General features: G+C 43.7%; 40 protein-coding genes (2 of these 40 running past the window's edge). 6 read left to right on the plus strand and 34 right to left on the minus strand.

The window, feature by feature from the left end; translation table 11 throughout:
- The 21 genes from HQ865_RS00535 to HQ865_RS00635 all read right to left on the minus strand — a co-directional run.
- Positions 1-35, minus strand: the start of a protein-coding gene (locus HQ865_RS00535; protein WP_173413008.1) for a 4'-phosphopantetheinyl transferase family protein. The gene continues 721 nt to the left of window position 1, outside the view; only the first 35 of its 756 coding nucleotides appear in the window; the start codon lies at positions 33-35; the stop codon falls past the left edge of the window.
- Between the two features lie 10 nt (positions 36-45).
- Entirely contained in the window at positions 46-2,694 is a 2,649-nt protein-coding gene (locus HQ865_RS00540; RefSeq protein WP_173413009.1) for a non-ribosomal peptide synthetase, read from the minus strand.
- A 116-nt stretch (positions 2,695-2,810) separates the two neighbouring features.
- Positions 2,811-4,001 (minus strand): glycosyltransferase, encoded by a 1,191-nt coding sequence (locus tag HQ865_RS00545; RefSeq protein WP_173413010.1) that lies wholly within the window; start codon positions 3,999-4,001, stop codon positions 2,811-2,813.
- A gap of 168 nt (positions 4,002-4,169) precedes the next feature.
- Complete coding sequence (locus HQ865_RS00550) at positions 4,170-5,522, minus strand: lipopolysaccharide biosynthesis protein (protein WP_173413011.1); 1,353 nt, start codon at positions 5,520-5,522, stop codon at positions 4,170-4,172.
- Positions 5,522-7,024 (minus strand): O-antigen ligase family protein, encoded by a 1,503-nt coding sequence (locus tag HQ865_RS00555; protein WP_173413012.1) that lies wholly within the window; start codon positions 7,022-7,024, stop codon positions 5,522-5,524. The genes HQ865_RS00550 and HQ865_RS00555 overlap by 1 nt, the downstream gene beginning before the upstream one ends.
- 14 nt (positions 7,025-7,038) lie before the next feature.
- Positions 7,039-7,176 (minus strand): hypothetical protein, encoded by a 138-nt coding sequence (locus HQ865_RS00560; RefSeq protein ID WP_173413013.1) that lies wholly within the window; start codon positions 7,174-7,176, stop codon positions 7,039-7,041.
- Positions 7,177-7,232: 56 nt separating this feature from the next.
- Complete coding sequence (locus tag HQ865_RS00565) at positions 7,233-9,389, minus strand: exopolysaccharide transport family protein (RefSeq protein WP_173413014.1); 2,157 nt, start codon at positions 9,387-9,389, stop codon at positions 7,233-7,235.
- Positions 9,389-10,069 (minus strand): TolC family protein, encoded by a 681-nt coding sequence (locus HQ865_RS00570; protein WP_173413015.1) that lies wholly within the window; start codon positions 10,067-10,069, stop codon positions 9,389-9,391. The genes HQ865_RS00565 and HQ865_RS00570 overlap by 1 nt, the downstream gene beginning before the upstream one ends.
- Positions 10,070-10,073: 4 nt before the next feature.
- Entirely contained in the window at positions 10,074-11,162 is a 1,089-nt protein-coding gene (locus HQ865_RS00575) for a sugar transferase (protein ID WP_202020435.1), read from the minus strand.
- Positions 11,146-11,529: a response regulator gene (locus HQ865_RS00580; protein ID WP_173413016.1), complete on the minus strand. Its 384-nt coding sequence runs from the start codon at positions 11,527-11,529 to the stop codon at positions 11,146-11,148. Before HQ865_RS00580 ends, HQ865_RS00575 begins: the two co-directional genes overlap by 17 nt.
- 219 nt (positions 11,530-11,748) lie before the next feature.
- Entirely contained in the window at positions 11,749-12,750 is a 1,002-nt protein-coding gene (locus tag HQ865_RS00585; RefSeq protein WP_173413017.1) for a glycosyltransferase family protein, read from the minus strand.
- A 206-nt stretch (positions 12,751-12,956) separates the two neighbouring features.
- Positions 12,957-14,252 (minus strand): DEAD/DEAH box helicase, encoded by a 1,296-nt coding sequence (locus HQ865_RS00590; protein WP_173413018.1) that lies wholly within the window; start codon positions 14,250-14,252, stop codon positions 12,957-12,959.
- Between the two features lie 170 nt (positions 14,253-14,422).
- The gene (locus HQ865_RS00595; RefSeq protein ID WP_173413019.1) at positions 14,423-14,737 is read right to left on the minus strand and encodes a hypothetical protein; all 315 of its coding nucleotides are present in this window, start codon (positions 14,735-14,737) and stop codon (positions 14,423-14,425) included.
- A 20-nt stretch (positions 14,738-14,757) separates the two neighbouring features.
- Positions 14,758-15,129 carry a type II toxin-antitoxin system HicB family antitoxin gene (locus HQ865_RS00600; protein ID WP_173413020.1) on the minus strand — a complete coding sequence of 124 codons (372 nt, stop codon included), beginning with the start codon at positions 15,127-15,129 and terminating at the stop codon, positions 14,758-14,760.
- Entirely contained in the window at positions 15,122-15,385 is a 264-nt protein-coding gene (locus HQ865_RS00605; protein ID WP_173413021.1) for a type II toxin-antitoxin system HicA family toxin, read from the minus strand. The genes HQ865_RS00600 and HQ865_RS00605 overlap by 8 nt, the downstream gene beginning before the upstream one ends.
- A 227-nt stretch (positions 15,386-15,612) precedes the next feature.
- Complete coding sequence (gene eno, locus HQ865_RS00610) at positions 15,613-16,911, minus strand: phosphopyruvate hydratase (protein WP_173413022.1); 1,299 nt, start codon at positions 16,909-16,911, stop codon at positions 15,613-15,615.
- A 105-nt stretch (positions 16,912-17,016) separates the two neighbouring features.
- Positions 17,017-17,739: a DUF2490 domain-containing protein gene (locus HQ865_RS00615; RefSeq protein WP_173413023.1), complete on the minus strand. Its 723-nt coding sequence runs from the start codon at positions 17,737-17,739 to the stop codon at positions 17,017-17,019.
- Positions 17,740-17,877: 138 nt separating this feature from the next.
- Positions 17,878-19,029, minus strand: coding sequence for an ABC transporter permease (locus tag HQ865_RS00620; protein ID WP_173413024.1), 1,152 nt, complete (start codon positions 19,027-19,029; stop codon positions 17,878-17,880).
- Between the two features lie 126 nt (positions 19,030-19,155).
- A complete protein-coding gene (locus HQ865_RS00625; protein WP_173413025.1) occupies positions 19,156-19,920 on the minus strand; it encodes an ABC transporter ATP-binding protein in 765 nt (254 codons plus the stop codon).
- Between the two features lie 142 nt (positions 19,921-20,062).
- Positions 20,063-20,734: a response regulator transcription factor gene (locus HQ865_RS00630; protein WP_173413026.1), complete on the minus strand. Its 672-nt coding sequence runs from the start codon at positions 20,732-20,734 to the stop codon at positions 20,063-20,065.
- Between the two features lie 247 nt (positions 20,735-20,981).
- Positions 20,982-21,500: an outer membrane beta-barrel protein gene (locus HQ865_RS00635; RefSeq protein WP_173413027.1), complete on the minus strand. Its 519-nt coding sequence runs from the start codon at positions 21,498-21,500 to the stop codon at positions 20,982-20,984.
- A 292-nt stretch (positions 21,501-21,792) separates the two neighbouring features.
- Between HQ865_RS00635 and HQ865_RS00640 the strand changes: the two genes are divergently transcribed.
- From HQ865_RS00640 to HQ865_RS00650, 3 genes are all read left to right on the plus strand, one after another.
- On the plus strand, positions 21,793-23,883 hold the full coding sequence (locus HQ865_RS00640; RefSeq protein WP_173413028.1) for a tetratricopeptide repeat-containing sensor histidine kinase: 2,091 nt from the start codon (positions 21,793-21,795) through the stop codon (positions 23,881-23,883).
- A gap of 100 nt (positions 23,884-23,983) precedes the next feature.
- Complete coding sequence (locus tag HQ865_RS00645) at positions 23,984-25,951, plus strand: ATP-binding protein (RefSeq protein WP_173413029.1); 1,968 nt, start codon at positions 23,984-23,986, stop codon at positions 25,949-25,951.
- Between the two features lie 332 nt (positions 25,952-26,283).
- Positions 26,284-29,322, plus strand: coding sequence for a lantibiotic dehydratase (locus HQ865_RS00650; RefSeq protein ID WP_173413030.1), 3,039 nt, complete (start codon positions 26,284-26,286; stop codon positions 29,320-29,322).
- 20 nt (positions 29,323-29,342) lie between these two features.
- Here the strand turns inward: HQ865_RS00650 and HQ865_RS00655 are convergent, their stop codons facing one another.
- Together HQ865_RS00655 and HQ865_RS00660 are read right to left on the minus strand one after the other, a co-directional pair.
- Positions 29,343-30,107 (minus strand): LytR/AlgR family response regulator transcription factor, encoded by a 765-nt coding sequence (locus HQ865_RS00655; protein WP_173413031.1) that lies wholly within the window; start codon positions 30,105-30,107, stop codon positions 29,343-29,345.
- Positions 30,088-30,996 carry a sensor histidine kinase gene (locus tag HQ865_RS00660; RefSeq protein WP_173413032.1) on the minus strand — a complete coding sequence of 303 codons (909 nt, stop codon included), beginning with the start codon at positions 30,994-30,996 and terminating at the stop codon, positions 30,088-30,090. The genes HQ865_RS00655 and HQ865_RS00660 overlap by 20 nt, the downstream gene beginning before the upstream one ends.
- Positions 30,997-31,294: 298 nt before the next feature.
- Between HQ865_RS00660 and HQ865_RS00665 the strand changes: the two genes are divergently transcribed.
- Both HQ865_RS00665 and HQ865_RS00670 read left to right on the plus strand, forming a co-directional pair.
- Positions 31,295-31,450: a hypothetical protein gene (locus HQ865_RS00665; protein ID WP_173413033.1), complete on the plus strand. Its 156-nt coding sequence runs from the start codon at positions 31,295-31,297 to the stop codon at positions 31,448-31,450.
- A gap of 99 nt (positions 31,451-31,549) precedes the next feature.
- Positions 31,550-31,951: a hypothetical protein gene (locus HQ865_RS00670; RefSeq protein ID WP_173413034.1), complete on the plus strand. Its 402-nt coding sequence runs from the start codon at positions 31,550-31,552 to the stop codon at positions 31,949-31,951.
- 10 nt (positions 31,952-31,961) lie between these two features.
- Here the strand turns inward: HQ865_RS00670 and HQ865_RS00675 are convergent, their stop codons facing one another.
- From HQ865_RS00675 to HQ865_RS00700, 6 genes are all read right to left on the minus strand, one after another.
- Positions 31,962-37,307, minus strand: coding sequence for an Ig-like domain-containing protein (locus HQ865_RS00675; protein ID WP_173413035.1), 5,346 nt, complete (start codon positions 37,305-37,307; stop codon positions 31,962-31,964).
- Between the two features lie 267 nt (positions 37,308-37,574).
- A complete protein-coding gene (locus tag HQ865_RS00680; protein ID WP_173413036.1) occupies positions 37,575-39,287 on the minus strand; it encodes a GH35 family beta-galactosidase in 1,713 nt (570 codons plus the stop codon).
- 26 nt (positions 39,288-39,313) lie between these two features.
- Positions 39,314-40,420 carry a PKD domain-containing protein gene (locus tag HQ865_RS00685; RefSeq protein WP_202020436.1) on the minus strand — a complete coding sequence of 369 codons (1,107 nt, stop codon included), beginning with the start codon at positions 40,418-40,420 and terminating at the stop codon, positions 39,314-39,316.
- A 145-nt stretch (positions 40,421-40,565) separates the two neighbouring features.
- Positions 40,566-41,333 (minus strand): LytR/AlgR family response regulator transcription factor, encoded by a 768-nt coding sequence (locus tag HQ865_RS00690; protein WP_173413037.1) that lies wholly within the window; start codon positions 41,331-41,333, stop codon positions 40,566-40,568.
- Positions 41,333-42,649, minus strand: a complete 1,317-nt coding sequence (locus HQ865_RS00695; RefSeq protein WP_173413038.1) for a sensor histidine kinase — start codon at positions 42,647-42,649, stop codon at positions 41,333-41,335. Before HQ865_RS00695 ends, HQ865_RS00690 begins: the two co-directional genes overlap by 1 nt.
- A 97-nt stretch (positions 42,650-42,746) precedes the next feature.
- Complete coding sequence (locus HQ865_RS00700) at positions 42,747-43,973, minus strand: rhodanese-like domain-containing protein (protein ID WP_173413039.1); 1,227 nt, start codon at positions 43,971-43,973, stop codon at positions 42,747-42,749.
- A gap of 612 nt (positions 43,974-44,585) precedes the next feature.
- On the opposite strand from HQ865_RS00700, the gene HQ865_RS00705 reads away from it, so the two are divergent.
- The gene (locus HQ865_RS00705) at positions 44,586-45,425 is read left to right on the plus strand and encodes a phospholipase D-like domain-containing protein (RefSeq protein WP_173413040.1); all 840 of its coding nucleotides are present in this window, start codon (positions 44,586-44,588) and stop codon (positions 45,423-45,425) included.
- Between the two features lie 128 nt (positions 45,426-45,553).
- On the opposite strand, the gene HQ865_RS00710 is transcribed toward HQ865_RS00705, so the two are convergent.
- The 5 genes in view from HQ865_RS00710 to mads6 are tightly spaced (at most 19 nt apart) and all read right to left on the minus strand, a layout consistent with a single transcriptional unit that may run on beyond the window.
- Positions 45,554-46,642, minus strand: a complete 1,089-nt coding sequence (locus tag HQ865_RS00710; RefSeq protein WP_173413041.1) for a DUF4365 domain-containing protein — start codon at positions 46,640-46,642, stop codon at positions 45,554-45,556.
- 19 nt (positions 46,643-46,661) lie between these two features.
- Complete coding sequence (locus HQ865_RS00715; RefSeq protein WP_173413042.1) at positions 46,662-47,414, minus strand: PP2C family protein-serine/threonine phosphatase; 753 nt, start codon at positions 47,412-47,414, stop codon at positions 46,662-46,664.
- A complete protein-coding gene (gene mads8 / locus HQ865_RS00720) occupies positions 47,386-52,767 on the minus strand; it encodes a methylation-associated defense system ATP-binding protein MAD8 (protein WP_173413043.1) in 5,382 nt (1,793 codons plus the stop codon). Before mads8 ends, HQ865_RS00715 begins: the two co-directional genes overlap by 29 nt.
- 15 nt (positions 52,768-52,782) lie before the next feature.
- Positions 52,783-54,336 (minus strand): methylation-associated defense system protein MAD7, encoded by a 1,554-nt coding sequence (gene mads7 / locus HQ865_RS00725; protein WP_173413044.1) that lies wholly within the window; start codon positions 54,334-54,336, stop codon positions 52,783-52,785.
- A gap of 4 nt (positions 54,337-54,340) precedes the next feature.
- Positions 54,341-57,671, minus strand: partial view of a methylation-associated defense system protein kinase MAD6 gene (mads6, locus tag HQ865_RS00730; RefSeq protein WP_173413045.1) — the 3' portion only. Its footprint extends 746 nt past the window's final position; only the last 3,331 of its 4,077 coding nucleotides appear in the window; its start codon lies off the right edge, out of view; it ends in the stop codon at positions 54,341-54,343.

Below are 57,671 nucleotides of genomic sequence, written 5' to 3' on the forward strand. Positions count from 1 at the left end.
CGACCGATAAAACTGCATTCAACTGTACCCGGCATACCCGGTTGGTTAGTTTTTGACGGCCCTATCCAAACACTCCTGAAGCACTACAGCAAACTCCTTATCGTTAGGCGGGGCAAATATGGTATTATGCTCGCCGGGGATATCGTGTACAAGCACGCCTCGTTTAGCAAACGGTTTCCAGCCCATGGTTTTAAAGTCGTCCATATAAAAGGTACGCTTTTTGGCGCGGAACAGATCAATAGCGATATCAACCGGCTCCACAAAATAATTATCCATGGCACGTTGGTTTTCCTCGTCTATTTGGTTAGAGTAGCCAAAGAAACCTTCCTGCTTTTGTTCCTTACCATGCGTAATGCGCCAGTATAAGCGGATGATGCGGCGTTTTATTTGCAGCCATTTGTATTCAATAGCACGCTTAGGATCTTCGGCTAATAATACAAAGCTATATAGCACCTGCATAATAAAGAACCTTGTGTTATCGAATGTCTTTTTTATCCAGGAGTCGTGTTTTTGGGTTTGTGTTATATAAGTATCAAACATGGCCACCATGCGTACATCCCGGCCTTCGTTTTTCATTTGGCGGGCCATTTCGTAAGCAATGATACCACCCAGCGAGTACCCAGCCAAGGCGTACGGCCCGTCAGGATTTTTGGCGATGATCTCGGCTATGTAACTGGCCGCTATCTCGCCCATATCGTCAAGCGGTTTATCAATGCCGTTCAGGCTTTTGGCTTGCAGACCGTAAACCGGTTGGTCATCATCCAAATTCATGGCCAGCGCATTGAATAGTAAAACGTTTAAACCCGCGCCGTGCACAATGTATATCGGCATTTTATTGCCCTGTGGTTTAATAGGTACTAATGAATCCCAGGTGATGGATTTTGAATCCATCTGCAAACGCAGGGACAGCTTTTCTACCGTAGAATGCTCAAACAATGTTGCCAGTGGCAGGCGTTTACCGGTTTCCTGCTCAATGCGGGCCATAATTTTTACAGCTACTAAAGAGCGGCCACCCAGTTCGAAGAAGTTATCAAAAATGCCAACCTGCTCGATATTCATATACTCCGACCAAATATCGGCCACCATTTTCTCAACCTCGGTGCGTGGAGCTACGTAGGTGTTGCGATGGCGTACAATAAATGGTATTGGGTTAGGCATAGCCTTACGGTCAACCTTACCGTTCGGGGTGATCGGGATGGTGTCGATAACAGCGAAGTCGTCGGGCACCATGTATTCGGGCAGCTCGTCTATCAACGATTGCTTCCAGGCATCCAGGTGCTGTACCGAATCTTCGTTCACATCAGCCAGTACAATATAAGCAACCAGGCGCATATCAGGCCCCATATCGCTGCGCGGCATTACAACCACCTGCTTAATGTTTGCCTGTTTAGATAAGATAAATTCTATTTCCTCAACCTCAATGCGGTATCCGCGGATCTTCACCTGGTGATCGGTACGGCCAAGGCAAAAGATATCGCCTTTGGCATCAAAACGGCCTAAATCGCCTGTCCGGTAAACCTTAGCGCCAGGGATGCCGGTAAATTTATCGTCGATGAATTTCTCCGCATTTAGTTCAGGGCGGTTAAGGTAACCAATGGCTACGCCTTCGCCGCCTATCAGTATCTCACCTTCCGATCCATCGGTCAGGTTATTCAGGTGCTCGTCTACAATGTATACCTGCGTGTTTAGTAACGGTTTGCCGATGGTGATATCGTCGATACTGGTTACATGCTTAATGGTTGAATAGATGGTGGTTTCGGTTGGGCCGTATTGGTTCCACAACTCCTTGCACAAAGGGATGATCTTGCTGGCCAGATCTTTGGTCAATGGCTCGCCGCCGGTGATGCCTTTAATTGGCAGCGGGTCTTTCCAGCCCGACTCTACCAGCATGCGCCAGGTATATGGCGTAGCCTGAAAGAAGGTAACGTCCTGTGTCTTTAATATTTCCAGCAGCGCGCGGCCATCTTTGGCGGTTACCGTATCTGTAATAATGAGGGTAGCGCCATGCATCAGCGGCAGGTACATCTCCAACCCAAAAATATCGAATGATATGGTGGTAATGCCAAGCAATACATCGTCGCTGGTCATCTTCAGGTGGGCCATGCCCAGTTCCAGGTTCAGCAGGTTGCGGTGGCGTATTTGTACACCTTTAGGCTTACCTGTCGATCCGGAAGTATACAGGATATATATAAGGCTTTCGCCGGTAACTTCATTTTGGGGTTGCGTTGGCTCAAAATCGCTAAGCTTAGCTTGCAGATCCTCAATATAAACTTCTTTTGAAGTGGTTTTATAGTGCCCCTGGTATTTGCGCTGCGTAAACAGGATCTTGGCGGCGCCATCTTCCAGCATAAACTCTACACGGTCGGTTGGGTAATCCGGATCGAGCGGAATATAAGCCGCCCCTGATTTAACGATCCCCAACAGCGCGATGATCATATCGGCCGAGCGGTCCATCGCTATGCCAATAATATCGCCGGTTTTAATGCCCTCGGCTATCAGCGCGCGGGCAATACGGTTTGATGCTTCATCAAGCGTGCGGTAACTATATTGATGGTCCTGAAATTTAAGCGCTATTTTATCCGGATATTGCTTTGCTTTTTCGGCAATATAGGTATACACGGGGGTGTCTTTAGGATACTCAACAACTGGTCCTATCCCAACGTTCAAAAGATCATTATGCTCCTGATCGGCCATTTAATCAATTCGTTTTAAATTGGTGTTGTAAAATTAATGCTTTTGGCAAATTATTTTATACAACATTCTTTAAGGGTGTGATATTTTTTGTTTTGACGCTTTTATGTACGCCAAAATTATGCCATTGGTTCTTTGGGAACCTCGTGCGCGGTATGAATAAATTTCTTATTCGCTCCTTTTAACTTAAATAACAGGGCGAACATGGTAAAGAATATAAATGGTAAGCGCAATACGGCATTCAGTAACTTTTTGTTAAAGAATGATGGCGGGATGGCCGCCACAATAGCCGTATAACATAAGCCGGTTGCCACCAGCCACCAGCGCCATGAAGGCCCAACGCCAATAAAGGAGATGGCCAGCATCATAGGCATTATGCCCAGCATTAGTACGCGGGGCAGGATGGATAACTGGTAGATCTCATTAAAGTGATCGCGGTTACCATGTTTAAACAGTTCGGCCAGGCCGGCTTTCCAGTAACGGCCAAACAAGCTGAACTGAGCCGATAACCATCGCTTACGTTGATTTTTGAAATTATCGGGCTTGCTTACCTTTTCGTCGTACATCAGCGCTTCTTCGCTATAGGCCACACTAATGCGCTCGTGTGTAAGCAACAGGCCCATTTCTTTATCAAAGCCGCCAACGGCGTCAATACGCATCATTACATCTTTAAACAACTGGTAATCCAGCGCCATACCCGAACCAATAATGGCCGCGCTAAGGTTAAACACTCGTTGCGCTTTGCGGAAGATATGGTTATTGATCTCCTCGCTAATCGCATCAAGCATGGCTATGGAGGTTTCGCTATTCAGCGCTACACGATGGCCCTGCACTACTTTTTCGCCGGCTACCAGGTAACGGTTAATGTGGTGCAGGAAATCCGGAGCGGCGATGTTATCGATATCGTAAACCACGGCTGCGTCAAAACCTTCTTCGGTATTTTCGATGGCTTTGTTCAGGGCTTTTGATTTGGTGCTGCTTTCAAAAAATACCTCAACCACCTGCAGGTCCATTGCCCGTAGTTGTTCCACGGTTTCGGGCTGTAGCTTATCGGCAATTATGCAAACATGGTATTTGTCTTTAGGATAATCCAGGTTGGCGGTTTTGGCGGCCGTGTTCAGTATAATGGCATCTTCTTTATAAGCCGGGATGTAGAGTACAAACTTTAACAGCTTATCGGTAACCGGTGGTTCGGGCACTTTAATTAGCCGGCCACACACCGAAAAAAAGAACAGGTACAGGCAGTATATCCCCAGGTAAATAAAAATTATCCAAAAAATTATATCCGCGATGGTTAATAAAATATCCATATACCTGTACTATTGATATTGCTGATTTTAATCTACAATTAGTGTAATTATTGCCCGTTTTATTTTCCCCTTGTCATTCTGGGCGATAGCGAAGAATCCCCGGGTTGCACAGTGGCAATGCATAGTTTGGGATTCTTCGCTATCGCTCAGAATAACGGACCGGATGGATTACTCAAGCCCTGCCTTTTTACGTAATAAAGAACCGATCAGTTCTTTCAACTCGGCATAACCCAGGGTAAAAATATCCTTTATCGTAAAATCGAGATACTTGCGCAGCGACCAGTACCCATAAACAATACCGGTGCTGAAAGTAAATATCGATGCCAGCGCTACGCCGTAAATGTTATGGAATATCAATAAGCCTACCACATCGGCAATTACGTTTACGGTTAGCATAATATATACCTTTATCATGTTCACCCGTGGCTTGTTGATCATATCCAGTGTAATGCCCATAAACCTGTCAAGCGGCATTAAAATGGCAATAAACATAAAGATGCGGAACACCAGCGCGGCCTCGCTACCGGTATATTTTTTACCGCCAAGGATAGTTACCAGTATATCGGCACCTAAAAAGCAAACCAAACAAATGGGTATTAGCGCCAGCGTCATCATGCCGGCAAATTTTTTCATTACGTATACCACTTCTTTATCATCGCCCTTGTTTGATGCTGCCGATATCATTGGCATAGCCGTTGACGTAAAACTGCGGATGGTGATCTCTATCACTTGCATCAGTTGCTGGGCCATACTATATACGGCCACAGCAGCGGCGGCTACGTTGCTCATCAGCATAAAATTAATTACATAGTTATCAGATGCTTTTAATAATTGCGCCGCGATAGATGTGCCCACGCTAAATTTCCCGTAATGGAAAAGCTCTTTAACGCTTTCTTTAGAGCGTTTTTTAACGGTGTATATTTTGTCCCAACCTATAGTTAGCGAAACTATACTGGTAATAACGCAGGTTAAAAAGTGCGCGTAAACGCAATTACGGAAAGTTAAATGCCCGGTAAATATCAATATGACAATAAAAAATGGAAGCAGCGACTGGCTAATGGCCCGTAATATCAGCAATATGCCAAAACGCCCTTCGGCTTGTAATATCCACAAAGCAACACTGTAGGGTAACATTGCCAGGAAGGTAATGCCAAACCATTGGATCATGATCCGGGTGGCTTCGGAGGCGGTATCGTAAAAAAGAAAATAGCATACCAGGTTGAGGGCGCAGGCGGCCATCGTGATCCAGAAACCAATGTACCAGGCCGAACCGGCTATATTCTCGGCGCGATCTTTTGAAACGCCTGTATAAAATTTGATGAGCGAGTTTTGCAAAAAGCCTGTACGGAAAACATCCGCAAGGGTGATGGTATTGAAGATAAAGAGGAACCAGTAGCCTAATTCTTCTTTAGTTTTAAAATTGTGCGCAACAAGCATATAGGTAATCATACCCAGGGCTGCCATCATGACATTTCCGGCAAAAGACAGGAAATGGTTATTGCGTAATTTCTTTAAAATCATCAGTTAGTTGTTAGCGGGGCATTATTTGCTGAATTTAACGATAATTGCTTTTCATCGTCCAATCTTTTTAAAACATTTATCAACGCTATACATAAATAGAACATGATATTGGCCGGAAACTGCACTATGGATTGCTGCGGATAGCTGCCAATGTTAAAAGCAAACAACACAATAAGCATCACCAAACAATAATTCTTTATTTCGGGGTCTTTGATCAGGAAGAAATTATTGATGCCGATGCGCAGGGCCGTATAAATTAAAAAGCAAAACAGGAACAGGCCAACATAACCCAATTCAACCGCTACGCGCACGTAAGTACTATCGGGCGGGAACTTTGACAGGGGAGAGTTAGGCGCGAAACGTTGCCCCCAGATACCCACCGCGCCCAGGCCTGCGCCAATGGGGTGGGCATGGATGTAAGGTTGTATAAACGCCTGGTTCTTGGCGCGCTCGTTAAATGATGCATCGGCACTTGGCTTAAACGCGCTTTGAAAACGCAGTAAAGTACCATTATGGGTAGGCATTAGTATCAGCACAGCCATTACCAGGGCGCCTGCTATACTTGCTACCATTACCTTTTTATTAAAGTGCAGCACGGCTAATAAGGCCAGGCATGCCGGTACGATGACGTAGCCAGCCCTTGTACCCGAAAATAGCATGGCATCCATAAAGAAAGGGATCATCAGGCTCATTACCCATTTTTTCCAGGTGGCGTGCGGGCCGAATAAAAGGGCGATGCACATAACTGTACCAATGGCCATATTGTAGGCGTATACTACCGGGTCGGAAAATATAGAGAATTTGCGCCAGTGCCCCATCTGGAAGTTAAGGTGCATGGTAAGCGGGTTTTTACGCAACACGGCCCATTCATAAGGGAAGTAGCCGTTTGCCTCCTGCGCAAAGCCGTATATCGCGCCGATTACCGAGAACCACAACCATACCTTCATCAACAGTTTAACAAATTTCAGATCGTTTATCTGGTAGATGAAAACAAAGTACATCAGCATTAAAACCGCCACTGTGCGCACTGTATAAACCCATGCCAGGATGGAGGCCGCTACCGGGTTTACCACTTCGAAAAAGTTTAACCCTATCCATGCCAATATCAGGTAACTGATGGGGTCGGCATAGATCTTCCACTTGCGGTTGTATTTCTGTTTCAGGAAAAAGCCAAGGATGAGCAAATATTCCAGCGCGTCCATACTGGTACCTATGGGCGCTTCGGTAAATAAACCGGCAAAATTGACAAAATGCGACCAGGCAAAAAATATAACGATGCCAAATTTAGGATAAGCGATAATGCCATATATTACGGGCACGCCTACTATAATGGCCAGTATGGCCGCCCCGCCAAACATGCCATACATATACACCACATAGCTTACAAACATTGCCGCAGCCACCAGGAACAGCCAGGCTAAAGGCCCCGACAGCCGGTTGGCAAGTATTTTTTGCCAAAGCGTTTTTTTGTTCGCGTTCCGTGTCAGGTCAATTTCGTACATGAGCGGGGGGAGATCTATAAAAACATCACTTTCATAAACCAGATAAACACACCTATAAAGGCAAAAATAATGGCCGCTTTACGCTTTTTATTATCATATGCGCTCAAATCTTTGAACGGGTCTTCGGCTACAACTTTAGGCTTTTCCTTCATAACACAAAAATTGTATTTGATATTGATATACGATCAGGCCCGGGGTGGCCCGGCAATTACCTTTTCTTTTTTTTGATATTATATGCCGATTTGTTCAGTACCCAGCCGGCAAATTTATCGCCCGCGCCCTGCAGGTATTTTACCAGCGCTTTTTTACCGTTTACAATACTTTGCCCGGCCTCAAAAACGGCAATAAACTTATTGGTAAACAACAACCACTCTTTTGCCTTATTCATCTCATCAAGCGACGGGGTTTCAATGATGATCACATCATAAACGCTTTTTAGTTCGTTTAATTTTTGACGAATAAAGCGTTCATCGCCAATTTCAAGCAGGGTAACATCGCCGCCATGGTTGCCCATTACACTGTTGGTATTGATAATGGTATCATAACTGCCCGGGGTGTTTTTAAACACATCCTCTACATACAGTTTGGGGTTTACGGTTTTGCTGATGGTCGGGTTCTCGAAATTGCCATCGATCAACAATACCTTTTTGTTGATCATGGAATACGAATAGGCAAGGCTGATGGCCAGCAGGGTTTTACCCTCGCCGCCCTTCATACTGGTAATGGCGACTACTTTTTCGCCATCAAGTTCCTGGTCTATTTCAAAGCGGATGGCGCGCAGCAGATCTTTAAATTGCGCCATTTTATCGCGGTTCTCTACATCCCAAAGCTTACGCAGGTCTAACGTGTTGCCGCTCACCAAATTCAGATAACCCAATACCGGTATTTGAGTCGCATTGGCCAGTTGTGTTGGGTTTTTGATACTGTCATCCAAAAAGAACATCACAAACAACACCATCAGCACAGCAAAGCCCGAAACAAAACCACTTAATATCACCAGCAGCATTTTTTTTGATGGCTCCGCCGGTTCGGGCATGGCCACCTGCACCTGTATCAGTTTTGATGAAGACGCCGATTGCAGATTGGTTAAGTTATATTTAGACAGGGCCTCCTGGTACTCGTGGCTGGCATTGTCAATATCATAATAAAACGATTTTAGCCTGGCATCCAGGGGTACCAGCTTATCATATTGCGATTTCAGCTTACGTTGCTGATCCTCCATCAGCTGGATACTGTAGCGGGCCAGGTCATACGATACCTCCAGCTCATTTTTTCTTCTTCGCAACTCGTCTTTACCCACAAGCGGATTAAGAATATACTGATCGGATGTTTGGTTCATTTGCTCGGTTAATACCTTCTGTATCGAATCGAGCGAGACTTTTATGCGCTTATCAAAATTGCTGCGTACGTACTTGTCAGACAGTTCGTGCATTTTATCGCGCGTGCTGCTTACGGCAATATTTAACTTGGTAACATTGGCCTCGATGTACTTGCGCTCGTTCGGGTCAAATTTCTGATCGATGTTATCGATAGCGCCCCGGTAGCTTTCGGCGTCTTTATTGGCCTGCAGTAGTCTTTCGTCGTTAGCAGACATTTGCGAACTGATGGTCCTTGATTGATCATCGATGTTCATTATACTGTGAGCAACCCTGTAGGCCAGCAAGCTGTCCTGCTTGTCCTTCAGTATTTTGCGCTTCTGCTTCATCATATCGCTTAGATAATTGATGGCGCCCGATTCAGTTTCCTTTAGCGAGGCGGTATGATAAGCGATAAATCCCTGGATAAGCGTGTTTACGATGAACGCCGAAAGTTCAGGATTTTCGGTATCGATAGATACACTCATAAAATCGCTGTCGCCATCCCTTTTTATCCCAAGTCCATACTCTAACGAACGCTGATCATATCGCTTTTCTATCAGCATGTCATTCAGCCATTTATCGTACTCTACGTGCAGGTTAAGAGGCTCCAGTTTGGCCAGCTTATCCTTGAAATAGGGTACCGCGCGCGCGCTGTCTCTTTTGTTGAAATGGACGTAATCTTTTCCTTGCGGGCGGAATGGCTTGTTTGTGGTCAGATCGTGCAGGATAAGGTTGTACGAAACCATATCCATCATTTTCTTTAGCCGCATTACCTCTTCCAGGTTGCTGAATTTGCCGGCAATAGCGGCGTCCTGTAGTGTACTGGCAATAGGATCAAGCAGTTGGCGGCTTTGGTCGACGATGCCGGTAGCCATACGGCCGGTGGATACAAACTCTAAGGGCAGGCGTTTTACGAGAAAGTGAGTTACGATTATTGTTACCAGCGGAACAATAATGATGACATATTTATATTTTAGTATAAGTTTAAAAAACTCTTTTAATTCCATTATTTTATATCTTCCAACCTTTTGCCTACTATCTCCTCAAGTGATGCTTTTGCGATTAAAACGGCTTGTTCGCCTAATATTTTACTGGAATTTTGTGTATAATATATCGATAATGCCTGGCTGTACTCGGCCAGCGTGGTTTCGGCATTCTCATATTTATGTTTTAACAGTTCTGAATTATTGTTGGCATCCTGCACCGATTTGTTAAGCGAACGCAAATTTGCCAGTGTGCCAAGATACGTAAAATAGCGGGTTTTTACCTGAACTTCTAAAGTAAGCAGGTACTCCTGTTCTTGTAGTTGGGCTACTTTAACAGCCTGGTGCGCGTTGTGGATCAGGAAAGGTTTGGCAATAAAAGTGCCCAGGTTTATGGTAATAGCAAACTGGTAGCTGTTGGTGGCGATAGGGTTAACCAGGTTGGTTGATTGCGAAGGGTTATACAGGTACGATGGCGTGATAATATCAAGCCACGATGTTTGCGCCTGGTTATAGCTGGTTTTTGCTATGCCTACCTGTGTTTGCCTTATTTTTAATTCGGGGTAGTATTTTTTTGCCGTGTCTATCAGTTTTTGCAGGTAATCGTAACGCACATCGGGTAAAAGGCTATCCTGGGCGCGCAGGTTCCCGGCAAAAAAAATGATAAATAATACGGGTAGTAACAGTAGTTTGTATTTGTGCATCTGCTTATACTTTTTCTTTCTGGAAAAGCGCTGGTATAGTGCTCAATATAATTTTCATGTCGAGCAGCAACGAGTAATTCTGCGCGTAAAAATTATCCAGTTTTTTGCGCTCGCGTTCGCTCATATCGTCTTTACCACGTTTGGTTACCTGCCATAAGCCAGTTAAGCCCGCGGGGCCTAAAAAGCGCATCGCCCATTCGTTAGATGTTAGCATTTCGGCCTCATAAACCGGCAGTGGCCTGTTACCTACTATAGACATATCGCCTTTTAAAATGTTTATCAATTGCGGTAATTCATCAATACTTGTGCTGCGCAAAAAAGCGCCAAGCTTGGTAATACGGGGGTCGTTCTTGATTTTTACAAATGATGCTGTTTTAGTCCCATCCCCCTCGGCTGCATATTGATTATTCTCTACAGATAGCTTGGCCAGCAATTGGTCGGCATCGCTGCGCATCGAACGGAATTTGTAGAAATCGAACACTTTATAACCCGTACCCACACGCTTGCTTTTGTAAATTATCGGTCCCTTCGAACCAAATTTTACAGCCAGGGCCACCACTACCAATATTGGCGAAAGGCATAGCAAAGCCATCGACGACAGAATTACGTCCATAGCGCGTTTGCCCGGTGGAAGGGTGTAAGTAGTATCTACCTTTTTAGAAAGTTCGGATAAAGTAGGCTTGATCAGTTTAAAGTTTACCAAAAAGTTTAAACGCTCGCGCAGGTGCATCAGGTTAATGGGCATGGCATAAAGGTCGTTTACCTTTAATTTTATTGCCTTTGCCTTTAATTCAGGATCGTGTCTTTCGGTTACCAGTACGATCAGCATTTGTTTGAACAGGCTGTTCTTTTTTATCCGTTCAACAAATTTCATGGTTTCGCCCGCCTCATCAACCTCGGCCAAAATAATATCGGGCATACTGAGTATCGATTGCTCGGCCAGGTATTCATCCAGTTGTTGCACATCCGGACTGGCAAATATTTGGTAATGAGCAGGCAACTCGGCAAAGATCATGTCGCGCATCCCGGTACCGGCATAGGCCAGTTTAACCCGTAATCCTGCACTTTCGTTCCAATCAGTTGTGTGTGTCATAAACTTGCAAAATTTTGCTGATCTCTGATTTTAATATAGTTGGATTAAATGGTTTATGCAGGTATGCGTCAACCTTAAAAGGCATAGAGGCCACCTGGTCGTCAAGATCGTGGGCGGCCGAGAGCAACACCACGGGGATATCGCCGTAAAAGCCGCTTATTTTAACATTTTTTACAAAGGCTTGCCCGTCAAATGTCGGCATGGCTAAATCAGATATGATCAGTTCGGGCATGTTGCCGTTTTCAAGCCAATCAAGCGCGTCGAAGCCATTAGTTTGTACAACTATCTCGTAATCTTTTGACAGGATGAAGTTTAACAGCTTTAAAATGCCAAGGTCATCGTCAACGATCAGTATAATTTTTTTCATCTGAATTTATAACAAGTTTTCGGCTATCAATATTTTATATTAATCAGGGCTTTTTACAAAAAGTACGTTAAAATAGTAAAATTGCATCATTTCACCATTTTTATTAATTATTTCTATTTTACTAATAAAAATAGCGCATTACTATCAATACCGGCATTTACGGGTAAAAATATATAACAAGTTTTGTATATCTAAATTATTTATGCCCGCTTATATTGCCTATGGTAACTTACCAACACTATGTTTATTAATGATAGATTGTAATATTTGTTTTGTATTATCAGGATAATTTACAGGAATTACCTTGCCATTTTCGAGCCAGTTAATTAATATTTCGCGATGTTTTTCTTTCAGGCTCTTCATTACCGGCACGCCAAGGGTACTTAGTGCCGCCGCATTAAGGTGCTGCTCGTACTGGGCTTTCATGGGGATAACCAATAGTTTTTTGCCCATAAAAAGCGCTTCGGCCGGGGTTTCAAAACCGGCCCCGCATAATACGCCCGCCGACGAGGCCATGCTTGCAATAAACTTTTGATTATTAATAGGCTGAATGTGTACGTTTTTATGTTTCAAAACCTTTTTATTGTGCTTTGAAAACACATCCCAGGTTATATCTTTTATTTCGGATAGTTGCTTGATGAGGCGGTGGTCATCATAGGCGGGCAGGTAAACGGTATAGTGCCCCTTGTTGGTTATTTCATGATCGCGCACCTGCTGCCTGATCACTGGTGTAAAGATATTGTTACTGAACGCGGCGAAGTGGAAGCCATAATTTACACTTACCGGGGCATAATGGTTGAGAATAAAATTCCCCATCATATCCACATCCTGGGGTTTAGGAGCTTCATCGGTAATTACAGCGGCCTGGTGACTAAGACCAATACAAAACTTGTTTTTTAAACGGCAGGCCCAGGCAGATACCGGCTCGAAATCGTTTATCACCAGGTCATAATCATCTACCGGGAGTTTGTTAATTTCCTTCATAAACAAGCGGATCTTGGCTTTATAAAAGCTTTTCCAAAGATCGACCCCACCTTTTTTGCCGAAGATGAAGCCCATGCCATGAAACTTATACTTAACCGGGAATGGCAGCGAGAGATCGCCCTGTATACCGCTTACTACTACGTCAACTTCACCCATTTGTTGTAACAACGGTACAATATCCATCGACCGGCTTAAGTGCCCGTTACCGGTCCCCTGTATGGCGTATAATATTTTCATCTTCGTTTAAATTTAGTTGATTTGTTATGTTTTGGTATTTAATATTTATTAACAAATTGATGTTATCGGCTAATAGGGATTAAATATCTTAATTATAAACATAGTGTAAAGCCACTTAACAAACAGATAATATATTAGTAATATACACCTAAAGCAGGTGCAACAAAAAAGCCGGCTGATGGGCCGGCTTGATATTTTAAAGTTGATCAGGACTTATTTCTGCTTCTGCGCCAGTTGCGGTTACCGCCAGCCTTATTAGCGTTAGGATTACGCTGCGCCGATTGATTGCGTGGTGCAGGCTTGCCGCTTTTGTGGTGCGGGTTATTCTTCAGGTCCTTCAAGATCCTTTCCTGTTGCGTCAATTGCTTCATTGGGAAAGGATGCTCCTCCTCAACCGGGATGGTTTTGGCGATTAGCTTATGAATATCCTTCAGAAACTCTTTTTCTTCCTCATCGCAAAACGAAAATGCTATACCGCTGGCACCCGCCCTGCCGGTACGACCGATACGGTGTACGTAAGTTTCGGGGATGTTGGGGATCTCGTAATTAATTACGTGGGTCAGGTCATCAATGTCGATACCGCGAGCGGCAATATCGGTAGCTACCAGTACACGGGTGGTGCGGTTTTTAAAATTAGTTAATGCACGCTGACGGGCGTTTTGCGATTTATTGCCGTGGATTGCCTCGGCGGTGATGCCTGCTTTGCTCAGGTCTTTTACCACCTTATCGGCGCCATGCTTGGTGCGGGTGAAAACCAACACCGTGGCGATGCTTTTATCCTTCAGCAAGTGGTGCAGCAAGCCTCTTTTATCTTCCTTACCTACAAAGTAAACGGTTTGTTGTATGGTATCGGCAGTTGACGATACCGGGGCAACCTCCACCTTTTCGGGCTTATATAAAATGGTATCGGCCAGTTGCTGTATCTCGGGCGGCATGGTAGCCGAGAAAAACAGCGTTTGCCTTTGCTTAGGTACTTTGGCGATGATCTTCTTTACATCGTGCACAAAACCCATATCCAGCATACGGTCGGCTTCGTCTAATACCAAAATCTTCAAATGATCCAGGCGGATAAAGCCCTGGTTCATCAGGTCCAATAAGCGACCAGGTGTGGCTACTAAAATATCTACGCCACGTTTTAAAGCGTCGGTCTGTGGATTTTGCGATACCCCGCCGAAGATTACCAAATGCTTCAGGCCGGTGTGGCGACCGTAGGCGGCTATGCTCTCGTCTATCTGGATAGCCAGCTCGCGGGTTGGGGTAAGGATCAGCGTTTTAATCGTCTTCTGTTCCTTGTGCTGCTGCTTATCCTGGTATAGTAACTGTAAAATAGGGATAGAGAAAGCGGCGGTTTTGCCCGTACCGGTTTGAGCGCAGCCTAACAGGTCGCGCTGTTTTAATATAATGGGGATAGATTTGGCTTGAATAGGCGTAGGGGTGGTATATCCCTCGGTTTTTAAGGCCCTGAGGATAGGCTCAATTAAATTTAAATCTTGAAATGACATGTAATGTTTTTAAAATATATGCTAACGCGATTGCATAAGCGGATCTGAAGGGTCTATCGTCTGATGGAAATGATCAAAACCGTAAGCTAACGGGTATTATTGGGGGCAAAGGTACGGTTTTTATTTTATAAGTCCGGAAAGTCGGAAAGACCGTAAATCCGGAAGAGCTATTACAGGTTTTCTATTCCTACTAATTGAAGATTCAAACCGGCTACTTCAACATAGATCTCATCAAACGCCGCAGCATCTGTGATCCCGACCCCACCGGCAGGTTCAAGTGTGATATACCCGATCATAACCTTAAAATTAAGATCCTGGCTGCAGGCTATTCCCTGTACTTTGTACAGATCTTGTATCCGTTGCCTGTATCTTTCATATAAAGGGTTGGGGATAAGCCACCCGCCGATAGCGCCCATACTTTGGTCAATGATCTTAAGATCGGCGTGACCTACCAGGTCAGTGTCGATATAGATATCACCTTTCATGATTGATCAAGCCGTTTCCATTAGCGACTGCTGATGTCGCTAAGGTCAATTTGATTTTTGTGGCTAAGTGTAAAGGAAAGTGCTTTTTTTACGAAGTCATTTAGGGTGATATTATTAACCGCGGCAAAGATCGCGGCTTCTTTGTGCAGTGCTGATGATACACGAACATTGAATGTTCCTTTGTAAGTCTTTTCAGGTGTTTTGCCAATCTCTGCACAAAACTCAATATAATCTTCGACAGCTTCTTCAAATGCTGCTTTTAATTCCTTTACAGAAGCACCCTCAAAACTTACAAGGTCATTAATGCCTAATATTTTTCCGTAAAACACTTCATCAGCAGCACTAAAGTGTACTGATGCATAGTAGTTTTGATATTGTATGATATCACTCATCTTTTAAATGTCCTGCCGTTTTTAAATGTGCGATAACTTCACGTATCGCATAACTTTTAACAATATTAGCCGGATGAGGTTTATGAAGTGTAATGATATTTTTATTTGAATCAACAAATCTTCTTCTTGAACCACCGGTCTTTCCACCTGTAAATTCTTCGTAGCCAAAGATTGCGACTACTTTAGTTAATTCTTCCCATCTTAAATCCGTGGGTATGGATAATAATCTTTTTAATAGCTTCTCTTCTTTTGACATATTGGAACTGATAAACTTACACTAAACTGAATAGACGAACGCTGTTTCTTTCACTTTTGCTGGCCTAATTGTAATAAGTTTTCAGGTACTGATACAGGTCAAATATAATCAAAAAATAAATGCAACCAAATTTTAGTTGCATTTATTTAACTTTTCATATGAAAGCCGGTCAAAAAATAACCGGCTTTCATATTCAATTCCTATCTCCCCTTTAAGGGTTAGAGAAATTACTTCTTCTTAAAATACTTAAAGTTTTTACCGATAAACTTCGCGTTAGCGCCCAGTTCTTCTTCGATACGCAGCAGTTGGTTGTATTTAGCGATCCTGTCTGAACGTGAGGCCGAACCGGTTTTGATCTGGCCGCAATTAAGGGCAACAGCAAGATCGGCAATGGTAGCGTCCTCGGTCTCGCCGCTGCGGTGGCTCATTACCGAAGTGTAGCCGTTGGTTTGCGCCAGGCTAACCGCGTCGATGGTTTCGGTAAGGGTACCTATCTGGTTAACTTTTACCAGGATAGAGTTAGCCGTATCCTGATCGATGCCTTGTTGTAAACGTTTTACGTTGGTAACAAACAGGTCGTCGCCTACCAGCTGCACTTTGCTGCCAATACGGTCTGTCAGCATTTTCCAGCCATCCCAATCGTCCTCGGCCATACCGTCTTCGATAGAGATAACAGGGTATTTTTCAGTTAAAGAAGCCAGGTATTCGGCCTGTTCTGCGCTGGTGCGGATGGCGCCTTTATCACCTTCAAATTTTGTATAATCGTATTTGCCGTCTTTGTAAAACTCAGAAGCGGCGCAGTCGAACGCCAGGCAAATATCAACACCAGGTTTGTAACCAGCCTTCTCGATAGCTTTCAAAATGGTTTCTACGCCATCTTCGGTACCTTCGAAGGTCGGGGCGAAGCCGCCTTCGTCGCCTACCGCGGTAGATAGACCGCGATCGTGCAGGATCTTTTTCAGGTTGTGGAATACCTCGGTGCCCCAACGCAAAGCCTCAGAGAACGAAGAGGCGCCAACCGGCATGATCATGAACTCCTGGAACGCGATAGGCGCGTCAGAGTGCGAACCGCCATTAACAATGTTCATCATTGGGATTGGGAGCGTATTAGCGTTAACACCACCCACATAACGGAAAAGCGACTGGCGGCTTTCCTGCGCGGCAGCTTTAGCGGCAGCCAGCGAAACACCTAAAATAGCGTTAGCGCCCAGTTTGCCTTTGTTTTCGGTACCATCCAATTGGATCATCAGTTTATCGATAGCGTTCTGCTCGAACACATCAAAACCCTTCAGGGCAGGGGCAATCACATCGTTTACGTTGGCAACGGCTTTTAAAACGCCTTTGCCCATATATACGGCCTTATCATTATCGCGCAGTTCAACAGCCTCGTGAACGCCGGTAGATGCACCTGATGGTACAGCTGCGCGGCCAAGAGCGCCGTTCTCGGTTAATACTTCAACTTCAATGGTTGGGTTGCCGCGCGAATCCAGTATCTGGCGGGCGTGTACATCAATTATAATGCTCATTTTTGTGGTCTATATTTAGTAGTGTATAAAGTACAATAAGAAACGCGGCTAATATACCACCAAAATCAGGAAATCGCAATCAGAATTTTAGATTTAACATGAACATCAATCACTTGTACTTGGCAAATGCTCGCGTTTGGCGCTGTTCTTCCGGTTAATGCGGTACATCAGCATCAGCATAATATTGTTTTTGGCGTTGCTTAGGTTGGGTACATAATTGTACTGGTTGATCCAGCCGGCCTGTACGATCCACTTTTTATCAAATTGGTAACCCAACGCGGCCGAGATGCGGTTACGCTCGAAGTTCGGCTCCTGATTGTTCAGGAAGATCTCGTCGAACACAGAAATGAAGTATGTTTTGGCTTCGATCTTGGTATTGTTCAGCGGAACAAACAGGTTTAGCCTGTAGCGGAAGCGATTGCGGTAAATGCCATTCAGCCAGCGCTGTTCAATCCGGTAGCGGTGTTCCAGTTTAATACGATACAGGTATTGGCTCACGCTCATTTGTTCCCAAAGGCGGGCCTCGATGGTCGTTGGGCCGGCGCCTAAGTTGTTATAATCGTAAGTAGTGTACCGGCCGCCGCCTATTAAAGCGGTAAAGTATTTGTCCAGATCGTAACTGATACCCGCTTTGGTTTCGTAATACTGGAACTGGCTGAAAGCGCCGTTAGCCCGTAATTGCAATTCGGCATATCCCCCCCAGCGGTGTACACTGTCGCCGGGCATTAGTGCGGTGAATATGCCCCATGTACCTGTTTTTGTAGTTTGCGCTGTGGCAGTAAAGGAGAGAGCTATAAGGAACAGAAAGGCGTAAAAAAGTTTTGGCATTGTTAAATTATTGTTAACAATGCCAAAAGTAAAGTTTTATTTAATATTAGATTAATGATTTCACCAATTACCTAATAGTGATTTTCACCGATTCAAATCATTTGCACATCTGCATATCCGCACATTTGCACATTCGTTCTACTCCCACTTAAATGTTTTAATAGCAACCGCGTAAATCGCTATACCCCACACCAGTAATATCAGCAACTGGTGGGTTACATCGCCTAAACCGGCACCCTCAAAAGCCACCTTACGCATAGCATTGTTTAAATGTGTAAGCGGCAAGGCTTCACTCAATGGCCTTAACCAGCTTGGAAATGCCGATGTGCTGAAGAACGTACCCGACAACAGGAACTGTGGCAGCGTGATGATGTTAGACAATGGCGGCACCGTACTCTCGTTCTTGGCAATGCCCGATACTGTGAAGCCAAAGCCCATGAAGATGATCAGCCCGATGAGCGAAAGTACCAGCATATTCAGTACCGTGGCCACCCCATGTATCAGCGTAAACCCGAACAGCGAATGCCCGATCAGGATGATGATCAACGCGCCGGCAAGTGCAAATACAATGCGGGCTATCATTTCGCCCAATACAATGCTGTAACGTTTTACAGGCGTGGCAAAGAAGCGCTTGATCACCAGCGTTTGGCGCAGGCTAAGGAACACGAAAGCCGTACCGAACACACCCGAACTCAGCAGCGAAAAGCCCAGCTGCCCCGGCAATATAAAATCGATATACTTATACTCGCGGCCGCTTACGGTGGTTTCCTTCAGGTCGACGATCTTTGGGCTTGGTATGTTCGAATAGCTTTGGATCTTGCTCAGCACAGCCGATTGCACACGGTAAAAAATATTATTCAAGGCCGATTGCAGTATTGGTCCTTTACCCGATGCCTTGCTGTATTTAACATCGATATTGAACAGGCTTTTAGGCGGAGTGTTACCTACAGGTGGCATCATGGCCATGTCCTGGCCGGGTTTAATATCTATCACCGCGTCGAGGCTTCCTTTGGCCAGGTTCTTCGACATCTCATCCGCGCTTTGCGTTTTAATTAGGTTGATTAGCGGGTTCTTTTTAAGGGCCTTGTAAACTTCGTTGGTTGTGTCGCAGGTTTTGGCCACGCCTACATCAACACTTACACCGCTGCCGCCAATATTGGCAAACACCACAATAAATATCAGCGGAAATGCCAGGGTAAACACCACAGCCGACGGGCTGCGCAATATAGAACGCAAGCTGGCCTTGGCAATAGCCAGCGTAGCGCGTAGGTTACTGTAATTATTTGTCATTGTATTTTGAGATAGTCCGGAAGTCGGAAAGACCGAGAGTCCGGAAGTATTTGTTAACGTTGATCATTTCAAATGGATAAATATCTTCCGGACTTCCCGACTTATGCGGACTTCCGGACTTTCTACTTACCCCTCCCGCCATTCCTTGCCGGTTTTGGCGATGAATACATCCTCCAGGTTGGCTTCCTTAACTTCTTTTTTGCGTTTAAAGCCCGATGCGATCAGTTCATCTATAAAATGGTCGGGGGTGTCTATACCGATGATATGGCCGCCATCCACAAAGGCCACCCGGTCGCATAGTTCTTCGGCTTCGTCCATATAGTGGGTGGTAATTACTACGGTAGTGCCATTATCACGTATCTGGCGAATGAGTTCCCACAGGTTGCGGCGGGCCTGCGGGTCGAGGCCGGTGGTGGGCTCATCTAAAAAGATGATGCGCGGATTATTGATGAGCGTTGTGGCAATAGAAAAGCGCTGTTTTTGCCCGCCCGAAAGTTCTTTGTATTTGGCTTTCGCCTTATCGGTAAGCGCTACTTTTTCCAGCATCTGCAATGGAGAAACAGTTACGCCATATAGCCCGCTGAATAGGTCGATCAGTTCGGAAAGGTTAAGATTGGGATAATACCCGGCTGCTTGTAATTGAACGCCAATACGTTGCTTGATACTGTCGGCATCGGTTTCGATATTGAAACCGTCTACCATGATGCTGCCCGATGTTTTGTCGCGCAGGGTTTCAATGATCTCTAAAGTAGTAGTTTTACCTGCGCCGTTGGGACCAAGCAGGCCGAAGATCTCGCCTTCGTAAACCTCGAAACTGATGCCTTTAACCGCGGCAAAATCGCCGTAGTTTTTTACCAGATTATTTACTGTGATGATGGGTTGTTGTACCATACTGTAAAAGTGGTACAGAAATGTGATATATTAATGAAGTTTTCGGCGAATGGCAGGATTTTTACGGTGAGTGGTTTGGGGAGAAAGTCTAAAGGTAAAAGTCTGAAGTAAAAAAGAGCGTGGACCTTTCGGGACGACGTGATCAGTTAAACCATTTTTTATGCAATGCTACCTTAATGACCGCCGCCTTGTTGCTTACATGCAGTTTCTCGTAAATATTGGCGGTATGCTTACGCACGGTATGCGGACTGATGAAAAGGCGTTCGCCTATTTGCTGGTAATTCAACCCGTCGACTATGCGCTGCAGTATTTCTATCTCGCGCGATGACAGGATACAATCATCATGCTGCGAAAGTAAATTATCGGCTGGTTTGCTGGTATTTTTTAATAAGGAAAGTGCCTTTTGCGCTATGCGTGGCGACATGGGCACACTGCCATCGTATACGCATTCGGTTATGGCGCGCACAATGTTGCCTATCTTTTCATCTTTCAGCAGGTAGCCGCATGCCCCGGCTTTGATGGCCTCAAATAGCTTTTCATCATCATCAAAAACGGTAAGCATCAGGCATAGCACTTCGGGGTAAATTTCGCGGGTAATGCCCACGGTTTCAATGCCGTCCATATTGGGCATCTCAATATCCATCAGTACAACCTGCGGTAACTGTTCGGGTTTCAGCACTTTCATGGCCTGTAAAAACTCGTCGCCGTCGGCGGCTTTCAACATCACATCCAACTCTTCGTAATAAGCCAACTGCTCGCAAAGCGTTGTTCTTAACAAACGCTTATCATCAACAACTGCAATACGTATGCCCATGCCGGTTTGGTTTAATAATTGGTTGATCAATAAGTTTAGTATAAAAATAATCTTTTCTGATTAAAAAAGGCCGCCTCCATTAACGGAGGCAGCCCACACCTCACACGCTTTACAGTTTCACAAACTGAACCTGAAAGTACCTCACCCCAACCCCTCTCCAAAAGAGAGGGGCTTTGATATGCATTTTTTTAAGTCTCTCTTTCGGAGAGTATTTAGGAGAGGTTAAGGAGTTGGGGAAAGGCGGTGCTTAGAAATTAAACCCTAAGCGCAGGCCAACAAAGCCCGAGCTGCTGTAACCTTCGTAACGGATACTTGGGTCGAAGGCACCCAAATGCGCGCCAACGCCAAACGAATAGGTAAAGCTGGTGCTGCTGGCCGATGCCAGGCTGGTAGAAGTAGATGATGGAAAATAAACCTTGGCTATAGTGAAACCTGCTTCGCCCATACCATACAGGGTGCCATTAAACATGTGCTGATAACCGGCTTTAATTGGAATATTGATCTGTGCTTTTGAATTTACGCCGCTGATGCTTTTAGGTACAAAAGCCATTACGCCCGATGTACCGGTAACTGCGCCTTCGTCGGTGATTGGAACGGCTACGCGCAGGGTGATGCCACCACCATAATTGTAGCCTGCATTGGTTGGCAACGCGCCTTCAAGGCCCAGGCCGATGCGGAATTTTTGGGCAGATTTGTCTTGTGCCGAAGCTTTGCCTGCAATAATTGCGAATGTCAGAATCATTGCCATTGTAAAGATCTTTTTCATTTTGATAAAAGGTTTTAATGATTGATTAATGAATTAATTAATGGTGTGAAAGTGTTTGTTAAATCACAGTACTAAGCAACAGCATATTCTCAGGCGCATCAATAGTACATTTGTAGTATTTTTATAATCAATAGCTTATCGCTATTTTGCATAAGGGGATCAGGTGCGGGGGTAAACCTTAATTGAAACCAAAATGATGTATAGTAAATGGCATTTCCTTAGCCCGGGAAAGGCTATATTAAATGCAATACCCGGTAGCATGCTCCTGTTGCTGGTGTTTGCTTTTGGGGCTATGGCTCAAAAAAATCAGGTAGCAAATGATACCGCTGCCGATTCGGTTAAAGTAAAAATGTTGGTAACCGATGGCGCTAAACTGGCACAAAACCAGGATAGAAAAGGAGCTAATTACCTTTTACAGGCTATCCGCATTTGCGATAACAGATCAACTGCATTTTTCCTGAAACAAAAGGTTACCGCCATGACCAGCATTGGCGCCTACTATATGTTTAAAGGCCGTTACGATAGCGCCAAGTATTACTATACAGCGCTGGCAAAGCATGGGACCGATTACAAGGACGATTTTGCTACTGCCCGCTCCAACATTGGTTTTGCCAACATTGCCAATTACCAGTCGGATTATGAAACATCGGTAAAACGGAACCTGCTGGCCTTAAAATATTTTGAATCGGTGCGCGATAGTATTGGCGTGGCTACGGCAACAAGCAATATCGCTAACTCCTATATCCGGCTTAAGCAATACGCCAAAGCGGTAGATCTGCTGGAAAAGGCGATCATCATCTACACTAAAAAAAATAATGCCATCAGCGTAGCTAACAGTACTGCCAATCTGGCCCGTGCCTATTCGGGCCTGGGCAATAAGCAAAAAGAATTGGAGCTGAAGCTGAAAGCCTTTGATATGTTTAAGAAAGAAGGCTACAAAAAAGGGATGGCCACGGTAGGTATTAATCTTGGCGTGTATTATGGCAAAGAGAACAACATAACCGAAGCGTTAAAGTACTACAATATCGCTTTGCAAAACAGCTGGCAGATAAACGATAGCGGAAATATCGCCCTGCTGTACAATAACCTGGCCGATCTGTACCTGAAAACAGGGAATACTGATAAAGCCATGTTCTGCACCGATTCGGCATGGTATTACGCGCATAAGAACGGCGACCGCCTTGCCCAGGCTGATGCCTTGTTAAATAAGGCTATTCTGCTGCATTTACAAGGCAAACATACCGATGCGGTAAATCTTACAACACGGTATGTCGACCTGAAAGACTCCATCTACACCGGGAAAATGGAAACGCAGGTGGCCGATATGGAGGTGAAGTATGAGACAGAGAAGAAAGAAAACCAGATCCTGTTGCTAAACACGGCGAATAAAAATAAATCGCTTCAACTAAAGAACAGCCTGCTGCAATTGAATAAAAACCAATTACTCATTACCGATCAGAAACAGGCTTTAACCATTAAGGAACTGCAACTTAAAAATCAAAACCAGGCTTTGCAGAACCAGCGGCTGGATGCCGAAAAAAAGGAAGAAAATATCCATTCGCTGCAAAAGCAAGCCCGGATACAAAAGCTGGAACTAAGTAACCAGGAGTTAAAGCTAAAACAACGGAACTATATTATAGCCGCCATCATGCTGTTGATACTGGGCGGCGTTCTTTTTGTTTACCTGGAATATAAGCGCAATCAGCTAAAGCAAAAAGCAGCTTTGCAACAGCAAATGATGCAACAGCAGGACCAGCTTACACAGGCTGTTATTGAAGCGGAAGAGAAAGAGCGCCGCCGCATAGCCGGCGATCTGCACGATGGGGTAGGGCAACTGTTTTCGGCTGTTAAAATGAACCTGAGCGGTTTGATATACCGGGTAAATATCCAAAAAGAGGAAGATCGGTTCCTGGCCGAAAAAACATTGGCCCTGGTTGACGAAAGCTGCAGGGAAGTACGTGTAATATCGCACCAGATGATGCCCAACATGCTGTTGCGGTCGGGCATAGCATCGGATGTAAAGAGCTTTATTGAAAAAATAGATTCGGAAAGCTTAAAGGTAACCGTTGAGGCCAGCGGGTTTAAAGACAGGCTGGAAAGTAATGTAGAGACAGTATTGTACCGGGTGATACAGGAAACGGTGAATAATGTAATTAAACATGCGCAGGCCAGTCGTTTAAACATCCGCTTAAATAAGGATGCCGGGGGCATATATGCCGATGTAGAAGATAATGGTATTGGGTTTGATATCGCGCTGATAGATGATTTTGAAGGGATCGGGCTTAAAAATATCGTTACTCGGATAGAATACCTGAAAGGGACGGTTAAGTTTCAATCGGCCCCGGATAGGGGGACGGTAGTAAAAATATGGGTGCCGGTTTAATAAGTGTTTCCCCGCAGTTTAAGATACCCACTGCACGGTATTGATATGTGCTGATAATAGCTGTTAATTAGATACAACATCCTGATCAACAGCAAAGCCCATGCACCACACATTTTATCCCAGCCGATACCTGCTGCTGCTTTTCTGCATGCTTGCCATCCCGGCTACCGCGCAGGTTAAACGTATTACCGACAGTTTAGACAATCTTTTGCAAACCGGCAACCTTGCGGGTACGGCCCGTATTGACGTGGCCAACAAATTGGCAACCTACCTGGTGCGTAAAAACAGCGATAAGGCTAAAGCGCTTGCCGCGCAAACCCTGCCCGAATCGATAAAGCTTGATTATAAAGAAGGCGAGGGGATGGCCAATATGATATATACCATGGTTTACCAGCAAAACGGCATGCTCGATTCGGGTCTGGCATATGCCGAAAGAGCGATCAGGATACTGCCATCGGTGCCCAAAAAAACAATAGAGGCGGGTGTTTGCTACGAACTGAAGGCCATGATGCTGCGCGCGAAGGATGAACACAGCGCCTCCATCACGGCTTATCTTGAATCGGTTAAGTATTTTGAAAAGGCCGGTTATACTTCGGGCATAGCCGACTCTTACGTAGGGATAGCCAATATATTGACTGCAAGAGGCCAATATGATGAAGCTAACACTTATCATCAAAAAGCGCTTGATGTGTACATACAGCTAAAGCGCCAATCATTTATCGCGCAGGAGCTGGGCAACCTGGGGATAGTAGCCTCGAGGATGAAACAGTATGCACGATCGGAAAAATACTTTAGGCAAGGGCTGGATATTGTAAAGGCCGAAGGGGACTCATCGGGCATAGCTGATGTTAACAGCGATATGGGCGAGATGTATGTAACATCGAAGCAATATGCCAAAGCCATACCTGTACTGAAGCAGGCTGAAGCCATACGTAAAAAAACTAATGAACTTAAAAACCTGAGCTATACGTTAAATTACCTGGGACTGGCTTACGAAGGTTTGGGTGATAAAACCAAAGCCATTGCCTATATGAAGCAGGCGCACACCCTGGCAGCAAAATTGAACAACACTACGCAATTGCAGGATTCGTTTGAGGCGATGTCGGCTTTTTACGCGCATAACCGCCAGTTAGATTCGGCCTACTTTTTCAGTAATAAATTTAAACTGCTGAAAGATTCGGTTGATATTACCGACAATAAGGCGGCGTTTAACGCGCTCCTGGTAAAATACGAAACCGGTAAAAAACAACAGCAGATAGATATGCTGAACAAGGCGAATACCATCCAAAAACTATCTATAGCCAGCAGAAATAAAACCATTGGGATCATTATCGGCCTGTTTATTACTACAGGGGTGTTTGTAGCCATGTTTTATAACCGCAGGCAGCTAAAGCAAAAAGCCGCGATGCAACAGCAACTCATTATCCAGCAAAACCGGATGACCGAAGCGGTAATTGAAGCCGAGGAAAAAGAACGCAAACGCATAGCCAGCGATCTGCATGATGGGGTTGGTCAGCTTTTCTCGGCCGTGAAAATGAATTTGGGCGGATTGATGGAACGCGTAAAAATGGACAGAGAAGAAGATCGGTTTTTGGCCGAAAAAACCATGGCTTTAGTTGAGGAAAGCTGTAAGGAGGTGCGGGTAATATCGCACCAGATGATGCCCAATATGTTATTGCGGTCGGGTATAGCATCGGATGTAAAGAGTTTTATCGAAAAAATAGATTCAGAGCGCCTGAAAGTGAATGTGGAAGCAAACGGCTTTAAAAACCGGATCGAAAGCAATGTAGAAACAGTGTTGTACCGGGTGATACAGGAAACCGTTAACAACGTGATTAAACACGCCCGTGCTTCAAGACTTGATATTTTGCTAAATCGTGATGCTACAGGCATCACCACAGTGATCAATGATAACGGTGTTGGTTTCAATACGCAGCAGAAAGATGGGTTTACAGGCATCGGTCTTAAAAATATAGCAACCCGGATAGAATATTTAAAGGGTACGGTAGAATATTACTCATCTCCGGGCAAGGGCACTTCTGTAAATATTTGGGTGCCGGTAACTTAACTATAAATTAAATTAGGGGGTATTTATTGTGATTTTTTGAAGGGCTATGAAAAATAGCCCTTTTTTTATGGATACTGCTTGCTGAAAAGCTTGTTCGTCGTTAGCAAATGCTTAGTAATATAGCTTAAAGTACTATTGGTGTAATAATAAATGCTATACACTTTGTTCATTTTAATTAAATTTACGTTGCCTAATGGTTTTTGTAGGGAAGTTTTTCAATTTTGTCCTTACCTAATCAAATACCAATAATAACATCTGCCGGTTTTAATGAGTAATGTAGCCTGTAAAAGCATGTAGGGATAAGTGTTTTATTTTCGTTTCATCATTTCGTCATGTCCTACAAATTTGCTGATCACCTGTTGCTCAGGATGCCTGTAAAAAGCTGGAAGCAGTACAGGGAAACCCACATCGGGTCTTTACTTACCGATCCTTTCTTTCTCGCGGCTATTTATGTAGCAAGTCCAGGGTTTTACGCCCGGCTGGCACGTGTTGATTTTAATTACCAGCAGCTAAACAACCGTGAACTTAATACGCTTAAAAAGTATCATAACCGCATTTGTTTCAGGCCCACACCCTTCGGGCTTTTTTCATCCGTTTCATTAATAAACTGGGGAAGCGGGGGCGTAATGCGCCTGGATACTAATGCTTATAAAGTTTGTATCAACCCTGATCAGGCTTATACCATGGCTATAAGCGGCGAATTGCTGAATAGCGAATTAAAAGATGCAGGGTTATTTTTTCCTAATCCAACCCTGTACCGTGCCGGGAACGAGTACCGTTTTGTATTTACCACACTGAACGAAAACTATAAAACCCGTGATTATGATCTGCAATCGGCCGAATACTCGGTATTGCTGAAAAGGCTGCTGAGACTTTGTACATCGGGAAAAAATAAGCCCGAAATTTTGCAATATATTATTGAACAGACTGCCTGCCAGCCTGAAGAAGCTGAAGAATACTTTCAGTTTATGGCCGGTTCGCAGTTGCTTGTTAATCATTTGCAGCCTAATATTACAGGTGCTGAATATTTGCGGCGTTTGCTTGAAAAAGCGGATACAATTTGCCCGCTTAGCAGTCGTATAACCGAACTGAAAAGCTTGCTGGCATCTTTGGCAGCGCATCAAGCCATTACGCCCGGTTTGTTTATCGGGCTAAATCAAAAACTAAAAAACAGCCTGCCCGATCACCCCGTTTTTGACCAGGGCGAACAGTTGAGCCTGATCCTGAAAAACGACGGACTTACAGGTTCGCTTGATAGTAATTACAAAAATACCTTATCCGATGCCTTGTTTGCGCTTGACAGGCTAATGCCGCAGGAACAACCCAAAGCACTGGCCGCTTTTATAAAAACATTCAAAAAACAATTCGATCAGCAGTGTATCCCACTATTAAAAGCACTCGACCCTGAAATTGGTGTCGGCTACCAGGCGCGTGATGCTAATGAGAAAAATCCCTTGCTGGAGACGGTTCATATCCAAAAGCGACCGCCTGAAGACAGCATAAAATGGACACCTTCGCACCGGTATCTACTTGATTGCTGGCATAAGCAATGTTCGGACAGATCGCAGGTGATCAGGCTCGGAAAAGAGGAATTAATAAAACTTGGGGCCGTAGAGCAAAGCCTGCAAATACAGGGTATATCGGTGCTGTTCCGTATATCAGGCAACAGGGTAATTATTGATAACGCCGGTGGTGTAAACGCGCCGGCTTTGCTGGGGCGGTTCACTGTAGCTGATAACAATATGGCTACAGCCGCGCGGCAAATGGCAACAGAACAAGAGAACGCTAACCCTGATATCCTGTTTGCCGAATTGCTGCATTTAAGCGATCCGCATATTGATAATATTAACCGGCGCGGGCGTGTATGGACAAATGAACTGCCTGTTACCGCTGTTTCCTTAAATGGTCAGGATAAGCAGGTGCAACTGTCTGATCTGTATGTATCGGTAGAGGGCGATAAGGTGATATTGAGGTCCTTGCAGCATAATAAAGTAGTAATACCCAGGCTTACATCGGCATATAACTATGCGCTGAATAAGCTGCCCTTGTTTTGTTTCCTGGCCGATGTGCCTTACCAATATGGTAAAACAAATTATACGCTGGATATGGCCCAGTTCTTTCCAGGCTTGTCATTTTATCCCCGGGTAGAATACCTGGATAGCGTTTTGTACCTGGCTACCTGGATTTTAAAAAAAGAAGAAATAGCCGGGCTTGAACAGGATGATGACAGCAAAATTTTAGCCGCATTTTATAAACTGTGGGACAGGGTTAAACTACCTGCGGTGTTTTCATTGGTACAGGGCGATCAGCAGTTGGTTTTTTGCTGTAATAGTGCCGATGATGTTTTATTGTTTGCCGAATCGGTAAAAAGCAAAAACCAGGTTGTTATAAAAGAGTATTTGCAGGATGAGGAGGATGACAGTATTATTAGCGATATAAAAGGTGATCCATACGTTGCCCAGTTTAATGCCTTTGTTTATCCTGATACCGAAATGGGTTTAACGCCGGTGAAAACAAAAGTGATAGCAACGCCCGGCATATCGCGTCATTTTGTTTTAGGGTCTGAATGGCTGTACCTTAAAATATATGTGCCAAAAAGTGCCATCAGCGGTTTGTTACTAAAAGTGAGCGCGCTTTTAACGCGTACTTATAGCCACGGACCAATAGAAAAATGGTTCTTTATCAGGTATGAAGACCCTGCGCCGCATATGAGGCTAAGACTAAAAATGGCGCCGGGCAACCTGGGTGAAGTATTAGCTGATTTTAAAAAGAAACTGGAAAAAAGCATCTATCAAAATGTGATACGCGAATACCAGGCCGATACCTACAATCGTGAAGTGGAACGTTACCAGGCTGGAGATTACGAGCTGACCGAAGATCTTTTTTGGCGAAGCAGTCAGTTGGTTTTGCAACTGTTGCGTGCCGAAAAACAACAGCCCGAGCCAGTGCCCGGCTACTTGTTTGCTTTGTATACTACACGCGATATACTGAATGTTTTTTTACCCGGCCAGGCAGAGCAGATCGCTTTTACGCAAATTAATTATCAGCAGTTTATGCTTGAATTTGATGATGAAAAAATCGCATTCGAACTGGATAAAAAATACCGCGAATTATCTAAAAATATAAATACAGCGCTCAGGGATGCAGCTTTTTACAGCAAGCTAAACATGAAAACAAGCCCGGGCGAATTTATTAATGCCGCATCGGCACTTGCCGCTACTGTAAAGCCGGAACATTATAAAAGCTTTTTAGCCAGCATTATACACATGCACCTCAACCGGATCTTTATAGATGACTCCCGCAAGCAGGAAATGATCATTTACTATTTCCTGCATAAGTACCTGGTATCAGATATGGCCCGGAAAAAGTAAATATTTTTTGGCCTGAACTATCAGGCCTTGCGTTGCGTTTTTACAATAAGTCCTGAAATGATATTCATGAAATTCTCGCGGTAACTGGTACCTAAAGGAATTTGATTTTGCTCGACCAGGTTAATCGAGTTTCCGTCAACTGAAACGATCTTATCGATATTAACTATGAATGATTTATGCGTGCGCACAAATTTAATTTCGGGCAGCGCGGTCATTATTTCATTCATGGTAAGATAGGTGGTATACTTGCCGCCACTGGCTGTGTATATCAGCACATAATTTTTTAGGCCCTCAATATAAAGTATCTCCGAAAAATATATCTGCTGCACTTTGCCACGGGTGCCCGGATTAATAAACATAGATGTTTGGCTTTGCGCGGCTATCGTAGCGGGCGGCACCACCGGCGTTGTAGTTTGCTCTGGCTTAATTTTACCTAAATAGGCTTTTATTTTATCAATTGATTTTAAAAACTTGGCGAACGAGATCGGTTTCAGCAAAAAATCTATTGCGTTCTGTTCAAAAGCATTAAGCGCGTAATTGCTATGAGCTGTAGTGAATACGATTGCCGGGCCCTTAGGTAACAGTTCAATGGCTTCGATCCCTGAAATATCGGGCATATCCACATCCAGGAATATCACGTCGACATTGGGGTGCGCTTTAAGGGATTGTATAGCCGCCACGGGGTTGGTAGCAGTGCCGGCCAGCTCCATGTCGGGCACCCGGGATAAGTAGGTACTTAAAGTGTCAATTGCGTGTTGTTCGTCATCAATGATGTAGCAGGTCATTTTCTGGGATGTTTATATTTAGATCTAACTGGTAAGTTTCGGTATCCTGGTTGATATTAAGTTTGTAATTACCCGGGTACATCAGTTCAAGGCGTTTTTGTACATTATCCATGCCAATGCCTGACGAGTGTCCGTGCGGGCGCTTCAGTTTTGAATTATCAACATGCAAATGTAGTTTATTCCCATCGGCATTGATATGAATTTTGGCCGGGTAAGCCGGGTTTTGCAAATCGCCGTATTTAAATACATTTTCAATAATAGTAACCAGTAACAGCGATATCACCCGTACATTGTCTATATCGCCGGTGGCTTTAAAGTCAAAATTAAGCTGGTGATTAAAACGGTGCTGGTTAAGCGAAAGGTAATTTTCAATATGCTCCACTTCGCCCGCCAGGCGTACTTTACCGTCGGCATCCGGCTCTGTAAAGGCGTAGCGCATCAGGTCGGACAGGGAGATGATCAGATCCCCTATTTTCTCTGAATACTTCAACACGTTGCTATGGATAAAACTAAGCATGTTGAACAGAAAATGCTGGTTGATCTGTGCCTTTAGAAAAGCATTTTCTGATGATAGCAGGTTCTTTTCCAGTTCCTGTTCATTCAATTGGCTTTGCAGGCGTTGTTTATCCAGCTCGCTTATCTTTTTAGCCCTTGCCACGCTAAGGCGGCCAAACGAATATCCTGTGCTTAAGCAAAGGAAATAAAAAAAACGCCAGGCACTGTTTCTGATAAATATCATAGGCTCGCCTACAGACCGGGCACTGTTCAGGCCGGTGGTTACCAAAATATAAGTGATCAATAGCTTCAACAACAGGTACATCGGTAGTTCGGCTATTGTGAAAAGCACTATAATATAAGCCCGTTTACCCGCCATTACGCTCCTGGTCATGATTTCAGAATGGACATAGAAATAAAATATGTTCATTAAGTAAAAAATAATGTAATCAAACCAGGGCGAGGAACGGTTGCCGATAGCACGGGTCATTATCGACTCGTAGATAGTAAACGGAATCCAAAAAGCTAAATGCGGTAATAGAAAATAAAATTTACTCTTGTTTAAATTATTTAATCCCATTGAAATATTACACTAAAGCGTTGTTTGTCCTTACTATAGTTGAGTTGGTGTAATAACTTTTATTCCTGTTGTTCATGAGCCTAATTTCAATCAAAATTAAACGCTCAAAGTCATGAAAAAAGTAAACGCTAAGCTAACTATTCCTAAATTAAGAACAGTATGTAAATATCAGCAAAATGCTGCAGTTAAAAAGGGTGATGGGCATGAGACAGACCCAACAACAACTTCCAACATCACCATAAGCGATATTTTGATCGGCGGCTGGTAATCCCCTTATTTTTTAAATATCCAATACTGCATACCGGCTGCTCCTTTGCTTATGGTAAACAGCAACCGGTATGCATTACTATTTACTAAAGATACGCATATGTATAATACGTATAACATAGGGAGCAGCAGAGAGCCGATCCTGCTTTCTGTTTTTATAACTTCGCCTGTGCCCGCCCGGTCAACCGCGTCAATTACCGACCCCTCAAACCCTACCGACTGGAGTGCCGAAGTGGTAAGATCTAACGGTGAGAGTGGCGATATTATTAGTAAACCCATTGGCGACCCGGGTTCGTTGAAAGGTAAAAGATTATCGGTTACAACTGTAATGCATATCCCTGGCGATGATATTGAAACGCGCAAAAAAGCAGCCGAGTGTGTAGGTGGCGGCTATTTACTGGAACGCGGTGTTGAGGGATTGAAAGAGTTTTCAAACCCCTGCAAAACTATTAACGATGACGCTACCGAGGTGGTTCTTAATATTGATGCCGAACTGGAATAGTTTGCGGTTATTACCGCAGTATACTAACCGACCCTGATAATACCTGTCCGTTCACATTTAGCCTGATAACGTAATAGTAGGTGCCCACAGGCAGCAACTGCCCATTGTAGGTGCCATCCCACGCCTTGGGGTAGCTAACAGAATGGTACAGCAATTTACCGTAGCGGTTATATACATCCACATTAGCATCTGTATAGGCTGTTAAACCTGTTATGACCCAGAAGTCGTTAACGCCATCGCCGTTGGGCGTAAAGGTATTAGGCACATTTATTACCGGAGAGACCTTGACAAGGGCCTCGTCATAGCCGGCGCAACCTCTGCTATCGGTTACGGTTAGGGTATACAATATATCCTTATCCCCACCTGTTACTACCGGGTTTTTAATCGTATTATCGTTAAGCCCAATATTTGGTGTCCATAAGTATTTCAGATTTGTATCCCCACCGGGGATGTTGGGTTCTAATGTAATTGTATGATCTTTCAATACAAACCTTGTTCCACCCGCGTCAACTACTGGCGGCGGGATCAGTTTGATCACCACATCGTTTGATGGGATATCGCATACGGTAGCATTATCATAGGTAAGTGTCAGTTTAACCGATCCGTTAGCTGCGTCGGCCGGGCTTGGCATATAACTCGCGGTTAACGATTTTGCCGAGGGTGTAAATGTTCCCGTTCCAGAGGTGCTCCAGGTAACCGGGCCATTTTTTAAAGCAACCCCGCTTAAGGGGATGGGGTTTTGCGAACAGGCGTCCATATCCTGCCCGGCATCTACAGCAGGTGTAGGGCCAAAGGTAATAACGGTAGTTTTGGCATCGGGTGTACAATCGTCTCTGCTAGTTGAAGTTAACGTTAACGCCACACTGCCATTGGCTTTATCCTGCGCCGATGGCATATACTGTGTGTTTAGCTGAGACTGCGAAGAAAAGCTGCCTGATCCGCTGCTGGTCCATATACCCGTGGTTGTTCCTCCTGATACATTACCTGTTACGTTAATTATGTTTTGTGTGATGCAAACGGTTTGGTCGGGCCCCACGGTTACAACAGGGGGGGCATTAATGTTTACATCTATTGATGCAGGCGGACTGGGACAATTATTAACGATAACAGTAAGATGATAGGTGCCGGCATTGGCTGCGGTGGCATTAGGAATTTGTGGGTTGCGTTCATTTTTTAAAAAATTGTTTGGCCCGGTCCACTGATAAGTGGCATTGGGTACAGCCGGTGTTTGCAAAAAAATGGTGTTGCCTGCGCAAACCGGCGAATTACTATAAGCCTGGGGGGCAACAGGCACAGGATAAACACCCACAACAAACCGAAACGACGGGCCCTCACAACCATTGGCTATGGGCGTAATAAAATAAGTGGCATACACTATGCTGTTAGTTGTATTGTGCAATGCCTCGTTAATCTGTTCAGATGTCGCATCGGTTACCACGGCATTACTTATCCCATCTGCAAATACCCTGCTCCATTTAAAGGTGGCGCCCTGCGCGCTTGAGGTGATATTATAATTAAATGCTATGCCCGAGCATACATCCATGTAGGACGTGCTGCTTACCGTTATAGCTGGGCTTACAGTAGCCACATACGTAAATGTGCCCGGGCAATTACCCTCGGTATAGTTAAAAACGTAGGTTACATCAACCGGCGCGTTGGTGGTATTAAATAAGCTTTCCTTTATCGGATTGGCCGCCTGGTCTGATACAGGTAAGTTGCTGATTCCGGCAACCGCTGCCCTGCTCCATCTAAATGCTACACCGGGATGGCTAAACTTAAATTCGTAATTCAGAGGCACACCATTGCATACGCTACCTTTATTATCGCTCAAAACTTTACCAAAAGGGTTCACGGTAACTATATATTGTAATACAGTGCTGCACCCCTGTGGTGTAGTGGCGGTAATATTATACGTTACCTTGATCGGGTTAGCTGTTTCATTTAATAATGTTTCAGAAATGGTTCCCGATGTTCCCGAAGCTGTGGCATTGCTGATGCCTGCAACGGCCGGCCTGTCCCAGGTAAAAGTAGCCGCTACATTTGTGGTAGGGGTGTAAGTAAGTAAACTGCCGCTGCAAACCATATCTGTGGCGGAACTGGTAAATTTCGGCGGCTGGATAATGGTTACATCAACGCGGATACGCGGGCTAACACACCCATTGTTAACCGACTGTACATAATATGCGGTATTGCCAAATAAATTGGGGGTAGTATAGGTATCGGTTGGAGACAGCGGCGCCCCGCCAACCGCTGTTGCATACCATTCATACCCCTGGGGCGAACCGCTTGCTTTTAATATCGCTTGTGTACCATAGCATATACTTTGCGGTGGTGCTACAGGTTGTGCTGGTATAGGATTGATGGGAACAATTACCTGTGTACGGGCGCTGGTGTTGCCCAATACGGTAGTTTGCACATAAAAGGTATTATGGGTATTGTCAATTGGGCCTGTTGTATAGGTATCGCCCGTAAACAAACTTGTACCGCCAACAGGAACATTGAACCAATTATAGATGTTTCCCGGCGTGGGGTTCTTTATCGCTAAAACAGTCTTACTGCCATCGCATGCAGGCTGGGGTGTCATAACGTCGGGGGCAGTGGGCCTTGCCGCTATATTGATCACCATCTTATCTAATAAGGTACCGCATGTTGCTGCAGATGTAGAGGTGAGGGTTAAAGTGACCGTTGTTTCGCCGGGGTCGGGGGTGTATTTAGCATTAAGCAGCTTATCGTCATCAAATATACCTGTGCCACTGGTAGTCCACCTGACACCCTGCGCCCCGGTTGCCGTACCGGCCAGTTGAACAGAGAATCCATAGCCTGCATTTTGATCGGGGCCGGCGTTGATAATTACTCCCTCGTTGATGGTGACACTTGTAGAGGCATTGGCCTGTAGGCAGGTGCCGGTTTGTGGTATGTTATTAAAAATGGTATATGTCCCCGGTTTGCTTTTTGTCAGATCGATAACACCGGTGTTTACATCTGTAAAAACAAGATCGGGTGATGATGCTGTGAATGTTCCCGCGCTGGCAAGCCCGGGAAATACAGGTGCCGGGTTAGGAGTGCCAACATTGCAATAAGATGGGTTGGGATAAGTAAACGTAGCATCAGGATTAAGCACAATAGATACCGTGGCCTGGCTAATGGTTTGGCACGAGTTATTGCTTTTAAAGGTTATGGTATACTTGCCAACCGGGCTGGCGGTGGCATTTATTACACCGGTGGTGGGGTTAATAACCAATGTAGCCGGCGAGGCGCTGAATGTGCCACCGGTTGGTTCACCTATAGTTGGTGCAAAAGAACCTGCCGTTTGGCATACCGTTGCCGATGGATATTGGAACTGTGGAGATATGAACGGCGTGGTAGTGACTTGTACGCTGGCGCGGGTACTGGTGCAGGTACCTAAGTTATTCTCGGCATAATAGGTGGTTGTTGAATTAACCGTAGGCGTAAAATTGTTCCCGGTGCCTAATACGGTTCCGCCGGTAGCCACATTATACCATTTAATAGTGCCTCCATCGGTAACGGAAGCTGTAAGTGTGGTTGGCGTGCCCGGGCAAATATTGGTAGCCCCGCCGCTTACCGTTGGTTGTTGCGGTACCGGTGTTACCGTTACAGTAACCGGAGTACGCGTGCTGGCGCAGCCGTTAACAATGGTTTGCACATAATAGGTTACAGAACTTGTTAGGGGATCTGTAGTGAATGTGTCGCCTGTGGTAAGCTGGTTGCCCCCGGCTGCGGCATCAAACCATTGGTAGTTATCAGAACCTGTTGCTGTAAGTGTTGCAGGGGTATTATAACAGGTAGTAACCGGGTTTACAGTAGGTGGTGTTACTGCGGGTAGTACCGTAACAGGCACCGCCGTGCGGCTGCTGGTACAGCCCGTTGTGGCATCGGTTATTTGTACATAGAAAGTAGTATTGGTGGATACTATGGGTGTATAGGTGTCACCTGAAAAAAGCAGGTTACCGTTTGTTGCTGCATCATACCAGCTATAAGTACCGTTACCGGGGGCTATGGCCGTTAAAGTAGCTGCCGTTCCGGGGCATGGCTGAGATACCGGCGCCACCGTAGGCGCGGGCGGACTATCATTAACGGTAATGGTTACCGGCGTAAGGCCGCTGGAGCAACCGCCATTAACGGTTTGCACATAATAAGTGGTTGTGGCAGTAAGTATTGGAGTAGTAAAGGGGTTGGCTGTATTATTGGGGAGCGGAGTGGTACCTGCCGCGTCGGCATACCAAATAAAACTATTGCCCGATGGTGAAGATGCAGTTAGTACCGCGCTTGTACCATTACAGGCGGTAGCGGGTGCAACCGTAGGCGCATCCGGAATAGGGATTACGGTTATGGTAACAGGTACACGCGGACTTGTGCACTGGCCTAATGCGTTTTCGGCATAATAGGTAATGGTGCCTGTTAATCCAGGTGTTGAATAATCGGGGCTAATGATCAATGGGGTAGTACTGGTAGGGCTATCGTACCAGGATATGGTACCACCATCGCCTACACTGGCATGCAAATTTACCGATGAACCCTGGCAAACAGGAGTGCCCGGAAAAGTAGTTACCGGCGATTGCGGATAGGGGGTTACTGTAACTGTCGCGGGTATGGGCGCGCTGGCGCAACCGTTGGTTACTGCAACAACATAATAAGTAGTAGTAGCAGGCGGGGAGACGGTTATCGATGGCCCTTGCCCTACCTGGTTGCCGTTTGTTGGCGCATCGTACCATGTGTAGCTATCGCCTCCTGCAGCTGTTATTGTAGCCGTATTACCTGCGCATATATTAGCACCTGTGGTGGTTGGGTCGGCACTCAAGCTAACTTGTACAAGCGCGCGGGGGCCAGTGCAACCGCCAACGGTAGCGTCAACATAAAAAAAGGTGTTGGCGGTGATAGGGCCGGTGGTATAAGTAGCGCCCGGGGCTAAAAAACTGCCGTTAGAATCGTACCATTGAAAAATGGCGCCGGGGGGCGCTGTAGCCTGCAAGGTAGCAGGGTTGCCCTTACAAACAACAACGCCCGGTGCGGTTGGCGGGGCGGGTGTTGGCGCTGATGTAACGGTAAAAGATCTTATTATGCTTGTACAGCCGGGCGTGCTGTCGCCAATGATCACAGTATAAGTACCTGGCTTATTAACATTAATAACAGCTGTGTTATCGCCCGTGCTCCACGAATACGAATAAGGCGCTGTGCCGCCGGTTACATGAACGGTTAAAGTTATATTATTGCCCGAACAGAGGACGCCGCCATTATCGGCTGTTATCGTAGCATCCGATATGCATTGGCCAAGCGCGGGAATAATCGCGGCAAACAGGATCGCTAATGTTAGTAATGTCCTTTTATATGCACTCATCGTCAATACAAGAGCTCGCTTTATTCCTGCAATTTTTTATGCCGCCCGGCGAGGTACTTTTCATTAAAGATCAAGATCAAATATTGATCGGTGGTAGTTGTCCTTTTATACGCAAAAAACAAAATTTTGTTCATTGTGTTCAGTGCAAAAGTACGCACTTTTAAGCAAAATGGTTGTCATAAAGGATGCTTATATACCGGTTGAAAATAAAAAACACCCGGAAAGTATTCCACGGGTGTTAGAAAATTGAGCATACCGGTTGTTTTCTTATTCGAAACGATATAGCTTAAGCTTCATAATTTGTGGCGAATCGCCAAGAGTGCGCACCACACTGCCTGTGCGTTTTGCAGCAGCTTCTTCGGCCAGGTGATAGTTCAGCATAATATCATCCCCGTTTAATCGCCTGCCCGGCACCCATTTGCCATCAATGTATTTACCCTCGTCAAGCACCGAGTATCCCACATAAGCAGGGCCGGGCGTAAGCGGATAGAAGTTGATCTGTATGTTGGCTCCAGCTACAATAAACTCGTTATTCCCTTTGCTGATCACGATGCCGTAAGCTGTTTCATGTGTTTCGCTGCCGTTGCGGTTAGTCCGTATGCTGATATCAAGCCGGTAGCCGCCCAGGTTAACCGTTTGCATGCCTTTGTAAGGGTTTAACGATACACCGGCTATGGTGCCTTTTGCCTGTGCGTCCAGTATCTCAGGGGCCAATTGCTGCAATGTTTGATAGGCCATGGGGATAGGGCCTTTAACCGCGTCCTTCACCCGGTTCTCTATGCCGAAGGGAGAGTAACCGATAGCATGGTAATTGCCGATGAGTAAAAAGGCGTTGGCCGCGCCATGCTCATCCGCCTTCGATTCGGGGATGAACAGATCGTTATTGTTGCGGCTGTATAATTTGGCGATCTCATCAAAATCATCCAAATAAACATCCGGCGTAAGCAAGTCGATGGCCGCAGCGCCCGCCCGCCAAATATCATGCGATTGCGCCTGTGGGCCTCCGCTTGGGTAGTCGCCCGGACCTTTGTCATCGGGTTGTACTATCCAGGTATTTACAAACATAGGCAGGTTATATTGCGCCTTGCCTGCTGCTGCTACTGTGTTAAGATATCTGGCATAGTGCCAGGCCATAAACGCCTCTTCGCCCTGCGCACTATTGCCAAAAACCTGGGACCATGTACCTGCGATGCGGGAACCATTGGCGCTCCACAGTTTTTGTGTTTCGGGCAACAGGAGGTCTTTATTTTTTTGCAGATAGGCTGTTAGCTCAGCAGGCACCTGTTGCTGATAAGCCGCTTCGGCCAGCGGGCCACGGTCGCGGCTATCGCCGATGAGGCCTACCTCGTTCTCTACCTGTATCATAATTACGGTATGTTGCGGGTCGGCTTCTTTTACGTGCTTCATCATGGCAGCAAAGGCTTTGGCATCGGCCTGCATGGCGGCCGTGCAAAACGGACTGATGGCCTCTACCGGGTAACCGCCTTTAATATGCATCCGCGGGAAGCGCTTGTAATCCGTCTTCATCCATTCGGGCACATAGTGCGATAGCCCATTCTTCCAGGTACCGAACCAAAGCAGGGCCACCTTCAAATGGTTTTTACGGGCGCCGTTAAGTACGCTATCCACCAGCGCGAAATCGTATTTGCCTTCCTGTGGTTCGGTTAACTCCCAGGTAATGGCGGCCAATACGGTATTCAGGTGCATGGTATCAAGTTTGGCTAACAATGGATTAAGATAAGCCGCGCTGGTAGCACTTGAATTATGGAGTTCGCCACCCAGTACCAGGAATGGCTTACCATCGACAATCAGTTGCTTCCCCACACCCCGCTTTTCTAAATGAGGGATAGTTGAACTGTTGTTGCTGTTTGTTGAGCTATTTGTCGCCGTGTTTTGTTTACAGGCGATGATAAATAGCAATAGACTTGCGTTTAAAAGCAAGGTTGTTTTTAAACCCGGTGAGAAAAACTTGCGTATCATAAGAAGGCTTTTATTGGTTGATGATTCTATTTTACGGCAACATCCCACACCTTCGATCGGCGCGATTTACCGGCCGACCCCTCGATATCCAGTATCACCACATACTTCCCGGCATTTTTGTATTGATGATAGGGGTATTGCTCGGCGGATGAGGTGCCATCGCCAAAATCCCAATGCCAGGAGTTTACCTTCCCTTCCGATTCATCGATAAAAGCCACCACCCGTCGGTTCATATCCACTACCTTGAACGACCAATCGGCCGCTATCGACTTCCGGTAGCGCTCATCCAGCGGCATCAGTTTAAAGGGCAGCATATAATCGGCATTGCCATACATTTTATGCTGATGCGATAGGTTCCAGAAGCCCTGCTTGCTTTTGTCGTTCACATCGTCATAATCAAGTACCGCCCAGCTCATGCCGATGATCTTATTCTCGTACAGGTTGGATTGCACCGCGCGAACAGGCCCTTCGGTGCCGGCATAATCAAACGGGGTGATGAAAAATTCCAGTATCAGCTTGCCGCTCTCGCCGGGTTTAAAGTGGTAATTGTAGGCCGCGTTGGCATAAGGTAGCTTCTTTATCCAGGGCTGGCTGCCCCAAACCAACGCCCAATCCTTACCCACTGCGGGGGTGAAGATGTGATAGTTTTGCGCGTGCACGCCATGGAATGAAAAGTATGCCTCCCACTTTTCCATATCTTTGTTGGGGTGCAGTTCGTCAATAAATGTTCCGCCGGAGCGGTCGGCATCTACCACCACTTCAAAAATATCGTTATGCAGATCGGGCAGCGAAAAGTCCCAGTAGTTATCGTAGGCTTCGTACAAAAAGTAAAGTCGGTTTTCGCCTTTAACCCAGCCCACCTTCACCTTTACGTCCAGGTTTTTCGGGTCGGCCTTAAGGAAGTGCTTATTGTCGTCGCGCAGTTGATCGATACCCACCGCGAAGCTGTCGGGCACCATGGCCCAGTCGTCGGTATTGCCGTCAATGCGCGGTATCTTATCGGCCGGAAACTGGAAGATCTTAAAACTGCGCTTGTCCTTTTCCGGCTCCTGCGTGGATTGTGCGCGCAGTTGGGTTAGCGATAAGGTTAACAATAAAAAAGCCGCGCAGCCCAATATTTTATGCATTGCCATAAATGGTGTTTTAGTATCCTCCGAAAATGAATAAGTTATCCCGATGCTTAGCGCCGGTATTTATAATTGATGGATTAAATTGACAAAGAAAAAACCAGAAAGGCATCCTGTACATCCCTGCTTTTACGAGAGTTTATAGAAGACATCAAACACCAAAAGCCTCCCTAACCAATTCATGATACGATGGCCCGGTAACTATTCGTGTAAAATCCCGGTTGTTAAGCACCAGGGTAAACCGGTTGTTGGAGTACTTATGGATCTCCACTATTTTTTGCTTGTTAACGATGTACGATTTCTGCACCCGGATAAAATCGGCAGACAATCTTTCAGACAGGATGGCTAACATGTGATCGCAAAAAAGCTTTTCGCCATTTTGCATGTGTACAAAGGTGTATTTATCGTAAGCTTCAAAATATAGCACATCAGCCAGTTGCACCAGGGTAAACTTGTTGCCCTTTTTAACCGATAGCGTTTTGATCTCGGTGCGCGGCTTTACTTTTTCCAGCAGATCTTCAAACTCGCTCCATACCGACGGGGTGCTTTTCCCACCGGTAAATTGTTGCAGTTTGTTTACGGCCTGTTGCAGGCGACTATCCTTAATAGGCTTAAGCAGGTAATCTACCGAAAGGGTTTCGAAGGCCTTTACGGCATACTCATCATAAGCCGTGGTGAAGATTACAAAAGGCTGGTAGTTCAATTGGCTTAGGATATCAAAGCCCAGCATATCGGGCAACTGGATATCTAAAAACAATACATCGGGCCGTTGGGTATTAATTATGCTGATGGCTTCGTGGCCGTTACTGGCCTCGCCTGTTATTTGGATAATGGTAGGGTGTGCTGCCAGCAGCTCCTTCAACATACGGCGGGCGGGTGGTTCATCATCAATAATAACGGCTTTCAGCAATTTATCCATCAGCCTAAATTTATAGTGATACTTACTTGTTTTAAAGGCATATTTTCAAAAGTGATATCGTGCCGGCGGGGATAAAAGGCATTGAGTTTATCCATCACACTCCTTAATCCATAGCTAGCCTGCAAGTCTTCGGGAAACGGGCACCCATTATCGTGCACCACTATATTTATAATTTTAGGGTTGCCCATAATGCTGATATTGATAAACCCTGTTTTGTCTGGATCTTTTAAGCCGTGCTTTACCGCGTTCTCTACCAATGGCTGTAAAATAAATTTAGGGATGCGTAGGTGCTTCACTTCATCGGCAACGGATATGGCTACCTGTAAGCGGTCTTCAAAACGGATCTTTTCTATCAGCAGGTAATTCTCGGCCATCTCCACTTCCTCGGCGATGGTGATCTGCGCTTCGTCCTGCTTGTTCAGGCTGTAGCGGAAAAGGTCGGCCAGGGCAATGGTCATTTGCCGGGCTTTAAGTCCTTGCGATACCGATAACTCAGCAATAGAATTAAGTGTATTATATAAAAAGTGCGGGTTGATCTTGGCTTGCAGCGCGTCCAGTTCGGCTTTAGACTTTAGCTCGTTCAGGCGTGATATTTCCAGGTCCCGCTCATATTGCAGGCGCTTTTGGGCTTGTTGCGTATAGGTGATGGTGAGGTAAAGCGCCGATACAATACCACTAAGGAACATGGATAACATGAACGTCCACATGATGGTATAAGTAGCATCGGGCTCATCTATCAGCAGGCGCATCCAGATATTGGTTGATGTCAGGCAAAGAAATATCGCGCCAACTATTACCAGGTGTTGCTTGATCAGCGGTACATTCCTGATCTCTAACTGTCGCTGGATATACAGAATTATCGCCACCGGCGCGAATACAAAAAATGTGGAGCGCAGGATATGGTAGCCTAAACTGATAAAATAACTCTGAAAGGAACTGAAGCGGTTATAACACGGATAAAAGGGCATCAGCGCTACATAAAAGCAAAAACACACCGCCGATATGATAATGGCCTTTTTGGTGAAGCGGCTGAGATTGCTTTTGCTGAATAAGCTATCGTAAATGTAATACAGGTAAATGCCAATGCTGGCAAATACAAACATGGTAGACAGGGTAATGATAGTTTTTAGTATGCCGCTCATTTGCTGGGTTAGCTGATCTAAATTACGGTTATTTTGTAAGAAATATTTAGTAGCTACGCACATACCCATGGCGTATTTACTCACCGCGACTACGCTACGCTGGTCGGCCCGCTCTTCGCTGCGCGGGGCAGCGGGCAGGAGCAGTATCGAAAACCCTGTCCCCTCTTTCCGCATAGCGGAGAGAGGGTGGTCGAGCGAAGCAACGACCGGGTGAGGTTGAATGGCCGATACGTTATTGCGCCTAACAGGAAGGTATAAAACCGATCTCCTGTTAATATAATCCTTTATGATCGGTTAGAATTGGCCAACCATCCTTGCAATCTTCTATATTGGTAACAGTCCATACCATGCCGTACATGCCGCCATAAAACAGGTGAACGTTGGTATACCCCTTTTGCGCCAGGCGTTTGCTTATTTCGTTTGCTGTTAGCCCGTTTTGCCCGGGCATGTTCGATCCGTAAACCAATATAGGGCTTGTTTTGGGTTTGCCATTTAAGTAGGTATCCAATTCGGTGGGACTAAAGTTTAAGGCTTTGGTAATATGCCCCAAATTATGGTAAACCAGCTTGTCTTTATTTTCAAACTCGGCCCTGGCGCGTACATCAGCAACGATTAACCCCGGAGTGTGTTTAACCAGCGTGATCGTTTCCTTAGGGCCTATCACCTTGTACTTTGGCTGCACGGCAAAATATAATTTTTGATTGACCGATGGTGTGTTCTGGATAAAGGTGGACAGTCCCTCAAAAAGCACGTTTACATTTTTAAAGCCCGCCGAGGTGAATTTTAAAGCAGCTTTAACCGCATCGGGACCACCAAGATTACAGATAAGGATAGCGCGCGATCTATTGCTGCTAAGTTTACTTACCTCGGCATCGAGGTCGGTTAGGGGGAAGTTTACAGCGCCACGAATGCGGCCGATATTGTTGGCTTCGGTAGTGTCGGTACCATTGAACTGAGCGGCAGGCCGGATATCGATCACCAGGTTGTTTTTGTTTTGGATAAAACGATATGCATCGGCCGATTCGATAAGCCGGTAAGGTGTGGTGGTGGTATACAACTTCTTTTTAAGCGGAAATTCCTGGTCGGTTGATTTGTTGACCAGCGACATGCCGCCATTAAGGCTGTAAACTTGGGTAAAGCCCTTCTCGCCCAAAAAATTGCTTACCACCCTGCTGCGCTGGCTATGTGAGCAATAAAGCAGTATGGGCTTGTTTTTATAAGGTTCCAACTCGCTTAAATGCTTCTCTACAGAATCGATAGAAAGATTACGCGCGCCTTTTAAATGGCCGATGTTGAGCGTGATGCTGCTACTGGTATCGGCATACTCGCCGGGTGAGCGTACATCCAGGATCAGTAAGCCCGGTGTGGTTTCGATAAGCTTACATGCCTGGCTAAAGTATAGCGCTTTGTACGTAATGTTATCGTGTATCTGGTTTAGCTGCGCCTTGGCCGCGATGCAGGTAATGCACAGGGATAGCAGGAGCGTATATTTTTTCATTGTGCTGGGGATTGGGTGATCATTTATGCCGCTAATATATATGGCCCTATCCCGGTATCACAGTGAAATGGAGTGAAGATGGAGTTTATGGAAGTAAAAGCGGTATAAGATGCTATATAATGCAAAAAGGCGCACCTTAGTGCGCCTTTTGTGATCCCGCTGGGACTCGAACCAGCAGAGATAAAGCTCTTATTATCAGCATGTTAGGTCATCAAATTTAAGACGTATACCGCGAAGTATACCGAATTGTTTAAATCAATTTGATGTTGTTTTAGAACGTTAATACCTAAATATACGATTTATTTTGCAAACAAAAAAATGTTTTTCGTTTTGGATATTGGGTAAGACGATGTCCAATGTGACTTGCTGATTTAGCTTGGTTTTTTGTTTTTTTTCAGCCAGGAATAATGACACAAAAAGAGGTTTATTTAAACCTCTATAGCCGTTTTAAAGGACACTTTTAAGATGGTTAAATAGTCGGTATTGTTAAAGCTTCCCGGAGCCAGTTCCAGCGTTAGCTGAGTTGCTGACGCAGTATATGGATGAGGGGGATGCGTGGATGGGCTAATACTGAAACAAACCTGTTAACTTAGCGATCTTAAAACAGACACGATGCCATTTAAAGACGATACCAAACAAAAACTAGTACCCTACATCATGGGCAAACAGAATGCAGAGGAACGAAAGGGAAGGGCACTCTTAGACATATTTGTAAACTTGGGTGTACGCGATGCCTGGAAAGGTACTTTGCCTTCCTATCCTGGACGTGAGCAATCGATGTATAAAAAGGATTATGTCGCTTCAAGACTGGACATGATCAATGAGGAAGCGATCATCCAACTGTTGACCATGGTGGTTAATGAAGCCGAAAGCGAAGATACTGTAAAAGAGATCAATGATTTGATCTTGAAAGACCATTATTCTGTCGGTTCGCAGGACGGCAAATATGTGATCCTCGGCAACGTCGCAGCGCCCGTAAGTATATCGCCCAGCCAGGTTCATTTTCAGCAAATTGAAGCAAAAGTCCTTGACGCTTTGGATAAGGCTAAAGTATCGATCTGGTTGGCAATGGCCTGGTTCACCAACGAACGTCTGCAAAAGAAATTGGTACAAAAATCGCAAGAAGGCTTAGAGATCAGGATCATCATCTTTAAAGATGGCGTTAATAAAACGCACGGCGTTGATCTTACCGGATTTAATGTTGTGGAAATGCGTGGCTCGCGGGGAGGGATCATGCATAATAAGTTTTGTGTAATCGACAACCAAGTAGTCGTATCGGGTTCTTATAACTGGTCCGATGGTGCAGAATTCAGGAATGACGAAAATGTTAGCGTTAATCCAAATAATGACTTTGCAACAGCCCATAGTTTAGAGTTTAAACGGCTGTTAAAAGAACATGAGCAGATGCAATTAAGAAAAGCGTCGAAAAGTCCAGTCCCTGATCAAGATTAATTTAAGGGATTTAAAGGAGATTTGAAAGTTGGCTTCAACTGCGACAAATAGTAGGTGAGTTTTTTTTCAGACAGGAAAGAGCTTTAGGCTTGATGAGCGGAATTGTACTATTTATCGTTTTCATTTGGTTATCCTGTTTGGATATAGCCCTCTTTAAGAAGCGTTTCTTTTATACCTTCGAACAAATAGGCCTCTTCATTATTAGGATATCTAACTAAAAAGTTATCAATGTCAATAATTGTTTTATCTACTGAGTGATGTTGAGCGAAATGAATATAAAGCCAAAACAATTTATTTCTTTCATCAAGTTGTAGGTTCTCATCCAAAGAAAATTGATAAACAATATTATGAATATCATTTAATTGGGTTAGTACCAAAAAAACTAAATAACTAAACGAACCTTTTGCGATACCCTCTTTCAAAAAATATAGTGATACCTTTACTGCTTTGGGAGTAAATAATTCGTTGATAAATTCTGCAATTTTAAGTCGAATGCTTGATGCTTGATAATGCAAATAATCCTCCGAATTCCAAAAAACGGTTGAATTGTCCAAATAATTACTTAGCATCCCAAGTATATTAATTTGAATGCCTTTTTCATTAATGTTAGCAAAATTTAAAATGATGTAATACCAAGATGCTTGTCTTTCCCTATGGTTTGCAAATAATGACTTTAACCCTGTATAACAGATGTCTGGCTGAGAAAGATTTGTAAATGCCTCCAAGCTTCTACCAAAGTTCTCGTAGTTTTTGTAATCCCGGCTGTAATTGGTAAAATGTTCTTTGAATAACGGAAAGGTTTTCAGCGAAAGTTCGTTGTTTCTATCCACCCGTATATTATGTGATTTGTTTAGCAAAATTTGAGGGTTGATCTTAAGATATTCAGTTATGTTAACCCAGTAAGCTCTTTCCAATTCTACATCGAAAACTATTCCGGCGATTGGCAAAAGATGATTATTCCAATATTGCAAATGATCAAGGTCTGCTGGTATTTTATATCCTGTTTTATCTTTATAGCTTTTACCGCTCTTGATTTGAGCAAATACACAAAAGCTGGTCGCAATATTATTATCTATAAATTCGATGAAGCAGTCATTGCCTTGGTCGTTATTCAAGCTTATTGCTTGATATATGCAGTTGTGGCTTTTAACAATTGACTTAATAAATTCCACCCCAAGATTTTCAATGGGTTTGTTGTGACTTCTTTTTGTAGTCATTTCCGTTTAATAATCAATATTAATTAAATGGAGAACCTAATTCGATCAAAAATCCGGAAGAATTGTCGTTGCCGAATGCAGATTTTAGGGTAACTCCACTGACTATGTTTAATAACCAGTTTTTATCCGATTGAATGATCCCAAGTATTTCAGTTTCGGTATACAATTCATAAAATCCATCTGATGCTACCAATACCTTATCGCCGTAGGCAAGTTCCATCTGCTTGATCTCCGGGTAATAAATTTTATCCTTCCCACAAATGCTCCTGGTCACTACATGGCGTACGTGTGAATTTATATATTCTTCTTTGGACTTGTTGTTAATTCTTAATTCATTTTCAAGCGTATGAGATACCGAGCTAAAATGTATTTTATTGTTTCTTAAAATCATTAACTTGACGTCACCCACCCAAAAAACAATAGTGTTTGAGCCATGAATTAATATGCCGCCTAAGGTTGCACCAGATTCAGCCCCTTTTTCAAAAACCAGCTTTTTTATCCGCTCATTTGCGGTTGAAACCGCTGATGAGATCAATTCGTCATCTTTGGCATTGTTTAACTGATAACTTAAATGTTCATTTAGTGTTCGTATAATGAGTTCTGCTGCTAAATCCCCATAGCTGTAGCCCCCCATTCCATCGGCTACCAGAAATAACGAAGTTTCATCATCTATTTGGAGTGCTGAAATCTTGTCTTGATTACTCTTCCTTTTGCCAATTTCAGAAAATTGTTGGTATTCAATTTTATATTGCTTTAAGTGTTGCTCCCCCATGTTTTGTAACTCTTGGACGCGTGTTGATTTTCACCGGCCTTGTTGTAATTCCTTTGTCTGTTGATTTGGTAGCCCATAGAAAACCTTCCCCCGGCGCTAATGATGATAAATCAGCTGGAGTTAATGCTTGTAAGGGGGTAATGGATTTTTGAATATGTTTAAGCCATTGTGGACTATTAAACTTATGTAATAGTACAATACTGCTAAGTTCTATAATTTCATTAGGTAAACTTGGGGGGTCTTGACTGGCGATCAGAATACTTACGCCTTTGTGCCTCATTTCCCTGATTGCTGTCACAATGGAATTTGTAAGGTCCTTATTGTTCATATACTTATGAGCCTCATCAAAAACGATGAACTTGTTGAATGATTTGCCATTCACTTCCTTAACACCGGAGAAAATATTAAGCATAATTACGAACAATCCTAAGGCCTCGTCCTTTTCAATGAATTCATCCCTGAGATCGACCACGATCAATCGGCCGGGTTTAAGTTTATCATTTAAAAAATCTTTATCGTTGATATATTGCGACGCAAAATTCAGTCGTTGTAAGGCTAAACTACGTTGTGCGTTCGAAAGTAAAAGTGAATCGTTTACGCTTTGGATCAAGCCATTAATACTTAGGTTATTTCGATTTTCACGCATTAAAGCCTTTAATTGACGAACATAAGTGGCATCATTGCCGACTGCCCCTAACAGAAACATCCAGTCCTGAACACTTAATTCATTCGAATTGAAGCTTATTGGATAAACTTGAATTGAGGGGAAATCGCGCTTTCTGTCCTCAAGTTTATCAGAAGGCGTTAAAAGTATGACATCCTCTAATTTGTCCGGCATTGCACCATAGTGCTGTTTTAGCAGAGCTATTTCACGTTCCTGGTCATTGATATATATCATGGAGGTAAACTCCGGTTCATAATCCATGCTTTCGCTATAGTGAAATATTACGCCGGACAACGGAGCCGGTAATAAATTCACTTGATTATACTGCTTGAGCATCATTTCGGTGATGGTGCCAATCGTGTAGCTTTTACCACCTCCTTGTACACCAAAGAGACTGATAGTATTTGTTTCGCTAGCATCAATAGCAATTTTCTTGCCCTGTATGGTCTTTCCAAGTATGCCAAATTGGAGACTTTCGGAATTCTTGCCAATCATGATATCATAATCAGGGGCCATAGTTTTTGAAGCAGGTAAATAGGGTTCTATCGGTTCAGCAGCAAGGGGCAGGGAATCTCCTGGCTCTTCATTTTCACGGTTCTCTTTTTTCAATCTTTCTGTCTCTACACCCTTGGACTCCATCTCCGGCTCGTTTGTTTCTTGCGGTTTAACAATGACCGGGGCCGGCTCTTTTGACATTTTAAATTGGCGCACGAAGGGAGAAAGTTCTTTTTTACCACCAAATGCAGCTACTATTTCTGCATCCTCGTCGACTTTTTCTAATCTGTAAGTATTCAAGTCTGAATTAGGATCTATGATGTCTGAAATCAATTTGCCCCCGAAAGTAAAAAACGTCAGGTTAGAATCAACAGTCTCTTTTTTGTGCCGAATTGCAGAAGCAAAATCGAAAATGATACCAAGCTCCTTAAATTCGATTGAAAAGCCATTGTCCAATGATTGTAAGAAGAATATATAGTGTTGATAAGTGTTATCCGCGAGGAAACCATAGCGTTTAGCTCTGTTTATATAAAATTCGAGTAAAGATTTTAACTCTTTATTTTTTATTTGGCGGTCAAGTCTGTCGAAGGATAAATTATTATTAGGATCAAAGTGTGTTTTTAAAGCAAGAATTGTGTTATCAATCTGGCTTTTCATTTTAATTTTTAGACTAGCCCTATCCACATCTGCTAGTGCCCTCCGGCATTTAATCTCGATAACCGTAACTTCAATTATTTTTTTATCGGGGTTTATTCTAACCAAAATGTTATCTGCACGACTTTTATCATCTGTTGGCAGTGCTTTAAATAGATCCTGATGTAAGTCAATCGGAATCAAGAATGCATCTTCCAGGATCTTTTTCTTTTCTAAAACGCGCTTGGTAAAAGCAGCGCCGATCACTTCAAAAGCCTTATTCTTTCCAGAGTTCAATTGCATCACTAGCGAACTGCTTATCGCGCGTAAATCTTCCAATAACATTGTGATAGTTAAATCATTAGCTAGCGGGTCAAATGGGATATCAAATTCTTGGAAGTGAGGACCCAATAGTCCGATTATTTCAGAATTAGGCCTTGTTGTAAGAAAACTTGAAATGCCCGAAAGTTCTTCGTTTGGAATGTAGTCAAGTAAAAAAGGAATATTGCCATCTTTACCTGGTAAATCAAAGACTTCGGGCCCTAAGTGCTTATCAAAAGTTATGACCCAGTCGCTATTATCATGTACATTATTGATCAAAACCTTGTCTACATCACCAAGCACCAGGGATATTGATGGTAAAGAGTCGGATGTTTTTCCCGCTAAAGAACTGGAAACGAATTTTTGCAAGTAACAAAATATACTGATGGAATACTTAGCGATTTCTCCTATTGGCATTACCTGCGCCCCATAGTTTATAAACTTATCCCATCGAATTTCAGAACCGGTTTCCTTTACTTCAGTTATTGATTCTGAAATCAAACCGTTTAAAAAGAAGGAATTTCGTTCTGAGACAGGCTTGAACAATTCTATTCTAGTAGAGAATGGACTGATTAGAAAACTGAGATGGGCGCTGTAGCTTTCTGGCGATTCGAGGTATTTTTTAATAGAATTTACTGAAAATCTTAATTTTGGAAATAATCGATTTTCAGAAGGCCTTGAAAAAGCTTCTGCCTGCTCACTTACAGTATATTCCGGGTTTAGTAAATTTTTGAAACCCTCGCCCTGTTCGATTATCGTTTCCTTTCCTTTAAACAGCCTGATTTCATATTTGAGATTCTGAAACGAAGGATTCTTTTCTAATTCAACCAAAGCATTAGCAAAAGTGACCGAATCCCCGGCATTGAAAAGATTGATTACAATTTTATCAGCATAGGGATGCTGTCTGATATAGTTCAATAAATATTTTTCGATAAGTCCCTGGCTGATTTCGTCATCTAACCTGTTGGGTTTATCAATATTGAGTAGCCTGGATACATAGCCCTTCACCAAACGATTGACAGAAGTTAAGGTCTCAGTTTCTGAAAGTGAAGAGGGCGTTAGGTAGATGCCCCAGCCATAAGTAATTTCACCCGCATATTGGAAACTTTTAAGTGTGTCGAGCTCAACAATTACGGGCAAATTATTATCAGGCATCAGATCACCAAGAAAGAAATTCTCAAGATTTTTAAACCAATCTTTTTTATAACCTTCATATCCAATGGTCTTTTCCTCCCAATCTCCGAAAAGATCAAAAAGATTTAAAAACCAGGCAAGCCTCAACGGATGTAATGGTGAAAGCAATTGAAAATTCAAAGATTTACCGTCTGGCAATCTGCTACTAATCTGAATTAAATCGAGATTCTGCAATTCAGTCAATAATTCTTGAAGTTCATTCTTTTCCTGAATATTTTCTGCCGGAATTTCGTTAAAACGTTTGTTTAAATGATTAAGGAACGCGTCGAAACTACACAGATAATTCTTCACAAGATCGACAAGTTCATGACTCGATGTTGTTTCGAAAACACCGGTCCGATCAGGCGCAGAAGCTAAAATCGCTTCAAATAACTCTGTCCGGCAGTTTTTTAAATTATCTGAGGCTAAATCGTTGATCGAAGCGGCTATATAGGTCGCCGAATTTAAATCAATTTTAGCCGAATTTGAGTCTAAATGAGCTTTAGCGTAACCGAGGGTGTCGCCATGGTTTAGTAGCAAGTGTTGCAGCGATACTAGTTTACTACTCAAATTTATCTGATAATTATCCTTAGAGCTGTACTGAATATGAAAAGTTAAATTTGTCTTTTTAAACGTATCGTCCAGCCAATTTGCCGAGTTGTTTTCAGGCACAGGTATGGATGACGGAATGGCGTTCTTTAATTGGCTGATCCGCCACTTAAAGTAGGCTTGAGTTACGTTACTCAATTTATCCTTTCGTATACTATCATCAATTTCTATTTCGCCGATACTAAAATAGAAATCAATAGAGTCGCTGGATAGTTTATAGTTTAATGATGCCTTTTCTGGCGCATCTTCGTTGTTTTTTACTGACAGCCAATATTCTTGTATGTCAGCACTTTTGAAGTCATCATCAACATTGAGTAAGATGCCGTTTTCATCTTCAGCCTGGACCTTAATAAAGTAATTTCCTTCTTCGACAATGGAAGGATTTAATTCAATTGTCAGATCACGATACGGTTTATCAGTGCCGGTATTCTTGCAAATTCTTAAATCATGAACAAATTCACCCGCATGACCATTCACGGAATACAAGGATAATCGAAAGCTTTTTAATTCTGATACATCCTTAGGTTTCGGTAACGTATGGATACGAACCTTGACCTTAACATTTTTATTAGGATTAGCAGTGATAAAAGTATCTCCGTCTTTATATTTCAATTCGGGGCAGCTAATATTTGTTACCCATAGTTTAAAATCAATCTGATTTAAGTCGGGGATCAGCCAGTTTTTAAAATTTAGTGCAGGTGCATTTTCGGCGATACTATTAACTAATTCCTTACTGTTTTTAATCGATTCTGAGCCTTTTAAAAACAGAACTATCTCACTTTGAATAGATTTTTTTTCAATTGGCAGTTGTTTTATTCGTTCGTAGATCGATTTTCCATAATCCGAAAGAATTGCGATGCTATTAAGATTGAAATTAAGACGGGCTCTGATTTTGTTAAAATCATTTAGGAGAGCTTCATCAGGGATCATGCCTAAAAAATGTAAATGATTCCCAATATTTTCCCTGGTGTAGGAGGATTGCTCCAGCGCCAGGAGGTACTGAATTGCCTGATTGGTTTTTAAGTTGTAGGAGTTTGTGTAATTAAATATTTCCTGCATATAGGCCTTATATTCCGCAGGGATCTGAGTAACTAATTTGCTCAATAATAAATTTTCAATACCAGATAGGTTAATATCCTTAAATGTGGCATTTCCATAAGAATCTTCGGCTGCAGTGCGGCTATTTGAGGGAATAAGAATCAGTAATGCTGAGGTTTCCTCATTTCGCATTTCGATCAGCTTTGTCGCTGAAATATAATCCGGCCCTACCTCCTTATCCGAAAGAATATAAGTCTCTAAATCAGGAAATTGAATCCTGACCTTGGACAACAAAACATTTAATTGATCTTTCGCCAGTCCGGTAATTTTCATACAGTGCCCTGGCAAGGCGCTTTCAAATTCACTGGCGTATTTATCGATTATTATATCGATAATATGTTGAAAGTAAGTGTTGATCATATAAAATGATATTGGTTAAAGTTCATAGCGCGGCCGTATTTTTTGCATGATGTAAGCATCACTCAACACATTGTAAAATCCAATTTGCCGTAAGTTATTTTTAAAGGCTTCGACATTTTCCTTAAATGCGAGATTCACATTTAAATCTGCTGTTTCGAATCGTGTTTCTTCGACTCCATTAATGATAAGCCCGTACCTGGTACGCAAATTGGTTGTTAAATCTTCGATAGAAATTGGCTGCGTGGTAAACTTATTTCCGTCTGATTTCAACAGGAGTATTTGGACCAGGGTTTCCAACAAGCGTGTACCTAATACAAATCTCCGTGGATTCTTTTTGGTTCTCCCCTGAGCTATAAAGCCGCGTTCGGAATTCTTTTGAGCGAGATTGTCGATCAATTGAAAATGGTATCGGTATTGATAATTCCCTTTTTGATTGTTCACCAATTCGATGTATTTAGCAAAATAGGTCGGTTCAAACATTGCGAAGTCTTCGATCCATTCCCTGTCCTCCACATCTATCTGATCGATCATAATATCCCAGCGGGCCTGAAAGTACGGTTCAAAGTCTTGCGGCGGATTTTTTAAGATATTTAAGGCAAGATTGACATCATTAGAGTTGGTTCTTGGTTTTCCAAGTTTTTTCAATGCAGCATTTATCTTGAAGGTAGCGCGTATGTAGTCGTATAGGCTATTTAGCATCCTTTCTGCATCAGCAATTGCTAACATACTCACTTTGCTATCAAGCTTTCCAGTAACGTCCAATACAACACTCCAGTCATCCGGCACATCGGTTGTGCCGGCTTGAATCATTTTAGGGAGCAGATAGATGAGTTTTTGAAGATAAATCGACAGGTGAAAGGATACTAACGTTTTAAGATAATCCAGCAAGACGTTTCTTGGGATGCTTCTTTTATATGCCAACAGGCAATTTATATCTTCGCAAAAAAGTTCGGCTTGCTTCTTCAATAATGGACTAATATGGTTAATGGTTTCTATGCTGTTAAAAACGCCTTGATCAATGTCCTTGATCAGCGTTAAAATGCCCAGACTATCCACATCCAATCCTTTGAGATTGGTTATCCGTTTGGACGTGCGATCCCAACCCTCAGCCAAAAAGGACTTAAGTTCTTCTTTTGTTTTTGTATTTACTCCAAGCATTGAATATAACTGGTCGGCAGTGTTATAATCACGCGAATTGGGTGCATTACGGAGTCTATAGCTTTCCAGATGGATGGGACGCAAAGATGATATCTTTTCTTTATCCGGGTTACCACGATTCACCATATTAACCAGATTGCTTCTCAGCCATAATTCCGCTGCATGAGGATATGTGGCAAACCCTTGAACATCCTGATTCTTTTCCAGTGTCAAAAAGTTGTTTTTTAGTTTTTCAAGAGTCAATTCACCTTTATCAAGGCTAGTCGCGCGTTGTTTCGGCCTGACACCATTATGATTCAATAACATGAATAGATTCAATAATACATTGTCCATGTTAACTGCCTTCGCATCAATCGCAAAAATGAGTTCGTTTCTAAACGTAGTTTCTTCGGAGTTTAATTTTAAGGCCATAGGTTTAGTTTAACGGTTGCAACTCCAGTTTGTACTGATCATTTATTTTTATGCTAAAGAAAGATTCATTATCGCTAGTCACGATAACCTCTTTGTATTCCTGATTCTCCAGTAAATTCTTGAAAATTTGAAGTTCAACAAACCTGCCTCTAATGTCGTTTAGCGATGGGCTATATCCCTGACTGATAAAATATAACATTTCGAAAAGGTCAAGCGAGATCGTCAACGATACTTTTTTATCTGTTAAACTTCTAAACGTTAAGCTGTCAGGCTCATACTCTAAATAATTTGTCAGGTGTGCAGATGAATTTATAATCAATTCGAAACTGTCCAACTCGAATAGTCTGTAAGACTTACTAATGGGGTCTTTCACCTGAGCAGAGGACAACACCAGGTTTTTAGAGTAGATTCCCTCGTTATTGCAGCCTTCATTTAATGAGATCGCCTTTGCAATACTTTGCTTCGTGTCGTTCATCATGACTTCCTTATTTGCACTTATGCCGATCAATAGATCATGAAAATCAAAAACCGAATGATAAGGTAAACGCGCACGATAGTTTATCTTGCCTTCAAAATACTGATGGCGCACTAAAATCTTTTGGGTAGTCAAAATCCTTCGCTGAATTTCTTCGGTTTGGTCATGAAGGGGTATTTTTATTTTGAATTCATTAAATTGGCTCAATAACTGCTCCTTACGTTCTTCAAAATATAAAAACTGTTCCGGTAGATGTGTTCCGAAATACAAATCCCGATCTAACGAGGGAACTGCAGTCTCCGCAACATCAGTCTCCCGAACTAACTTAATCAGGCGGTCATATTGTGCTGAATCATTAGCTGAATTATCGCTAATATTGAAGTAGTAATGTTTCCACCAATTCAAATAATCCTCGTCGCCGACTTCGATTTGTTGTTTAATTTCAGAACATTGATAATCCCGAGTTAGTGTAAATGCGATGAATGACCGCAAGTCTCGCATGGTAATATGTAACTCCCGTTTTAGGCTCACCGTGCGTAACAGCCATTCCATCCGGTCAATGATTTCATTACCTACAGCAGAGTCGTTCAAGGATGCGACGTTATATTTTATGAAACAATTTTCAGCTACCGGGCAGGTTTGACAGTTTGCCCACAATGATTTCTGGGTTAACAATTTTACCTGCTGCTTGAACAAGCTTTCCTGATTATGTCCGTTGGCTACAACTGAACGTAAATTCAAATTAATTATAAGCAAGCCATCCGGTAATTGTGATTTGCCCTCAGTGTAAAAATAATTCTCGATGGTATCGGCTAACTGCCTGTATGGGGCAACAGTATGAAGAAACTCAACCAAGCGGCCTTCATTGATTGCAATAATACGACCCTGAGTGGCAAGGCTATAATCGGTTAAATTTTCGAAGGGTTTAAAAAAGGCAGAAAGCACATCGTCATTAGCTTTTTGATCTTCGTCCTGGGACCCATCATAATTACTCTGAAAAAGAGTCCCGTTAATTTCGAATGTTACGCCATTACCATTTTTAAGCTTTTTTACGTTGTTAGCTTTACTTTCAATTTTTCTGATAAATGCTGTTTTACCATCACCCGCATTACCAGTTATGATAACTAACCTGTATCGCCCGTCTAAAATATCCGGGATGAGTTGCTTGTCAAGCTTGGTTTCGGTGTAAGTTAAACTATCATATAGGGAATTTTTATCTCCTGCTCTTGTTCCAACATTTCCATGACGAGATTGACTATAAAGAGAATTAACATAATTTACGATGTTCTGATCCGGACCGCCGCCGGCTGCCAAAGAAATCGTCGAGGTCTCCTTTTCTATCTGGAGTAAATTATTCTCGCCGATGGTCAGCAATTCATCAAGCATCTCTTTAGCCGATTGAAACCTAGCTTCCCTTTTGGTAGCGATTGATTTTGAGAGAAACGCAGAAAACGCATTGGAAAGTTTGGCATTGTGAATTTGCGGCGATTCGGCTGGTTTTCCAACCTGGGGCATTTTCATCGAACCTGACCAGGGATAAACTTTACAGGCAAGCTCATAAAGCGTGATACCTAAGGCAAAGGTATCTGCCGATCCATCCCAATTTACGCGGTTGTTTCCTATTACCAAGTCGGGCGCCAGGTAGGGGTTCGTCCCCACATAGTCTAGGTTATTTTCAACAACTGAAGCGACATTAAAGTCAATAAGGACAAACCGCTTTCCCTTATCCCAGACAATATTTTGGGGTTTAATGTCTCTATGGTATATCGGCGGACTAATGGCTTGCATATAGGTCAAAGCGCTTAGAATATCCTTGGCAACCTGAAATATTTTATAGACAGGTAAATTCTTTGCGCCCTTGGCATACTCCTTAAGGTTTTCACCTTCCAGAAGTTCCATCAATGTATAAAATTGTCCGGAAGGTAGAATACCGTTCCATCTAAATTTTACAATATTGTCGTGGTTAAGGTTCGTCAGCGCGTTATATTCATCGGTAACGGAGGAGCCGTGTACACTTTCGTTAAAAACCTTCATGGCAAAATCGCTCTTGCTTTGCAGGTTATGTTTCACCCGGTAAACCTGTGAATAGCCTCCTTGGCCTAGATGCTGATATATCGTAAAATCGGATACCTTACTTCCGATCTCAAAGTCACAATTATCCGGCTTGGGCAGAACGCTGCCAGAGGATGCCTCTTCTACCTTTGTTGCCTTTTTGATAAATGCTTCCATTTCTTCCAGATTATCCCACCTGTCATCGGGATCAGTTAAGATGGTATGATCACAAAAATCATCTAACCAAGATGGCACACCTGGCTTCACATGGGTTGCTTTTCTGTTAGGGGGGAGTTTTCCCCCAAGTCGATTAAGCTCAAATGGGCTTTCTATAGGGACTTTATCGACAAATAATTCATAGGTAAGAATGGCCAACGAATAGATATCCGATGCGCGCGATGCATCCCGCAAACTTAGTTCTAAAGCATGATAAGGAGTGGCGTTTGATTCATTGATGGTCGGCATTACAGTATACCCCTCATCCTGATGATCTGCAAAATAGGATTTCCCAAAATTGCCTAAACAGGCATATCCGCCAGCGAGAAAAACGTTTTCAGGATTAATGTCCCTATGAAAAACATTTTGCTCATGGGCCGCCTTAAGTGCGCTGATCAAATTGAAAACGATATTTATCTTTTCTTCTATCGTAAATGTTTTTCTTTTTAGTTCAGCACGTAAGGAGTTTTCATCCAAATAGTCTGTGATCTCATAAAAGATATGATTTTCCTGATCCAACTTAAATTGTACATTTAAGATAAAGGGATTTGTCTTTATCTTATTCAGCGCATTATATTGGTTTTGAATTAGG

Origin of the sequence: Mucilaginibacter mali, assembly GCF_013283875.1 — a bacterium.
Lineage (GTDB): Bacteria > Bacteroidota > Bacteroidia > Sphingobacteriales > Sphingobacteriaceae > Mucilaginibacter > Mucilaginibacter mali.

Bases quoted from the DNA above. Each gene is read 5' to 3' on its own strand.
- HQ865_RS00540 (WP_173413009.1), bottom strand. From the start codon at position 2,694: ATGGCCGATCAGGAGCATAATGATCTTTTGAACGTTGGGATAGGACCA.
- HQ865_RS00545 (WP_173413010.1), bottom strand. From the start codon at position 4,001: ATGGATATTTTATTAACCATCGCGGATATAATTTTTTGGATAATTTTT.
- HQ865_RS00550 (WP_173413011.1), bottom strand. From the start codon at position 5,522: ATGATTTTAAAGAAATTACGCAATAACCATTTCCTGTCTTTTGCCGGA.
- HQ865_RS00555 (WP_173413012.1), bottom strand. From the start codon at position 7,024: ATGTACGAAATTGACCTGACACGGAACGCGAACAAAAAAACGCTTTGG.
- HQ865_RS00560 (WP_173413013.1), bottom strand. From the start codon at position 7,176: ATGAAGGAAAAGCCTAAAGTTGTAGCCGAAGACCCGTTCAAAGATTTG.
- HQ865_RS00565 (WP_173413014.1), bottom strand. From the start codon at position 9,389: ATGGAATTAAAAGAGTTTTTTAAACTTATACTAAAATATAAATATGTC.
- HQ865_RS00570 (WP_173413015.1), bottom strand. From the start codon at position 10,069: ATGCACAAATACAAACTACTGTTACTACCCGTATTATTTATCATTTTT.
- HQ865_RS00575 (WP_202020435.1), bottom strand. From the start codon at position 11,162: ATGACACACACAACTGATTGGAACGAAAGTGCAGGATTACGGGTTAAA.
- HQ865_RS00580 (WP_173413016.1), bottom strand. From the start codon at position 11,529: ATGAAAAAAATTATACTGATCGTTGACGATGACCTTGGCATTTTAAAG.
- HQ865_RS00585 (WP_173413017.1), bottom strand. From the start codon at position 12,750: ATGAAAATATTATACGCCATACAGGGGACCGGTAACGGGCACTTAAGC.
- HQ865_RS00590 (WP_173413018.1), bottom strand. From the start codon at position 14,252: ATGTCATTTCAAGATTTAAATTTAATTGAGCCTATCCTCAGGGCCTTA.
- HQ865_RS00595 (WP_173413019.1), bottom strand. From the start codon at position 14,737: ATGAAAGGTGATATCTATATCGACACTGACCTGGTAGGTCACGCCGAT.
- HQ865_RS00600 (WP_173413020.1), bottom strand. From the start codon at position 15,129: ATGAGTGATATCATACAATATCAAAACTACTATGCATCAGTACACTTT.
- HQ865_RS00605 (WP_173413021.1), bottom strand. From the start codon at position 15,385: ATGTCAAAAGAAGAGAAGCTATTAAAAAGATTATTATCCATACCCACG.
- eno (WP_173413022.1), bottom strand. From the start codon at position 16,911: ATGAGCATTATAATTGATGTACACGCCCGCCAGATACTGGATTCGCGC.
- HQ865_RS00615 (WP_173413023.1), bottom strand. From the start codon at position 17,739: ATGCCAAAACTTTTTTACGCCTTTCTGTTCCTTATAGCTCTCTCCTTT.
- HQ865_RS00620 (WP_173413024.1), bottom strand. From the start codon at position 19,029: ATGACAAATAATTACAGTAACCTACGCGCTACGCTGGCTATTGCCAAG.
- HQ865_RS00625 (WP_173413025.1), bottom strand. From the start codon at position 19,920: ATGGTACAACAACCCATCATCACAGTAAATAATCTGGTAAAAAACTAC.
- HQ865_RS00630 (WP_173413026.1), bottom strand. From the start codon at position 20,734: ATGGGCATACGTATTGCAGTTGTTGATGATAAGCGTTTGTTAAGAACA.
- HQ865_RS00635 (WP_173413027.1), bottom strand. From the start codon at position 21,500: ATGAAAAAGATCTTTACAATGGCAATGATTCTGACATTCGCAATTATT.
- HQ865_RS00640 (WP_173413028.1), top strand. From the start codon at position 21,793: ATGGCTCAAAAAAATCAGGTAGCAAATGATACCGCTGCCGATTCGGTT.
- HQ865_RS00645 (WP_173413029.1), top strand. From the start codon at position 23,984: ATGCACCACACATTTTATCCCAGCCGATACCTGCTGCTGCTTTTCTGC.
- HQ865_RS00650 (WP_173413030.1), top strand. From the start codon at position 26,284: ATGTCCTACAAATTTGCTGATCACCTGTTGCTCAGGATGCCTGTAAAA.
- HQ865_RS00655 (WP_173413031.1), bottom strand. From the start codon at position 30,107: ATGACCTGCTACATCATTGATGACGAACAACACGCAATTGACACTTTA.
- HQ865_RS00660 (WP_173413032.1), bottom strand. From the start codon at position 30,996: ATGACCAGGAGCGTAATGGCGGGTAAACGGGCTTATATTATAGTGCTT.
- HQ865_RS00665 (WP_173413033.1), top strand. From the start codon at position 31,295: ATGAAAAAAGTAAACGCTAAGCTAACTATTCCTAAATTAAGAACAGTA.
- HQ865_RS00670 (WP_173413034.1), top strand. From the start codon at position 31,550: ATGTATAATACGTATAACATAGGGAGCAGCAGAGAGCCGATCCTGCTT.
- HQ865_RS00675 (WP_173413035.1), bottom strand. From the start codon at position 37,307: ATGAGTGCATATAAAAGGACATTACTAACATTAGCGATCCTGTTTGCC.
- HQ865_RS00680 (WP_173413036.1), bottom strand. From the start codon at position 39,287: ATGATACGCAAGTTTTTCTCACCGGGTTTAAAAACAACCTTGCTTTTA.
- HQ865_RS00685 (WP_202020436.1), bottom strand. From the start codon at position 40,420: ATGGCAATGCATAAAATATTGGGCTGCGCGGCTTTTTTATTGTTAACC.
- HQ865_RS00690 (WP_173413037.1), bottom strand. From the start codon at position 41,333: ATGGATAAATTGCTGAAAGCCGTTATTATTGATGATGAACCACCCGCC.
- HQ865_RS00695 (WP_173413038.1), bottom strand. From the start codon at position 42,649: ATGCGGAAAGAGGGGACAGGGTTTTCGATACTGCTCCTGCCCGCTGCC.
- HQ865_RS00700 (WP_173413039.1), bottom strand. From the start codon at position 43,973: ATGAAAAAATATACGCTCCTGCTATCCCTGTGCATTACCTGCATCGCG.
- HQ865_RS00705 (WP_173413040.1), top strand. From the start codon at position 44,586: ATGCCATTTAAAGACGATACCAAACAAAAACTAGTACCCTACATCATG.
- HQ865_RS00710 (WP_173413041.1), bottom strand. From the start codon at position 46,642: ATGACTACAAAAAGAAGTCACAACAAACCCATTGAAAATCTTGGGGTG.
- HQ865_RS00715 (WP_173413042.1), bottom strand. From the start codon at position 47,414: ATGGGGGAGCAACACTTAAAGCAATATAAAATTGAATACCAACAATTT.
- mads8 (WP_173413043.1), bottom strand. From the start codon at position 52,767: ATGATCAACACTTACTTTCAACATATTATCGATATAATAATCGATAAA.
- mads7 (WP_173413044.1), bottom strand. From the start codon at position 54,336: ATGGCCTTAAAATTAAACTCCGAAGAAACTACGTTTAGAAACGAACTC.